Source organism: Xylophilus sp. ASV27, assembly GCF_016428875.1.
Classification (GTDB): Bacteria; Pseudomonadota; Gammaproteobacteria; order Burkholderiales; family Burkholderiaceae_C; genus Xylophilus.
In genome coordinates, this window is record NZ_JAELTO010000023.1 from 1 (window position 1) to 46,616 (window position 46,616).

The 46,616-nt window shown below is 67.7% G+C and carries 41 protein-coding genes, 1 tRNA gene and 2 pseudogenes; 13 read left to right on the forward strand and 31 right to left on the reverse strand.

The window, feature by feature from the left end:
- Positions 1–108 precede the first annotated feature (108 nt).
- The 3 genes and pseudogenes from JHD63_RS07110 to guaB all read right to left on the reverse strand — a co-directional run.
- Positions 109–781 (reverse strand): annotated as a pseudogene (locus tag JHD63_RS07110) (tyrosine-type recombinase/integrase); the annotation flags it as partial.
- Between the two features lie 301 nt (positions 782–1,082).
- On the reverse strand, positions 1,083–2,705 hold the full coding sequence (guaA, locus tag JHD63_RS07115; protein WP_198970053.1) for a glutamine-hydrolyzing GMP synthase: 1,623 nt from the start codon (positions 2,703–2,705) through the stop codon (positions 1,083–1,085).
- A gap of 100 nt (positions 2,706–2,805) precedes the next feature.
- On the reverse strand, positions 2,806–4,275 hold the full coding sequence (gene guaB, locus JHD63_RS07120) for an IMP dehydrogenase (protein ID WP_198970054.1): 1,470 nt from the start codon (positions 4,273–4,275) through the stop codon (positions 2,806–2,808).
- A 101-nt stretch (positions 4,276–4,376) separates the two neighbouring features.
- On the opposite strand from guaB, the gene JHD63_RS07125 reads away from it, so the two are divergent.
- Positions 4,377–4,865 carry a DUF4124 domain-containing protein gene (locus JHD63_RS07125; protein ID WP_198970055.1) on the forward strand — a complete coding sequence of 163 codons (489 nt, stop codon included), beginning with the start codon at positions 4,377–4,379 and terminating at the stop codon, positions 4,863–4,865.
- Positions 4,866–4,893: 28 nt separating this feature from the next.
- Here the strand turns inward: JHD63_RS07125 and JHD63_RS07130 are convergent, their stop codons facing one another.
- Both JHD63_RS07130 and JHD63_RS07135 read right to left on the reverse strand, forming a co-directional pair.
- Positions 4,894–5,214 carry an RnfH family protein gene (locus tag JHD63_RS07130; RefSeq protein WP_198970056.1) on the reverse strand — a complete coding sequence of 107 codons (321 nt, stop codon included), beginning with the start codon at positions 5,212–5,214 and terminating at the stop codon, positions 4,894–4,896.
- Positions 5,207–5,653: a type II toxin-antitoxin system RatA family toxin gene (locus JHD63_RS07135; RefSeq protein ID WP_198970057.1), complete on the reverse strand. Its 447-nt coding sequence runs from the start codon at positions 5,651–5,653 to the stop codon at positions 5,207–5,209. The genes JHD63_RS07130 and JHD63_RS07135 overlap by 8 nt, the downstream gene beginning before the upstream one ends.
- Before the next feature lie 94 nt (positions 5,654–5,747).
- Here JHD63_RS07135 and smpB point away from each other — a divergent pair, with 94 nt between their 5' ends.
- A complete protein-coding gene (gene smpB, locus JHD63_RS07140) occupies positions 5,748–6,224 on the forward strand; it encodes an SsrA-binding protein SmpB (RefSeq protein ID WP_198970058.1) in 477 nt (158 codons plus the stop codon).
- A gap of 27 nt (positions 6,225–6,251) precedes the next feature.
- Here smpB and JHD63_RS07145 read toward each other — a convergent pair whose 3' ends face one another.
- A complete protein-coding gene (locus JHD63_RS07145) occupies positions 6,252–7,328 on the reverse strand; it encodes an enoyl-CoA hydratase/isomerase family protein (RefSeq protein WP_198970059.1) in 1,077 nt (358 codons plus the stop codon).
- A gap of 71 nt (positions 7,329–7,399) precedes the next feature.
- Positions 7,400–8,239, reverse strand: a complete 840-nt coding sequence (locus JHD63_RS07150; RefSeq protein ID WP_198970092.1) for a DMT family transporter — start codon at positions 8,237–8,239, stop codon at positions 7,400–7,402.
- A 250-nt stretch (positions 8,240–8,489) separates the two neighbouring features.
- On the opposite strand from JHD63_RS07150, the gene JHD63_RS07155 reads away from it, so the two are divergent.
- Positions 8,490–10,055 (forward strand): TerC family protein, encoded by a 1,566-nt coding sequence (locus tag JHD63_RS07155; RefSeq protein ID WP_198970060.1) that lies wholly within the window; start codon positions 8,490–8,492, stop codon positions 10,053–10,055.
- A 66-nt stretch (positions 10,056–10,121) separates the two neighbouring features.
- A complete protein-coding gene (locus JHD63_RS07160; protein ID WP_198970093.1) occupies positions 10,122–11,852 on the forward strand; it encodes an ABC transporter ATP-binding protein/permease in 1,731 nt (576 codons plus the stop codon).
- A 50-nt stretch (positions 11,853–11,902) separates the two neighbouring features.
- Here JHD63_RS07160 and typA read toward each other — a convergent pair whose 3' ends face one another.
- The 13 genes from typA to JHD63_RS07225 all read right to left on the reverse strand — a co-directional run bounded on the left by typA (position 11,903) and on the right by JHD63_RS07225 (position 28,442).
- Entirely contained in the window at positions 11,903–13,732 is a 1,830-nt protein-coding gene (gene typA / locus JHD63_RS07165) for a translational GTPase TypA (protein ID WP_198970061.1), read from the reverse strand.
- A complete protein-coding gene (truB, locus tag JHD63_RS07170) occupies positions 13,729–14,727 on the reverse strand; it encodes a tRNA pseudouridine(55) synthase TruB (RefSeq protein WP_198970062.1) in 999 nt (332 codons plus the stop codon). The genes typA and truB overlap by 4 nt, the downstream gene beginning before the upstream one ends.
- Before the next feature lie 2 nt (positions 14,728–14,729).
- Positions 14,730–15,101 carry a 30S ribosome-binding factor RbfA gene (gene rbfA, locus JHD63_RS07175; RefSeq protein ID WP_198970063.1) on the reverse strand — a complete coding sequence of 124 codons (372 nt, stop codon included), beginning with the start codon at positions 15,099–15,101 and terminating at the stop codon, positions 14,730–14,732.
- A 21-nt stretch (positions 15,102–15,122) separates the two neighbouring features.
- A complete protein-coding gene (gene infB / locus JHD63_RS07180) occupies positions 15,123–18,008 on the reverse strand; it encodes a translation initiation factor IF-2 (RefSeq protein ID WP_198970064.1) in 2,886 nt (961 codons plus the stop codon).
- 24 nt (positions 18,009–18,032) lie between these two features.
- Positions 18,033–19,517, reverse strand: a complete 1,485-nt coding sequence (gene nusA / locus JHD63_RS07185) for a transcription termination factor NusA (RefSeq protein WP_198970065.1) — start codon at positions 19,515–19,517, stop codon at positions 18,033–18,035.
- Between the two features lie 104 nt (positions 19,518–19,621).
- Positions 19,622–20,203: a ribosome maturation factor RimP gene (gene rimP / locus JHD63_RS07190; RefSeq protein WP_198970066.1), complete on the reverse strand. Its 582-nt coding sequence runs from the start codon at positions 20,201–20,203 to the stop codon at positions 19,622–19,624.
- A gap of 143 nt (positions 20,204–20,346) precedes the next feature.
- The gene (locus JHD63_RS07195; RefSeq protein ID WP_198970067.1) at positions 20,347–20,724 is read right to left on the reverse strand and encodes a thioredoxin family protein; all 378 of its coding nucleotides are present in this window, start codon (positions 20,722–20,724) and stop codon (positions 20,347–20,349) included.
- Positions 20,725–20,750: 26 nt separating this feature from the next.
- Positions 20,751–22,040 carry a c-type cytochrome gene (locus JHD63_RS07200; RefSeq protein WP_198970068.1) on the reverse strand — a complete coding sequence of 430 codons (1,290 nt, stop codon included), beginning with the start codon at positions 22,038–22,040 and terminating at the stop codon, positions 20,751–20,753.
- A gap of 10 nt (positions 22,041–22,050) precedes the next feature.
- Positions 22,051–22,773, reverse strand: a complete 723-nt coding sequence (locus JHD63_RS07205; protein WP_198970069.1) for a c-type cytochrome — start codon at positions 22,771–22,773, stop codon at positions 22,051–22,053.
- An 88-nt stretch (positions 22,774–22,861) separates the two neighbouring features.
- Positions 22,862–24,493, reverse strand: a complete 1,632-nt coding sequence (locus JHD63_RS07210) for an ABC transporter ATP-binding protein (RefSeq protein WP_198970070.1) — start codon at positions 24,491–24,493, stop codon at positions 22,862–22,864.
- Complete coding sequence (locus JHD63_RS07215; protein WP_198970071.1) at positions 24,490–25,608, reverse strand: ABC transporter permease; 1,119 nt, start codon at positions 25,606–25,608, stop codon at positions 24,490–24,492. Before JHD63_RS07215 ends, JHD63_RS07210 begins: the two co-directional genes overlap by 4 nt.
- Positions 25,574–26,608 (reverse strand): microcin C ABC transporter permease YejB, encoded by a 1,035-nt coding sequence (locus JHD63_RS07220; protein ID WP_198970072.1) that lies wholly within the window; start codon positions 26,606–26,608, stop codon positions 25,574–25,576. Before JHD63_RS07220 ends, JHD63_RS07215 begins: the two co-directional genes overlap by 35 nt.
- Before the next feature lie 10 nt (positions 26,609–26,618).
- Complete coding sequence (locus JHD63_RS07225) at positions 26,619–28,442, reverse strand: extracellular solute-binding protein (protein ID WP_198970073.1); 1,824 nt, start codon at positions 28,440–28,442, stop codon at positions 26,619–26,621.
- A gap of 47 nt (positions 28,443–28,489) precedes the next feature.
- Between JHD63_RS07225 and fabI the strand changes: the two genes are divergently transcribed.
- Together fabI and JHD63_RS07235 are read left to right on the forward strand one after the other, a co-directional pair.
- On the forward strand, positions 28,490–29,284 hold the full coding sequence (gene fabI, locus JHD63_RS07230) for an enoyl-ACP reductase FabI (RefSeq protein WP_198970074.1): 795 nt from the start codon (positions 28,490–28,492) through the stop codon (positions 29,282–29,284).
- 69 nt (positions 29,285–29,353) lie between these two features.
- A complete protein-coding gene (locus JHD63_RS07235; protein WP_198970075.1) occupies positions 29,354–30,196 on the forward strand; it encodes a DNA ligase in 843 nt (280 codons plus the stop codon).
- A 21-nt stretch (positions 30,197–30,217) separates the two neighbouring features.
- On the opposite strand, the gene JHD63_RS07240 is transcribed toward JHD63_RS07235, so the two are convergent.
- Together JHD63_RS07240 and JHD63_RS07245 are read right to left on the reverse strand one after the other, a co-directional pair.
- On the reverse strand, positions 30,218–32,035 hold the full coding sequence (locus tag JHD63_RS07240; RefSeq protein WP_198970076.1) for an LTA synthase family protein: 1,818 nt from the start codon (positions 32,033–32,035) through the stop codon (positions 30,218–30,220).
- Between the two features lie 217 nt (positions 32,036–32,252).
- Entirely contained in the window at positions 32,253–34,607 is a 2,355-nt protein-coding gene (locus JHD63_RS07245; protein WP_198970077.1) for an arginine/lysine/ornithine decarboxylase, read from the reverse strand.
- A 167-nt stretch (positions 34,608–34,774) separates the two neighbouring features.
- On the opposite strand from JHD63_RS07245, the gene JHD63_RS07250 reads away from it, so the two are divergent.
- The 3 genes from JHD63_RS07250 to JHD63_RS07260 all read left to right on the forward strand — a co-directional run bounded on the left by JHD63_RS07250 (position 34,775) and on the right by JHD63_RS07260 (position 36,315).
- On the forward strand, positions 34,775–35,203 hold the full coding sequence (locus JHD63_RS07250; RefSeq protein WP_198970078.1) for an NfeD family protein: 429 nt from the start codon (positions 34,775–34,777) through the stop codon (positions 35,201–35,203).
- 44 nt (positions 35,204–35,247) lie between these two features.
- Entirely contained in the window at positions 35,248–36,168 is a 921-nt protein-coding gene (locus tag JHD63_RS07255; RefSeq protein WP_198970079.1) for an SPFH domain-containing protein, read from the forward strand.
- Between the two features lie 56 nt (positions 36,169–36,224).
- Positions 36,225–36,315 (forward strand) — tRNA-Ser (locus tag JHD63_RS07260).
- A gap of 14 nt (positions 36,316–36,329) precedes the next feature.
- On the opposite strand, the gene JHD63_RS07265 is transcribed toward JHD63_RS07260, so the two are convergent.
- Entirely contained in the window at positions 36,330–36,470 is a 141-nt protein-coding gene (locus JHD63_RS07265) for a hypothetical protein (protein ID WP_198970080.1), read from the reverse strand.
- Positions 36,471–36,532: 62 nt separating this feature from the next.
- On the opposite strand from JHD63_RS07265, the gene JHD63_RS07270 reads away from it, so the two are divergent.
- Positions 36,533–37,840 carry an MFS transporter gene (locus JHD63_RS07270; protein WP_233167748.1) on the forward strand — a complete coding sequence of 436 codons (1,308 nt, stop codon included), beginning with the start codon at positions 36,533–36,535 and terminating at the stop codon, positions 37,838–37,840.
- Positions 37,841–38,066: 226 nt separating this feature from the next.
- On the opposite strand, the gene JHD63_RS07275 is transcribed toward JHD63_RS07270, so the two are convergent.
- From JHD63_RS07275 to JHD63_RS07290, 4 genes are all read right to left on the reverse strand, one after another.
- The gene (locus JHD63_RS07275; protein ID WP_198970082.1) at positions 38,067–39,197 is read right to left on the reverse strand and encodes a branched-chain amino acid ABC transporter substrate-binding protein; all 1,131 of its coding nucleotides are present in this window, start codon (positions 39,195–39,197) and stop codon (positions 38,067–38,069) included.
- A gap of 97 nt (positions 39,198–39,294) precedes the next feature.
- Positions 39,295–39,663 (reverse strand): hypothetical protein, encoded by a 369-nt coding sequence (locus tag JHD63_RS07280; RefSeq protein ID WP_198970083.1) that lies wholly within the window; start codon positions 39,661–39,663, stop codon positions 39,295–39,297.
- Positions 39,663–40,094, reverse strand: a complete 432-nt coding sequence (locus JHD63_RS07285; RefSeq protein ID WP_198970084.1) for a DNA polymerase III subunit chi — start codon at positions 40,092–40,094, stop codon at positions 39,663–39,665. Before JHD63_RS07285 ends, JHD63_RS07280 begins: the two co-directional genes overlap by 1 nt.
- Before the next feature lie 29 nt (positions 40,095–40,123).
- Complete coding sequence (locus JHD63_RS07290; protein ID WP_198970085.1) at positions 40,124–41,635, reverse strand: leucyl aminopeptidase; 1,512 nt, start codon at positions 41,633–41,635, stop codon at positions 40,124–40,126.
- Positions 41,636–41,658: 23 nt separating this feature from the next.
- Between JHD63_RS07290 and lptF the strand changes: the two genes are divergently transcribed.
- Genes lptF through JHD63_RS07305 form a run of 3 tightly spaced genes read left to right on the forward strand, consistent with a single transcriptional unit; the run spans position 41,659 to position 44,206 of the window.
- On the forward strand, positions 41,659–42,759 hold the full coding sequence (lptF, locus tag JHD63_RS07295; protein ID WP_198970086.1) for an LPS export ABC transporter permease LptF: 1,101 nt from the start codon (positions 41,659–41,661) through the stop codon (positions 42,757–42,759).
- Positions 42,756–43,856, forward strand: a complete 1,101-nt coding sequence (gene lptG / locus JHD63_RS07300) for an LPS export ABC transporter permease LptG (RefSeq protein ID WP_198970087.1) — start codon at positions 42,756–42,758, stop codon at positions 43,854–43,856. Before lptF ends, lptG begins: the two co-directional genes overlap by 4 nt.
- Positions 43,853–44,206 carry a sirohydrochlorin chelatase gene (locus tag JHD63_RS07305; RefSeq protein WP_198970088.1) on the forward strand — a complete coding sequence of 118 codons (354 nt, stop codon included), beginning with the start codon at positions 43,853–43,855 and terminating at the stop codon, positions 44,204–44,206. The genes lptG and JHD63_RS07305 overlap by 4 nt, the downstream gene beginning before the upstream one ends.
- A 75-nt stretch (positions 44,207–44,281) precedes the next feature.
- Here the strand turns inward: JHD63_RS07305 and JHD63_RS07310 are convergent, their stop codons facing one another.
- The 4 genes and pseudogenes from JHD63_RS07310 to JHD63_RS23920 all read right to left on the reverse strand — a co-directional run.
- Positions 44,282–44,980, reverse strand: a complete 699-nt coding sequence (locus JHD63_RS07310) for an ankyrin repeat domain-containing protein (protein WP_198970089.1) — start codon at positions 44,978–44,980, stop codon at positions 44,282–44,284.
- On the reverse strand, positions 44,977–45,813 hold the full coding sequence (locus tag JHD63_RS07315) for a TatD family hydrolase (RefSeq protein WP_198970090.1): 837 nt from the start codon (positions 45,811–45,813) through the stop codon (positions 44,977–44,979). Before JHD63_RS07315 ends, JHD63_RS07310 begins: the two co-directional genes overlap by 4 nt.
- 102 nt (positions 45,814–45,915) lie before the next feature.
- Positions 45,916–46,275 (reverse strand): PilZ domain-containing protein, encoded by a 360-nt coding sequence (locus JHD63_RS07320; protein ID WP_198970091.1) that lies wholly within the window; start codon positions 46,273–46,275, stop codon positions 45,916–45,918.
- Positions 46,272–46,601, reverse strand: a pseudogene (locus JHD63_RS23920) (DNA polymerase III subunit delta'); the annotation flags it as partial. The pseudogene JHD63_RS23920 and the gene JHD63_RS07320, both read right to left, overlap by 4 nt.
- Positions 46,602–46,616: the final 15 nt, after the last annotated feature.

Sequence of the window (46,616 nt, forward strand, 5' to 3'; positions counted from 1 at the left end):
CCACCACAGACCACCAAGAAGGAGAAGGCGACCAAGAACTTATCCACAACGTGAGCGTGAAGTTCACGAACCAGGGTGGGTCAGATCGAGATGGAAATGGTGGGTTGCGGTTGCATGGAAATCAACAGACTCCATCTGCCGCGACATCAGACGGATCTCCAACGGCGACAAGGCTCGGTCCTTGGGTACGAAGGTCGCAATCGAGGCCGCGCCCACGTCGGCCGCCGGGTTGTCCACCTTCTCCCCATGCAGGATGGCGAAGGCATAGACCTGCTTCACGATGTCGCGGACATGCACCGCGGTGGCCGGGGCGCCCCTCCCCTTCACCTTGCCGCACAAGGCGCGCAAGTCATCGGCGGTGATTTCGTTGAGCAAGGCGGTTCTGGAACGCTGGCAGGATGTCCCGATCGACGATGCTCTTGCGCATCGCTCGCGTGCTGTCGGCCATCCGGGCGCCGGCCAGCCATTGGGCTGTCATGTCGCCAAAGTTCTTGGCGGCGGTCAGGCGGCGCTTCTCGCGCTGTTTCTCGTACGCCGGAGACTTGCCCTGGGCGACGGCCTTCTTGGCGTCCAGCAGCTTTTCGCGAGCCATCCCCAGCGAAATGCCCGCCGGCCCGTAGCGGCCAATGGTCAGGGTCTCGCGGCGGCCGTTGAGACGGTAATCAAAGCGGAAGGTGACGGTACCGGTGGGCGATACCGTCACGTACATTCCATCCCGGTCAGATGCCTTATAAGTCAAGGACTTAGGCTTCAAATTGCGCAGTGCGGTGTCGGTAAGCATCGAGGTTTTTCCTCCTGTTCATGACGGCTTTTACCGTCAGGGGTCAGGAGACCTGCTGATGCCTGGAAAGCCGCATAAAACAAGCTTTTCAGAGGAGTGATTTACCGTCAAAGACCGATTTGGTCTCGATAGTCAACAAGGAGGTCTTAATCCGGCCTCCGGTTTCTACCGTCACCTATACCGTCAATCCTTTTCGCTGCCCGGCGATAGTCACCGATAGCTTTCGTGACGTATTTTCTTTAAAATCAATACGTTACGTCGGATTTTCGATAGATGGCGATAGTCCCCGAAGGACCTGATTTCACTCCCACTCAATCGTCGCAGGCGGCTTGCTGCTCACGTCGTAGGTCACCCGGTTGATGCCGCGCACTTCATTGATGATGCGCCCCGACACCTTCTTCAGCAGCGCATAGGGCAGTTCGGCCCAATCCGCGGTCATGAAGTCGCTGGTCTGTACCGCGCGCAGGGCCACTACATAGTCGTAGGTGCGGCCGTCGCCCATCACGCCCACACTCTTGACGGGCAGGAATACGGTGAAGGCCTGGCTCGTCAGGTCGTACCAGCTCTTGCCGGTGGCTTCATCGCGGAAGTTGCGCAACTCCTCGATGAAGATGGCGTCGGCGGCGCGCAGCAGGTCGGCGTATTCCTTTTTCACTTCGCCAAGGATGCGCACGCCCAGGCCGGGGCCGGGGAATGGGTGGCGGTACACCATCTCGGGCGGCAGGCCGAGGGCGACCCCGAGTTCGCGCACTTCGTCCTTGAAAAGGTCGCGCAGCGGCTCCAGCAGCTTCAGGCCCAGTTGCTCAGGCAGGCCGCCGACGTTGTGGTGGCTCTTGATGGTGACGGCCTTCTTGCTCTTGGCGCCGCCGGACTCGATCACGTCGGGGTAGATGGTGCCCTGGGCCAGCCATGCGGCACCTTTCAGGGCGCCGTCGGCACCGGCCTTCAGGCGCTCGGCTTCCGCCTTGAACACATCGACAAAACCCTTGCCGATGATCTTGCGCTTGGCTTCCGGATCGGTCACGCCGGCGAGTTGGCGCATGAACATCTCGCTGGCATTCACGCGCACCACTTTGGCATGCAGTTTGCCTTCGAACATGTCCATCACCATGTCGCCTTCGTTCAGGCGCAGCAGGCCGTGGTCGACGAACACGCAGATCAACTGGTCGCCGATGGCACGGTGGATCAGCGCCGCGGCAACCGATGAGTCGACGCCGCCGGACAGGCCCAGGATCACCTCCTCGTCGCCCACCTGCGCGCGGATCTTTTCGACCGCTTCTGCGATGTAGTCCCCCATGATCCAGTCCGCCCCGGCGGCGCAGATGTCCAGCACGAAGCGCTGCAGCAGTGCCGCGCCTTGCCGGGTGTGGGTGACCTCGGGATGGAACTGCACGCCGTAGAACCCGCGTGCCTCGTCGGCCATGCCGGCGATCGGGCAGCTTGGCGTGCTGGCCATGAGCTTGAATCCTGGGGGCAGTTCGGTGACCTTGTCGCCATGGCTCATCCAGACGTCGAGCATGCCGTGCCCTTCGGCCGTAGCGAAGTCCTGGATGTCCCGCAGCAGTCGGGTTTGGCCGTGTGCGCGGACCTCGGCAAAGCCGAACTCGCGCTTGTGGCCGCCCTCGACCTTGCCGCCCAACTGGTGCGCCATGGTCTGCATGCCGTAGCAGATGCCCAGCACCGGCACGCCCAGTTCGAACACCGCCTGCGGTGCCTTGTCGGTGCTGTCCTCGTAGACGCTGGCATGGCTGCCCGAGAGGATCACGCCCTTGAGCTGACCGTCGGCCGCGTAGTCGCGCACCCATGCGTCGGTGACGTCGCACGGGTGGACTTCGCAGAACACGTGCGCCTCGCGCACACGGCGGGCGATGAGCTGTGTCACCTGCGAGCCGAAGTCGAGGATGAGGATTTTCTGGTGTTGCATGGCGGGCCTGGGCGATACGGTAGGTAAGAGGCTGGGCTGGAAAGCAGCGGGGCCGGCACACCCTGTGATGTGTCGGCCCTGCGCGACGCCAACTTGCGGGCTATTCCGCGCGGTAGTTCGGCGCTTCCTTGGTGATCTGCACGTCGTGCACGTGGCTTTCGCGGATGCCGGCGGCGGTGATCTCGACGAACTCCGCCTTGTCGTTCATGTCCTGGATGGTGGCGCAGCCGCAGTAGCCCATGGCCGCACGCACGCCGCCGGCCATCTGGAACACGATGGACACCATCGAGCCCTTGTACGGCACCCGGCCCTCGATGCCTTCGGGCACCAGCTTGTCGGCGTTGGGGTTGCCGGTGCTGGACTCCTGAAAGTAGCGGTCGGCGCTGCCCTGCTGCATGGCGCCGATGCTGCCCATGCCGCGGTAGCTCTTGTAGCTGCGGCCCTGGAACAGCACGATCTCGCCCGGCGCCTCTTCGGTGCCGGCGAACACGCCGCCCATCATCACGGTGCTGGCACCCGCGGCCAGCGCCTTGGCGATGTCGCCGGAATAGCGGATGCCGCCGTCGGCGATCAGCGGTACGCCCGAGCCTTTGAGGGCGGTGGCGACGTTGTCGATGGCCATGATCTGCGGCACGCCCACGCCCGCGACGATGCGGGTGGTGCAGATGGAGCCGGGGCCGATGCCGACCTTGACCGCATCGGCGCCGGCCTCGGCCAGTGCCAGCGCCGCCGCGCCGGTGGCGATGTTGCCGCCGATCACGTCGATCTGCGGGTAGTTCTGCTTGACCCAGCGCACGCGCTCGATAACGCCCTTGCTGTGGCCGTGGGCGGTATCGACGACGATCGCGTCCACGCCGGCCTTGACCAGGGCCTCGACCCGTTCCTCGGTGCCCTCGCCCACGCCGACGGCCGCGCCCACGCGCAGGCGGCCCTGCGCATCGCGCGCGGCGTTGGGGAAGCTGGTCTGCTTGGTGATGTCCTTGACCGTGATCAGACCGCGCAGATGGTCCTTGTCGTCCACGATCAGCAGGCGCTCGAGCTTGTGCTTGTTGAGCAGCGCCTTGGCCTCGGCCGCCGTCGCGCCCTCGCGCACCGTGACCAGCCTGTCGCGCGGGGTCATGATCTCGCTCACCGGCACGTCGTAGCGCGTCTCGAAGCGCAGGTCGCGCCCGGTGACGATGCCCACCACCCGGCCGCCATCGATCACGGGGAAGCCCGAGATGCCCAATTGCTCCTGCATCTGCAGCACCTGGTACACGCTGTGTCCCGGCGTGATCACCACCGGGTCGCGCAGCACGCCGGATTCATAGCGCTTGACCTTGGCCACCTGGGCCGCCTGCTCCTGCGCGCTGAGGTTCTTGTGGACGATGCCGATGCCTCCTTCCTGGGCAATGGCGATGGCCAGGCGCGCCTCCGTCACGGTGTCCATGGCGGCGGACACGAGCGGCAGATTCAGGGTGATGTTGCGGGAGAGGCGGGTTGCGAGGGACGTGTCCTTGGGCAGGACCTGGGAGAACGCTGGCACCAACAACACATCGTCGAAGGTGAGCGCTTTTCCAAGAAGGCGCATGTGAAAGCTCCAAAAAAAGGATTGTACCCGCGCCCTCCGGGCGCTTTGGCCGCGGCGGCCTGGCTGGAACCGTGCCCGGCGCGCCGCTACACTGGCCTGCCATGAAAGCCGCTCGCCTCTCAGCCCTTGCCGCGATCGTGCTCGTCGCGCTGCCCCTGACCGCCTTTGCCCAATGGCAGTGGCTGGACAAGGATGGCCGCAAGGTGTTCAGCGACCGCCCTCCCCCCACGGACGTGCCGGACCAGCGCATCCTCAGGCGCCCCGGGGCCGCGCCTGCCGCCGAGGCCACGCCCGCTTCCGCACCCGTGGGCGCGGCGCCGGCCAGGCCGGCTGGACAGGACCGTGAACTGCAAGCCCGCAGGCAGCAGGCCGAAGCCGCCGAAGCGGCCAAGCGCAAGGCCGAGGAGGATCGCATCGCGCAGACGCGCGCCGACAACTGCCTGCGCGCGCGCCAGTCGCAGAACACCATGAGCGCCGGCCTGGGGATGGTGCGCATGGACGCGCAGGGCCAGCCGGTACTGCTGGATGAGAGCGCCCGCGCGGCGGAGCAGCAGCGCATCGAGTCGGTGATCGCCAGCGACTGCCGCTGAGTTTCCCAATAGCCTGACGAGTTTCCTGTTACCCTGATTTCGCGCCCGCGCGCTGGCGCGCAAACAGGCCGGTGGTGCGGGCGCCCTGCTGGCGGAAGCGCTCGCGCCGGGCCACCTTCGGGTCCACGCGCAGCGGCCGGTACAGTTCCACCCGGTCGCCATCGCGCAGCGCGGTATCGAGCGGGCACGCGCGGCCCCAGATACCGGCATCGACCTCGTCCCCGCTATGCTGCCCCGCCGCCCGCAGGGCCTGGCGCAGCGTGCTGCCGGCCGGCAATTGCAACGCAAGCTCCCGCACCGTGGCCTTGGCCAGCGCGATGGCCACGGTGACCTGCAATGGCTCAGCCATCGCCATAGACCTTCTCGGCGCGCGCCACGAACGCATCGACCATGCTGCCGGCAATGCGGTCGAACACCGGGCCGACGAGCGCCGACAGCGCCGCGTTGGAGAAGCCATAGCGCAGGTCGAACTCGATGCGGCAGGCGCGCTGCGCGCCCTCGCCCACCGGCACGAAGCGCCAGAGCCCCTCTAGTTGCGAGAACGGGCCGTCGACCAGTTGCATGCGCACCTCGCGCCCCGGCACATGGGTGTTGCGGGTGGTGAAGCTCTGGCGCAGGCCGCTGAAGGCGATGCCGACCTGCGCGGTCATGCCTTCGGCATCTTCGGACAGCACGGCGGCGCGATCGCACCACGGCAGGAACTGCGGGTACTGCGTGACATTGGTCACGAGCCGGAACATTTCCTCGGCGCTGTACCAGATCAGGACGGACTTGTGGACGGTTTTCATAGAATCGAGAGCTTTCGGCGCCCTATCGCACGCCTTCTGCGGACCATTGTAGGGAGAGCTTCCATCCCGCCGCCGCGGCTCCATCCAAGAACCCATGTCCAAGAAAACCACAGAACCCTCCACCCGCATCGCCGACAACAAGAAGGCGGCGTTCAACTACTTCTTCGAGGAGCGCTACGAGGCGGGCATGGTGCTGCAGGGCTGGGAGGTGAAGGCGCTGCGCGAAGGCAAGGTGCAGTTGACCGACGGCTATGTGGTGATCCGCGACGGCGAGCTGTTCGTGATCGGCTGCCAGATCAACCCGCTCAAATCCGCGTCGACCCACGTCAACCCCGACTCGGTGCGGACCAAGAAGCTGCTGCTGCACAAGGAGCAGATCAAGCGCCTGATCGGCAAGATCGAGCAGAAGGGCTACACCCTGGTGCCGCTCAACCTGCACTGGAAGGCCGGCAAGGTGAAGTGCGAGATCGCCCTGGCCAAGGGCAAGGCCGAGCACGACAAGCGCGACACCATCAAGGACCGCGAAGGCAAGCGCGAGGTCGAGCGCGCCATGAAGAGCCGCCACCGCTGAGAGGGCGCGGCGGCGGCCGCACCGCCTTCAAAGCCCGCGCAGCGGATGCTCCTGCGGCGTCCACGGGCTGACGAAGAACGGCGCCACCATCTCCGGCGTGACGTCCTCGATGCGCGGCGGGTCCCAGCGCGGCGCATGGTCCTTGTCCACCGCCAGGGCGCGTATGCCTTCCAGCGTCTCGCTGCGGCCGGGGCGCAGGTGGAAGCAGTGGTGCACCAGGTCGCGCTCCATGCGCAGGTCGTCCGCAAGGTCCATGGCACGGGCGCGGCGCACCTGCTCCAGCACCACGTGCAGCATCAGCGGCGAGCGCTTGCGCAGCGTGGCGGCCGTGGCGCGGGCGTCGTCGCTGCCGTCAGCTTCCAGCGCTGCCAGGATGGCGGGCACGCTGGATCTGGAAAAATATTGGTCAAAATGGCTTCTAGCCCAGGTAATACCTGAGCTTCTAGCTATGATTTTTGAAGCAAGCCACTCTTCTACCGCTTGCGCCGACGCCAACGGCGTTTCGCCCAGCGACTCCCACAGCGCCGGCTGCGCGTCGGACGGCAGCCGGGCGTCGGCCAGCCCCAGCGCAATGGCCTCGTCCGCGCCGATGGTCTCGCCGGTCAACGCCAGCCATTCGCCGGCATGGCCCGGGCAGCGGCTCAGGAAGTAGCCGCCGCCCACGTCCGGGAACAGGCCGATGGCGGTCTCGGGCATGGCCATCCTGGTGCGCTCGGTCACCAGGCGCAGGCTGGCGCCCTGGCTGATGCCCATGCCGCCGCCCATGACGATGCCGTCCATGAAGGCGATGTAGGGCTTGGGATAGGTGTGGATCAGGTGGTTGAGCCGGTACTCCTCGGTGAAGAAGGCGTCGAGATCCGCATCGCCCTGGCTGCCGGCGCGGTGCAGGAAGCGGATGTCGCCGCCCGCGCAGAAGGCTCCGAACGGGCCTTCCTTGCCCATGCCGCGCACGGCCACGAGCTGGATGGCCGGGTCGTCGCGCCAGGCCAGCAGCGCCTGCGTCAGCTCGCGCACCATGCCCAGGGACAGGGCGTTCAGGGCCTTGGGCCGGTTCAGCGTGAGGAGGCCGGCGTGGCCGCGGGTTTCGAGAATGATGTCGCTCATGGGTACGGGGGTCCTTGGTCTTCGTCTCTTTGGGTTGGTTGGGGGGCCAAGCGATGGCCGCGCCCCGGGGGTCAGCCGGGCCGGCGCAGCCTGGGCAGTTCGTTGGCCAGCAGCGCGGCGATCACCAGCGCGCCGCCGGCCAGCACGGTGCCGCCGGGGGCCTCGCCAACGATCAGCCAGGCCAGCGCGATGCCGAAGATCACCTCCAGCAAGGCCAGCAGCGCCACCTCCGGCGCCTGCAGGGCGCGCGCGCAGTGCATGGCCAGCACGCAGGGCACGGCCAGTTGCACCAGGCCGAGCAGCGCCAGCCAGCCGATGTCGCGCGGCGTGGCGCTGAACGGCAGCGCCAGCGGCAGGGTGGCCACGGCGGAGAGCACGGCGCCCACCAGCACGGCCGGGATCAGGTCCACCTCCTGGCCGCGGCCCTGGCCGTGATGGAGCACGGTCCAGTTCACGCCGGCGGCCAGGGGCACGCACAGGGCCACGAGCGAGCCGGTCCAGTCGCCGGCGGCCAGTTGCGGGCCGTACATCCAGGCAATGCCAACGCCGGCGACCGCAATCGCCCACCAGGTGCGGCGGGCCAGCCGCTGGCCGACGGCGACGCGCGCGACCAGGGCGGTCACCAGCGGCCCGGCCGCCATGACCACCAGCACGTTGGCCACGCTGGTCAGCGTCAGCGCCACCATGAAGGCGGTGAACATCACGCTCCAGCACAGCCCTGAAACCCACAGCAGCGCGCCCCCTGCCCTGATGCGCGCGGCCACGCCGGCGCCGCGCCCGGGCAGCAGCAGGGCCAGCATCGCCAGCGCGGTGAACAGGCTGCGCCAGAACGTGACCTCGAAGCTGCGGGCACTCTCCAACTGGCGCGTGACCACGCCGGCGATCGACCACATCGCGGTCACGCCGACCATCGCCACGACGGCCTGGCCGTGCGAGAGCGGTCGTAAAGACAAGAGAGGGCCTGGCACGCGCGACATGGAGAGGGAGGAGTCCTGAAGTTGCGATGGGCATTGTGCATGAGCCGCGCACTGTAGACCTCCGCTTACGAGGCGGGCCGCATTCCTTCAGTAATATCGCGACCACTATGCAACCTCCCCCTGCGCCCCATCCCCGTATTCCGGCGTGCGACCTGCACCCGTCTCATACCCAGGAGGGCCGGCCATGGAATGGCTGAGCGACCCGACCATCTGGATCGGCCTGGCCACGCTGGTGGTGCTGGAGATCGTGCTGGGCATCGACAACCTGGTGTTCATCGCCATCCTGGCCGACAAGCTGCCGCCGCACCAGCGGGACAAGGCCCGCGTCATCGGCTTGTCGCTGGCGCTGATCATGCGGCTGGCGCTGCTGTCGGTGATCTCCTGGCTGGTGACGCTGACAGAGCCGCTGTTCTCGGTCTGGCGCCTGAGCTTTTCCGGGCGCGACCTGATCCTGCTGGCCGGGGGCCTGTTCCTGCTGTTCAAGGCCACCACCGAACTGCACGAGCGCCTCGAAGGCGTGGAACACAGTGCCGGCACCCGCCGCGGCTACGCGACCTTCGGCGTGGTGGTGACCCAGATCGTGCTGCTGGACGCCGTGTTCTCGCTCGACTCGGTGATCACGGCCGTCGGCATGGTCGACCACCTGGGCGTGATGATGGCCGCGGTGATCATCGCCATGGCGGTGATGCTGTTCGCCTCAAAGCCGCTCACGCGCTTCGTGAATGCGCACCCGACCGTGGTCGTGCTCTGCCTGAGCTTCCTGCTGATGATCGGCCTGAGCCTGGTGGCCGAGGGCCTGGGCTTCCATCTGCCCAAGGGCTACCTGTACGCGGCCATCGGCTTCTCGATCATGATCGAGTTCTTCAACCAGTGGGCGCGCCGCAACCTGGTGCGGCAGCAGTCGCGCATTCCGCTGCGCGAGCGCACGGCCGACTCGATCTTCCGCATGCTCGGCGGCCGGCGCGGCCCGGTGGAGGATCATCCGGAGCAGGCGACTGCGCCGGCACCGGCGCCGGCCTTCGGCGCCGAGGAACGCAACATGGTCAGCAGCGTGCTGTCGCTGGCCGAGCGCAGCATCCACTCGATCATGACGCCGCGCGCCGACATCCAGTGGGTCGACCTGGACGACAGCCCCGAGGCGCTGCGCGCGCAACTGGTGAACGCCGGGCACGGCATGCTGCCGGTCGGACGCGGCGACCTGGACCACCTGCTGGGCGTGGCGCGCGCCCGCGACCTGCTGGCCGACCTGCTCACGCTCGGCCACATCGACCAGGCGCGCAGCGTGCGCCAGCCGCTGATCGTGCCGGCCTCCGTCGGCGTGATCCGGCTCATGGAGATGCTGCGCCAGTCGCGCGGGCAGATCGCGCTGGCCAGCGACGAGTACGGCACCATCCTGGGCCTGGTCACGCCGATCGACGTGCTGGAGGCGATCGCCGGCGAATTCCCGGACGAGGGCGAGCGCCCCGAGATCGAGCCGCAGGGGCCCGGCCACTGGATCGTCGACGGCCTGGCCGGCCTGCATACGCTGGAGCAGGCGACCGACGTCCACACGCTGGTCGGCGAGGCCGATGACTACAACACCCTGGCCGGCTTCCTGCTGGCGCGCCTGGGGCAGTTGCCCACCGTGGGCCAGGTGGTGGAGGACTGCGGGCTGCGCTTCGAGGTGCTGGAGATGGACGGCAGGCGCATCGCCCGGATCGACGTGCGGCGGCTGCCCGATGGCGACGGGCACACGCTAAGCCCGGCCTAAGTTTCCGGGCCCGGTGGCGGGCACACTTCCAGGCAAGGCAGCGCGCAGGCGCAGGCCTCATGCCTTCTGGAGTGCCCCGTGACCCCCGCCAAGAAAAACACCGCCTGGTCGCTGATCCGCCTGTTCTGGGTCTCGCAGGAGCGCTGGCCGGCGCGCGGCCTGCTGGCGCTGATCGTGGCCATGAACCTGGCCATCGTGTACATCAACGTGCGCCTCAACAGTTGGAGCGCGCAGTTCTACAACGCGCTGGAGAGCAAGGACACGGCGCATTTCCGCCCCCTGCTGCTGAGCTTCACCACGCTGGCGCTCGGCTACATCGTGCTGGCGGTGTACGCGCTGTACTTCAAGCAGATGCTCGGCTTTCGCTGGCGCCGCTGGCTCACCGCCGACTACCTGCACCGCTGGCTCGGCGAGCACGCCTTCTACCGCATCGAGCGCGACCGCCTGGCCGACAACCCCGACCAGCGCATCGCCGACGACCTGCAGTCCCTGGCCACCACCACGCTGGCGCTGTCGCTGGACCTGCTCTCCACGGTGGTGACGCTGGTGTCCTTCGTCGTCATCCTCTGGTCGCTGGCCGGGCCGCTGCTGGCCCACGTCGCCGGGCACGCCGTCAGCATTCCGGGCTACATGGTCTGGGCCGCCGCCGCCTATGCGCTGCTGGGCTCCTTTGCCATGCACAGGTTCGGCCGGCCGCTGGTCGGCGTCAACTACCAGCAGCAGCGGGTGGAAGCCAACTTCCGCTTCGGCCTGGTGCGCCTGCGCGAAAACGCCGAATCCATCGCGCTCTACGACGGGGCGCGGGCCGAGGCCGCCCATGCCGCAACGCTGTTCGAGCGCATCCGCGACAACTGGCGATTGGTGATGCGCTACACCAAGCGGCTGACGCTGGTGAGTTCGCTCTACGGGCAGATCGCCGTGGTGCTGCCCCTGGCGCTGGCGGCACCGCGCTACTTCGCCGGCGCCTTCAGCTTCGGCGTGCTGATACAGATCGGCCGGGCCTTCGACACGGTGAGCGACTCCCTGTCCTGGTTCATCAACAGCTATGCCACGCTGGCCGAATGGCGCGCCACGGTCAACCGGCTGTGCGAGTTCCGCGACCTGCTGGAGGCTCCGCCGCCCGAGGCCGGCGGCATCGAACTGCGCATGGCCGAAGGCGCCGCCGTGCGAACCCATGGCCTGCAGATCGCGCTGCCGAACGGGCAGCCCCTGCTGCGGGTGCCGGACCTGCGCATTGCGCGCGGCGGGCGCTGGCTGGTGCGCGGCCCTTCCGGCGCGGGCAAGAGTACGCTGCTGCGCGCCCTGTGCGGCTTGTGGCACTTTGGCAGCGGCAGCATCGTGCGGCCGGCAGCCCACGTGTTGTTCGTGCCGCAGCGCAGCTACCTGCCCCTGGGCAGCCTGCGCGACGTGCTGGCCTACCCCGACGCGGCGAGCGCGCACGACGACGCCGCCTACCAGGAGGTGCTTGGCGCCGTCGGCCTGGCGCCTCTGGCCGCATCGCTGGACGAGCAGACGTCCTGGAGCAGCCGGCTCTCGCCCGGCGAGCAGCAGCGCCTGGCCTTTGCCCGCGTGCTGCTGCAGCGGCCCGAACTGCTGGTGCTGGACGAAGCCACCAGCGCCCTCGACCCGGCGGCCGAGCACGCGCTCTATGCCCTGCTGCTGCAGCGCCTGCCCGAGGTCACGCTGATCAGCGTCGCCCACCGGGAAGCGCTGCAGGCCTTCCACCCGCACACCGTGGACCTGGCGCCGGGCGCCGCCGGGAAAGGCGGCGCCCCCATGCAATACGCCCCGGCGTAAACGCAGGGGCGTAGCGGGAGAGGCACACCCGTGGGGGCGTCTGCCGGGGTTCAGGCCTCGCGGCTGGCGCGCTTGCGCTCGTGTTCCTTCAGGTAGCGCTTGCGCAGGCGCACGCTCTTGGGCGTGATCTCGACCAGTTCGTCGTCCTCGATGAATTCCACGCCATATTCCAGCGTGAGTTCGATCGGCGGCGTGATCTTGATCGCGTCTTCCTTGCCCGACACACGGAAGTTGGTCAACTGCTTGGTCCGCGTGGCGTTGACCACCAGGTCGTTGTCGCGGCTGTGGATGCCGACGATCATGCCTTCGTACACCGGGTCGTTCGCCTTGACGAACATGCGGCCGCGGTCGTCCAGCTTGCCCAGGGCGTAGGTGAAGATCTCACCGTCGTCCATGGAGATCAGCACGCCGTTCTTGCGCCCGCCGATGTCGCCCTTGTGCGGCTCGTAGCTGTCGAAGATGTTGCTGATCAGGCCCGAGCCGCGCGTCAGGTTCAGGAACTCGTTGGTGAAGCCGATCAGGCCGCGCGCAGGAATGCGGTACTCCAGGCGCACCCGGCCCCGGCCGTCCGGCTCCATGTTGACCAGTTCGCCCTTGCGCTCGCCCAGCGCCTGCATCACCCCGCCCTGGTGGGCTTCCTCGATGTCGGCGGTGACCAGCTCGATCGGCTCGTGGCGCACCCCGTCCACGTCCTTGAACACCACGCGCGGCTTGGACACGGCCAACTCGTAGCCCTCGCGGCGCATGTTCTCCAGCAGGATGGTCAGGTGCAGTTCACCACGGCCCATCACCTCGAACACGCCCTCCTCGTCGGTTTCCTTGACGCGCAGGGCGACGTTGGATTGCAGCTCCTTCTGCAGGCGGTCCCAGATCTGGCGGCTGGTGACGAACTTGCCTTCGCGCCCGGCCAGCGGGCTGGTGTTGACGCAGAAGTTCATGGTCAGGGTCGGCTCATCGACCTTGAGCATGGGCAGCGGCGCCGGGTTGGCCGGGTCGGTCAGGGTGACGCCGATGCCGATGTCGGCAATGCCGTTGATCAGCACGATGTCGCCCGGGCCGGCCTCGGTCACCTGCACGCGGTCCAGGCCCTGGAAGGTCAGCACCTGGTTGACGCGGCCCTTGAAGGACTTGCCGTCCGGGCCTTCCATCACCAGCACGTCCATCATCGGCTTGAGGGTGCCGGCGTTGACGCGGCCCACGCCGATGCGGCCCACGAAGGTCGAGAAATCGAGCGCCGAGATCTGCAGCTGCAGCGGCGCCGCCGGGTCGCCTTGGTGCGCCGGCACGTGCTTCAGGATGGTGTTGAACAGCGCCGACATGTCCGGGCCCCACTGCTCGCCGGGCGCGCCCTCTTCCAGCGAAGACCAGCCGTTGATGCCCGAGGCATAGACCACGGGGAAGTCGAGCTGCTCGTCGGTTGCACCGAGCTTGTCGAACAGGTCGAACGCGGCGTTGACCACCTTGTCGGGGTTGGCACCGGGCTTGTCGACCTTGTTCACCACCAGGATCGGGCGCAGGCCCAGAGCCAGCGCCTTCTTGGTGACGAAGCGCGTCTGCGGCATCGGGCCTTCCTGGGCGTCGATCAGCAACACCACGCCGTCCACCATGGAAAGCGCCCGCTCCACCTCGCCGCCGAAGTCCGCGTGGCCCGGGGTGTCGACGATGTTGATGTGCGTGCCTTCCCAGCTCACGGCGCAGTTCTTGGCCAGGATGGTGATGCCGCGCTCACGCTCGATGGCGTTGTTGTCCATCACCGTGTCGACCACCTTCTCGTGCTCGGCGAAGGTGCCGGACTGGCGCAGCAGTTGGTCGACCATGGTGGTCTTGCCATGGTCGACGTGGGCGATGATCGCGATGTTGCGGATTTGCTTGTTGCTCATACGGTTGCTTTCTCGATGCCTGGGGCCGCGTTCGCGGCGGGTGGCGTGCTTTCCAGAATCTGTTGAATTTCGATGGGGCTCAACAGCCGCCCCGGTATCAGTTCGCCGGACTTGATGTGGGCCGTGCCCAACAGCGCCGGCGGCTGGGCGCCGAATACCGCCACCTGCGGTGCATCGGCCCAATGGCCGCGCCGGCGCACGCCGGACAGGAAACGTCCTGCATCCTCGCCCACGAGCGTGACGCGCGCGTGATCGGGCAGCAGCGCCTCCACCGGCAGCAGGCAGGCCAGCCGCCGGGCTTCGTCCATGGCCTCCAGGTCGGCCAGCGTCACCGCCTGGTCCAGCCCGAAGTGGCCGGTGGCGATGCGCCGCAGCATGCTCAGGTGCCCGCCGCAGCCCAGCGCCTCGCCCATGTCTTCACCGAGCGTGCGGATATAGGTGCCTTTGCTGCATTTTACTATTATTTTTATAGCTAGAAGCCCAGGTTTTTCCTGGGCTAGAGCCGCTTTTAGCTCATAAATCTCGACGGCGCGCGGCGCGCGCTCGATTTCGATGCCCTCGCGGGCGTATTCGTACAGGGCGCGGCCGTCCTTCTTGAGCGCGCTGTGCATCGGCGGGATCTGCTCGATCGGGCCGGTGAAGCGCCGCACCACCTCGGCCAGCCGCGCCTGCACCGCATCGGCGTCGACCGGGCGCTCGTCCAGCAGATCGCCCTCGGCGTCGCCCGTGCTGGTGCGCGCCCCGAGCCGCAGCGTGGCGGCATAGGTCTTGACGGCGTCGAGCTGCAACTGGCTGAACTTGGTCGCCGCGCCGAAGCACAGCGGCAGCACGCCGCTGGCCAACGGATCGAGCGTGCCGGTATGGCCGGCCTTCTCCGCCCGCAGCAGCCACTTGGCCTTCTGCAGCGCATCGTTGCTGGACAGGCCCAGCGGTTTGTCGAGCAGCAACACCCCATGCACGGGGCGCCGCTGCACCCTCGTGCGTGGCGCGTGCATGCTCAGTCGTCTTTCGCGCGGGAGGCGACCGCCTGGGCGATGAGCGCGTTCATGTCGGCCGCACGCTCGGGGGTGCGGTCGAACTGGAAATGCAGCGTGGGCACGGTGTGGATGTGCAGTCGCTTGAACAGGCCGTTGCGCAGGAAGCCCGCGGCCTGGTTCAGCGCGACTTCGCACTCCGCCGGATCGCCCACCAGCACGCTGAAGAAGACCTTGGCGTGCGCGTAGTCGGGCGTGACCTCGACCGCCTGGATCGTGACCATGCCCACGCGCGGGTCCTTCAACTCGCGCGCGATCAGCTCCGTCAGGTCGCGCTGGATCTGGTCGGCCACCTTGAACGCGCGGTTGGGGGCTGCGGCTTTTCTTTTAGGCATGGGCTCTCCCGCGTCGAACGCCTACAGCGTGCGCGCGATCTCCTTGACCTCGAAGACTTCGAGCTGATCGCCTTCCTTGATGTCGTTGTAGTTCTTGAGCTTGATACCGCACTCGAAGCCTTCCTTGACTTCGCGCACGTCGTCCTTCAGGCGCTTGATCGACTCGATCTCGCCGGTGTAGATCACCACGTTGTCGCGCAGCAGGCGGAAGCGCGCGCTGCGGGTGACATGGCCCGAGGTGATGTACGAACCCGCCACCGTGCCGATCTTGGAGGCCACGAACACGGTGCGGATCTCGGCCGTGCCGATGACTTCCTCGCGCTGCTCGGGGGCCAGCATGCCGGACATCGCCGCCTTCAACTCATCCACGGCGTCGTAGATGATGTTGTAGTAGTGGATGTCCACGCCGCTGCTCTCGGCCGCCTTGCGGGCGCCGGCGTCGGCGCGCACGTTGAAGCCGATCACGATGGCCTTGGAGGCAATCGCCAGGTTGATGTCCGACTCGCTGATGCCGCCCACGCCCGCATACACCAGTTGCACGCGCACTTCGTCGGTGGAGAGCTTGAGCAGCGACTGCCCCAGCGCCTCCTGCGAACCCTGCACGTCGGCCTTGATGATGATCGGCAGCGTCTTGACCTCGCCCGCGCCGATGTCGGAGAACATGTTCTCCAGCTTGGCCGCCTGCTGCTTGGCCAGCTTGGTGTTGCGGAACTTGCCGGCGCGGTAGGTCGCGATCTCGCGCGCCCGGCGCTCGTCGGGCAGCACCATGAATTCGTCGCCGGCCTGCGGCACCTCGGTCAGGCCCTGGATTTCCACCGGGATCGACGGGCCGGCGGACTTGGTCGTCTTGCCGTCCTCGTCCAGCATGGCGCGCACGCGGCCATAGGTGGAGCCCGCCAGCACGATGTCGCCGGTCTTGAGCGTGCCGGACTGCACCAGCACGGTGGCCACCGGGCCGCGGCCCTTGTCCAGCTGCGCTTCGATCACCAGGCCCTTGGCGGCGGCGTCCACCGGCGCCTTGAGCTCCAGCACTTCGGCCTGCAGCAGCACCTGCTCGAGCAGCTCGTCGATGCCCTGGCCGGTCTTGGCCGAGACGTTGACGAAGGGCGACTCGCCGCCGTATTCCTCGGGCACGACCTGTTCGGTCACCAGTTCCTGCTTGACGCGCTCGGGGTTGGCATCGGGCTTGTCGATCTTGTTGACCGCAACCACGATCGGCACGCCGGCCGCCTTCGCATGCTTGATGGCTTCCCGGGTCTGGGGCATGACGCCGTCGTCCGCCGCCACCACCAGGATGACGATGTCGGTGGCCTGCGCTCCGCGGGCACGCATGGCCGTGAAGGCCTCGTGGCCCGGGGTGTCCAGGAAGGACACCATGCCGCGCTCGGTTTCGACGTGGTAGGCGCCGATGTGCTGCGTGATGCCGCCGGCCTCGCCCGAGGCCACCTTGGCGCGGCGGATGTAGTCCAGCAGCGAGGTCTTGCCATGGTCGACGTGGCCCATGACGGTGACCACCGGCGCGCGCGGCAGGCTTTCGGCGTCCTGCATCGACACTTCTTCGTCGGTGAACGCTTCCGGATCGTCCAGGGCGGCGACGATCGCCTTGTGGCCGAGTTCCTCCACCACGATCATCGCGGTGTCCTGGTCCAGCGGCTGGTTGATGGTGACCATCTGGCCCATCTTCATCAGCGCCTTGATGACCTCGGACGCCTTGATCGCCATCTTGTGGGCCAGTTCGGCCACGGTGATGGTCTCCGGCACGTGCACCTCGATGACACGCTGCTCGGTCTGCGCCTGCTGGCCGTAGTCGTCGCGGTCGCCGCCACGCTCATTGCCGCGACGGCCGCGCGGACCGCCGCGCCAGTTGTTGCGCCCGACGCCGCCGGAGCTGTCGCCGCGGGTCTTGATTTCCTTCTTCTTGGCAGGATCGCCGGCCCAGCTGGACGACAGCTTGGCGGACTTGACCTCCTTGCCGGCGCCCGGCGCGGCGGGCGCACCCGGGCGCGTGCCGGTGCCGGTGGCGGGCTTGTGCAGCGTGCCCTTGACGCCAGACTTGGCGTCGCCCGGCTTGGCGGCCACGGCCGCCGGCTTGGGCTCCTCCGGCTTCTTGGCGACCAGCACCTTCTTGGGCGTGGCCATCATGGAGCGGATGGCGGCGGCTTCGGCCTCGGCCTTGCGGCGGCGCGCTTCCAGGTCGGAGGCGCGCGCGGCTTCCTCGGCGGCGCGGGCGCGCGACTCGGCCTCGGCCTTCTCACGCGCTTCGGCCTGGGCCTGCAGGCGGGCAGCGGCCAGCTCGGCCTGCTCCTTGGTCGCCTCGGCCTTCACGGCGGAGGCCTGGGCCTTCTTCGCCTCTTCCTGGGCGGCGTAGGCCGCGGCACGCTCCTCGGCCTCGCGTTCGCGGCGCTCGCGCGCTTCCCGCTCGCGGCGCTTCTCGGCGAGTTCGGTTTCTTCGCTGCGGATCTGCTCGGCCTGGCGGCGGGCTTCCTCCTCGCGGCGGTGCAGCTCGGCATCCGAGGCCTGCGGCGCGGCCTGCGGCGGGGAATGCAACGGCACGTCTTCCAGCACGGCGGTCTCGGACTCACCGTGGCCCGAGGAATCGCCGGCTTCGTCGCGCTTGATGAAGGTACGCTTCTTGCGCACCTCCACCTGGATGGTGCGCGCCTTGCCGCTGGCGTCGGCCTGCTTGATCTCGCTGGTGGACTTCTTGGTCAGCGTGATCTTGCGGCGATCGGCGGCGACGGTGCCATGGCTGGCCTGCAGGTACCCCAGAAGCTTCTGCTTGTCCCCGTCGGTGAGCACGTCCGACGATGCGGACTTGTGCACGCCGGCGGACTTCAACTGGTCGAGCAGGGTTTCAGTGGACTTCTTGAGCTCGGATGCGAACTCGGCTACGGTGGTGCTGGACATATTCTGTACGGGCCTCCATGATCTTTACTCTTGACCAGCGAACCAGTGTTCGCGGGCCTTCAAGATCAGTTCTTTGGCTTCATCGGCAGACTGGCCGGTGATATCAGTGAGTTCGTCGATCGCCAGGTCGGCCAGATCGTCGCGGGAATGGATGTCCGCGGCCGCCAGCTTGGCAATCAGCTCGGGCGTGAGTCCGTCCATGTCGCGCAGATCCTGCGACACACCGTCCACGCTTTCCTCGCGGGCAATTTCCATGGTCAGCAGCGCATCCTTGGCGCGCGAACGCAGTTCGTTGACCGTGTCTTCGTCGAAGCTCTCGATCTCGAGCATTTCCTGCAGCGGCACGTAGGCCACCTCCTCCAGGCTGTTGAAGCCTTCGGCGATCAGGATGTCGGCGATCTCCTCGTCGACGTCGAGCTTTTCCATGAAGAGCCTGCGGCTGGCGTCGGCCTCGCTGGCCTGCTTCTGGGCCGACTCGGCGGCGTCCATGATGTTGATCTTCCAGCCGGTGAGGTCGGACGCCAGGCGCACGTTCTGGCCGCCGCGGCCGATGGCGATGGCGAGGTTCTCCTCGTCCACCACCACGTCCATGGCGTGCTTCTCCTCGTCCACGACGATGGAGGAGACATTGGCCGGGGCCAGCGCGCCGATGACGAACTGCGCCGGGTCCTCGCTCCACAGAACGATGTCCACGCGCTCGCCGGCCAGCTCATTGGTCACGGCGTTGACGCGGGTGCCGCGCACGCCGACGCAGGTGCCGATCGGATCGACACGCTTGTCATGGCTGAGCACGGCGATCTTGGCGCGGCTGCCCGGGTCGCGGGCACAGGACTTGATCTCCAGCAGCCCCTGCTCGATCTCGGGCACTTCCTGGCGGAACAGCTCGATCATGAACTCGGGCGCCGAGCGCGACAGGATGATGGGCGCGCCGCGCAGCGTCAGGTCCACCTCCATGATCATGGCCCGCACGCGGTCGCCGTTGCGCAGGTTCTCCTTGGCGATCATCTCGCTGCGGCGCAGGCGGCCCTCGACGCGGCCGGCCTCGACGATGATGTCGCCCTTGTCCATGCGCTTGACGGTGCCGGTGAAGATCTTGTCGCCGCGCGACATGAAGTCGTTGAGCAGCATCTCGCGCTCGGCGTCGCGGATCTTCTGCAGGATCACCTGCTTGGCCGCCATGGCGCCGATGCGGCCGATCGGCACCGAGTCCACCGGCTCCTCGATGTACTCGTCCACCTCGATGTCGGGCATCTCTTCCCTGGCTTCGAACAGCAGGATTTCCTGGTCCGGCAACTGCAGGCCGGCCTCGTCCGGGACGACGTGCCAGCGGCGGAAGGTCTCGTAGACACCGCTGTCCCGGTCGATGGCGACACGGATGTCCACATCACCGGGGTAGAGCTTCTTGGTCGCCTGCGCCAGCGCAGATTCGACGGCGCCGAAGACGACGTCCCGCTCCACGTTCTTCTCGCGCGAGATGGCTTCCACCAGCATCAGCAATTCGCGATTCATGCCACAACACTCCTATCCTGAACAGTCGCCGGCAGCGAGTCCCGTGGACTCCGGCCTGCCGCATTTAATGCAAGTAAAGCTAAAAACAAGCGACGGTGCGCCATTTACGCCGGCACACCGCCGCGCGGCTTGCGCCCCTTGAAATCGATGACAGGGGCCAGCCGCGCCTCCCGCAGCTCATCCAACGTGAACCCCAGCACCTGCACAGGCGCGGGCACCTTCTTGCGGCTGACCCGCTGGCCGGGCTTGGGCTCGGGCGCATCGCTCCAGACGATCTGCCAGCCCGCGCCGTCGGCGCGCTCGAGCCGGCCGCGAAACTTCTTGCGGTTGGCGCTGACCTGCCCCGCTGCCGCGGCGCCCATGGGAGCCTTCAACGTGATGTCGATCAATTCGCCTGCGAAACGTTCGAAATCCTGGGCATGCCGCAAGGGACGGTCGATGCCGGGCGAGGATACTTCCAGCCGCTTGTACTCGGCGCCGTCCACCTCCAGCGCGAACTGGAGCTGGCGCGTGACCTTCTCGCAGTCTTCCACCGTGACGAACTGCTCGGTGCCGCTGCCTTCGGCCGGCGCCGCCCAGGGCAGATCGATGGTGACGCGCAGCAAGCCGCCGGCGGAGCGCTCGATCTCCACCAGGTCATAACCCAAGCCGCTCACGGTCTGCTCGACTATCTGCTGCAATGCCACGTTGATTCTGTGCTGCCCAAAAGCAAAATCCGGCTGGCCTGCCGCTGCATGCACCGCGCGGCAAAGCGTGTCCGGATCGAAAAACGATCGACCAAAAAAAACGGGCGGTGAGTACCCGCCCGTTTGGTCGTGAAGGACGTATTCTACTCCGCGATGCGCCCGTCTGGCAAGGCCGAGGCAGGAAACGACGCTTGTATGCGCATCCATAGCGCGGCCTGGGCGGCGTCGGCTGCCATCGGGGCGCCGGCCTGGCCCAGAAGATTCTCCAGCATGCGCTCCAGCACTCCCGCCTGCGGCAGCAGCGGCCCGAGAAAACGTACCGCGGAGCCGTGGGCCACCAGCAAGGTCGGGAAGGTCTCGGCGTCGAAGTCGCCGAGCAGATCGGCCTCGTCCTCCACGTCCAGCCACTCGAAGCGCACGCCGGGGTGTCGCGCGGCAAGCGCCTCGAACACCGGCCGGTATTCCCGGCAGACGCCGCACCAGTCGGCACACAGGCACACCACCCACCACTGCGACGGCATCGGCTCTCCCGGACAAAGCGCCAATGCTAGCGCAGCCGGCGCACCGCGAATGCGTCCACCGGCTCGGCCCGGTTGCCCCAGGCGTTGCGCACGAAGGTGCTCACCGCCGCGACCTCTTCATCGTCGAGCACATGGAGGAAGGGCGGCATTCCGAGCGGCCGCGGATTGCCGGCCGTCTGCGCCTGGAAGCCGCCGTTGAGCACCATCTGCACCACGTTGGCGGGAGGCGACAGCAACACCGCCCGATTGCCGGCCAGCGGCGGGAACAGACCCGCCTTGCCCTCCCCCTGGTCGCCATGGCATTGGGCGCACTGCCTGCTGTAGATGCGGCTTCCGCGCTCCATCGCCTGCGCGTCGGCGGCCCGCGGTGCGGGCCGGGGGCTGCCGTCCTGCGGCAGCGCGCGCAGGTAGACCGCCATCGCGCGCAGGTCCGCCGCGCTCAGGTACTGGGTGCTGTTGTTGACCACTTCGCCCATCGGGCCCATGGCCGAGCCACGCGGCGCCACGCCGGTCTGCAGCAGTTGCACCACCTCCTCCAGCGGCCAGTCGGCCAGCCCCGCCTCATGCGGCAAGTGCAACGAGGGCGCATACCAGTTCTGCCCCGGCATCAGGCCGCCGCCCAATGCCTGCGCAGCCGAACTGGCCCCCAGCGCATTGCGCGGGCTGTGGCAGGCGCTGCAGTGCGCGAGCCCCTGGACCAGATAGGCGCCGCGGTTCCATTCGGCGGACTGCGCGGGCTCCGGCGTGAAGCTGCCGGGGGTGAAGAACAGCGCCCGCCAGACCGCCATGGCCAGCGCGGTGTTGTAGGGAAAGCCGACCTCGTGCGGGCGGTTGCGCTGGCCCGAGGGCGGCACCGACAGCAGATAGGCATAGATGGCGTCCGAGTCCTCGCGCGTGACCTGCGTGTAGTTGGGGTACGGGAAGGCCGGATACAGCATGCGGCCGTCGCGCGAGCGGCCGTGGTGCATGGCGCGCCAGAACTCGGCCGCCGACCAGCGGCCGATGCCGGCCTCGGCGTCCGAGGTGATGTTGGGCGTGTAGACGGTTCCGAACGGCGTCGCCAGCGCCAGCCCGCCGGCAAACGGCTGGCTGCCCTGCGGCGTATGGCAGGCGATGCAGTCGCCGGCGCGCGCCAGGTACTCGCCGCGCTGGATCTGCTGGGCGCTGGGCGCAAAGGGCTGTGCCGGCTGGGCCATGGGCTCCTCGCCGCGCCGGGCCAGCGCAAAAACCGTCGCCACGGCCGCGCCGATCAGCGCCGCGAGCACCAGCACGACAAGCAGCGCGCGGCGGTAGGGGGTGGAGTGCAGGAGCGTCATGTGCGCGCTCCTAGCCGCCCAGGCCGCCGCAAGGCGTGGGCAAAGGTCCGGGCAGCGCGGACGCCGGCGTGGTGTCGGCCGGCAGCGCCTGGGACGACAGCCAGGTGGATACCGCGCTCACGTCCGCGGGCGTCAGGCGCGCGGAGGTGCGGGCCATGCAGTCGGGCGCATGCGCCTTGCGCAGCCCGTTCTTGAAGGCGCCGAGCTGCGCATTGAGGTAGTCGCGCGGCAGGCCCAGCAGCCCCGGGATGAAGGGCGCGACGCCGGTCATGCGCTCGCCGTGGCACTGCACGCAGGCGGGAATGCCCAGCGCCGCGTCGCCAGCGTGCACCAGTTGGCGGCCGCGCTCCAGCACCTCGGCCGGAGCGCCGGCGGTCTGCGGCGGCGGGTACGGCAGGTGCTGGCGCGCGAAATAGGCGGCCATCTCGCGCAGGTAGCCGTCGTCCAGGTTGCGCAGAAGGTGCGCCATGGGCGCGTAGTGCCGGCGCCCGTCGCGAAAGTTGACCAACTGGTTGAACAGATAGCCCTCGGGCTTGCCGGCGATGCGCGGAAAGTAGCCATGGTTGGTGGCGCGCCCCTCGGCGCCGTGGCAGGCGGTGCAGGCGGCCACGCGCGGCGCCATCGAGGCATCGGCCACCGCTGGCGCGGGCGGGGTTCGGTCTTGCGGCTGCGCCAGGGCGGGAATCGCCGCCAGGGCGCATGCCGCGAAAACGGCGGATGGCAGGAGGGTCATGGGTTGTCTTCTATGTGGTTATCGCGCGACTTTAGCCCCGCCTCGGTGCAAAACGCCCTGGACATATTGCCCCAGTCTGGTGCGCAGGCTAGGCCGCGGCCGCCACCAGTTGCCGCGTGTAAGGATGCCGGGGCGCGTCCAGCACCTGCGCCACCGGCCCGGCCTCGACGATCTCGCCGTGGCGCATGGCGATCACGTCATGCGCCATGGCGCGCACCACGTCCACGTCGTGGGTGATCAGCAGGTAGGCCAGGCCGTGCTGCTTCTGCAGGCGCTGCAGCAGGCCCAGCACCTGCTTCTGGATGGTCACGTCGAGCGCGCTGGTCGGCTCGTCCAGCACCAGCAGTTCGGGCTCGACGATCAGCGCGCGCGCCACCGCGATGCGCTGGCGCTGGCCGCCGGAGAACGCGTGCGGGTAGCGCTCGAGCAGGCCCGGGAACTGCGCTTCGGTCAGGCCCACCTCGGCCAGGATGGCCCTTGCGCGGGCTTCACGCGCGGCGGCGCCCAGGCCCGGCTGGTGCACGCGCAGGCCCTCGCCCACGATCTCGCCAACGGTCATGCGCGGCGACAGCGAGGAGAACGGGTCCTGGAACACCACCTGCACGCGCCGGCGCAGCTCGCGGTCCTGCGCCCGGCCCTGGCCCCAGCGGCCGCCCGCCACCTCCAGCAGGCCGCTGCTGGGCAGCAGGCCCAGGGCGGCCAGCGCCAGGGTCGACTTGCCCGAGCCGGACTCGCCCACCACGCCCAGGGTCCGCCCGGGCTGCAGGCGCAGGTCGGCGCCACGCACGGCGATGAACCGGTCGCGCCCGAACCAGCCGCGCAGGCCGGGGCGCGGCACGGGGTAGCTCACCTGCAGGCCGCGCGCCTCCAGCAGCGCCGGCGCGCCGGGCGGCGCGGGGGTGTCGATCACGTCGCGCGTGGGCACGCTGTCGAGCAGGCGGCGGGTGTAGGGGTGCTGCGGCGCGGCGAAGACGTCCGCCACCGGGCCGTGCTCGACGATGTGCCCGTTTTCCATCACCGCGACCCGGTCGGCGAAGCGCCGCACCAGATGCAGGTCATGGGTGATCAGCAGCACCGCCATGCCGTTGTCGCGCTGCAGTTGCGACAGCAGGTCGAGGATCTGCCCGCGCAGCGTGACGTCCAGCGCCGTGGTCGGCTCGTCGGCCAGCAGCAGGCGCGGCCGGCAGGCCAGCGCCATGGCGATCATGGCGCGCTGGCGCTGGCCGCCAGAGAGCTGGTGCGGATAGCTGCGGGCCCGCCGCTCGGGCTCGGGAATGCCGGTCTTTGCTATTAATTCAATAGCTAGAAGCCTGGATTCTTCCTGGGCCAGACCCTTTTTCAGCTGCAAAACCTCGGCAATCTGCTCGCCGACGGTGAGCAGCGGGTTCAGCGCCGTCATCGGCTCCTGGAAGATCATGGCGATCTCGCGCCCGCGCACGCCGCGCAACTGGCGCTCGGGCAGGGCCAGCAGATCGCGCGGCGTCTTGTCGGCCACCTCTTCGAGGCCGGCGAACCGGGCCGATCCGCCGTACTGCGCCTCTGGCACCAGGCGCAGCAGGCTCAGCGCCGACACGGTCTTGCCCGAGCCGGATTCGCCCACCAGCGCCAGCTTTTCACCGGCCTGCAAATGGAAGTCGATGCCGTGCACCACCTCCTTGCCGCCAAAGGACACGCGCAGCTGGCGCACGTCCAGCAGAGGCGAACCGGGCGCCGCGCTCATGTGTGGGCCTTTCGGGGATCGAGTGCATCGCGCAGGGCGTCGCCCATGAAGGTCAGCAGCAGCAGCGTGACCACCAGCACCGCGAAGGTGGACAGCGAAATCCACCAGGCGTCGATACTGCCCTTGCCCTGGCTGAGCAGTTCCCCGAGCGAGGGCGTGCCCGGCGGCACGCCCAGGCCCAGGAAGTCGAGGGAGGTCAGCGCCAGGATCGCGGCGCTCATGCGGAACGGCAGGAAGGTCACCACCGGCGTCATGCTGTTGGGCAGGATGTGGCGGCGGATGATGTCCAGATGGCCCACGCCGAGCGCACGCGCGGCCTTGACGTAGTCGAGCTGCCGGTTGCGCAGGAATTCGGCCCGCACGTAGTCCGACAGGCCCATCCAGCCGAACAGGCTCAGCAGCACCAGCAGCAGCGCGACGCTGGGCGCGAAGATGGCGCTGAAGATGATCAGCAGGTACAGCTCGGGCATCGAACTCCAGATCTCGATGAAGCGCTGGAACGCCAGATCGGTCCTGCCGCCGAAGTAGCCCTGCACGGCGCCGGTGACCACGCCCAGCACCACGCCGACGGCGGTGAGCGCCAGCGCGAACAGCACGCTCACGCGAAAGCCGTAGATCAGCTGCGCCAGCAGGTCGCGCCCGCGGTCGTCCGTGCCCAGCCAGTTGTCGCGCGTCGGCGCCGCCGGGTTGGGCGACTTGGCGAAGTAGTTGATCGTCCTGGCGCCGTAGGGGTTGGGCGGGTACAGCGCCCAGTTGCCCGGCTGTGCCAGGCGCTCGCGGATGAAGGGGTCGAGGTAGTCGGTCGGCGTCTGGAAGTCGCCGCCGAACACCGTCTCGGGGTAGTCGCGCACGATCGGGAAATAGGTCTTGCCCTCGTAGCGCACGAGCAGCGGCCGGTCGTTGGACAGCAGCTCGGCGCCCAGGCTCAGCACCACCAGCACGCAGAACACGAGCAGGCTCCAGTAGCCCAGCCGGTTGCGGCGAAAGCGCTGCCAGGCACGCCGGCCCGGCGAGACCGACACGGCGGCGTCCGTCGGCAGGCCGCTGCGCTGCGGGCCGGGCCCCGAGGCGCCGGGAACGTCAGTCGAACTTGACACGCGGGTCCACCCAGACATAGGAGAGATCGGAAATCAGCTTGGTCACCAGGCCGATCAGCGTGAACAGGTAGAGCGTGCCCAGCACCACGGGATAGTCGCGCCGGATCACGCTGTCATAGCTCAGCAGGCCCAGGCCGTCGAGCGAGAACAGGGTCTCGATCAGCAGCGAGCCGGTGAAGAAGGCGCCGATGAAGGCGGCCGGAAAGCCGGTGATGATCGGGATCAGCGCATTGCGCAACACGTGCTTCCAGAGCACCTGGCGCTCGGACAGGCCCTTGGCGCGGGCGGTCAGCACGTACTGCTTGCGGATCTCTTCCAGGAAGGCGTTCTTGGTGAGCATGGCCGTCACGGCAAAGCTGCCGGCGACCATGGCCGTGACCGGCAGCGCGATGTGCCAGAGGTAGTCGGTGATCTTCGCGCCCAGGCTCAGTTCGTCCCAGTTGGCCGAGGTCAGGCCGCGCAGCGGGAACCACTGCAGCTGGCCGCCAAAGATCACCAGCAGCGCCACGCCGAGCACGAAACCCGGAATGGCATAGCCCACCAGCACGATCAGGGTGGTGATGAAGTCGAAGCGCGAGCCGGCCCGCACCGCCTTGGCCACGCCCAGCGGCACCGCCACCAGGTAGCTGATGAAGAAGGTCCACAGGCCCAGGCTGATGGAGACCGGCAGCTTCTCGCGGATCAGTTGCCACACATCCTTGTTCTGGAAGAAGCTGCGGCCCAGGTCGAAGCGCGCGAACTGGCCCAGCATCTGGATGAAGCGCTCGTGCGCGGGCTTGTCGAAGCCGTACAGCGCCTTGATCTGCTCGATGCGCTTGGGGTCCACGCCCTGGGCGCCGCGGTAGCCGAGGCCGCCGCCCTCGGCCCCGCTGCCGCCGCGCACACCGGCCTTGGCCTCGGCCAGGTACTGCTCCACCGGCCCGCCCGGCACGAACTGGATCACGCAGAAGGTGATCAGGATCACGCCGAACAGCGTGGGCACCATGAGCAGCAGGCGTTTGAGGATGTAGGCCAGCATGGAATGTGTCCTAGGGCTTGGCGGGAGGCTTGGCGGCCCACCAGGTTTCGATCACCCACAGCTCGGGCGTGCTGGTGTAGGGCGGCATGCCGGCGGCGGGCATGGCCAGCCGCCAGGCGTTGTAGACCATGCGATGGGTCGGGGCCGACCATTGCGGGATCAGGTAGTGGCCGTGGGCGATCACGCGCTCCAGCGCACGGCAGGCGGGCAGCAGCTCGGCCTTGGTCCGGGCCCCGACCATGCGGGTGATCAGCGCGTCCACCGCCGGGCTGGAGACTCCCATGTAGTTGCCCGAATCCTCCGTCCTGGCCGCTTTGCTGCCGAAGATGTCCGCGTATTCCTGGCCCGGACTGTGGGTGCCGGGGAAGTTGATGGTGGTGATGTCGAAGTCGAACTTCTGCAGCCGCTGCTGGTAGAGCGCGAAGTCCACGCCGCGGTAGTTGAGCGTGATGCCCAGCTTCTCCAGGTTGCGCGCCCAGGCCGACTCGGTGCGCCCGCCGCCCTCGCCGGCGCCCAGGTATTCGAGCACCATGGGCTGGCCCTTGGCATTGCGCAACTGCCCGCCCTGCACCGTCCAGCCTGCCTGCTGGAGCAGCGCCTGGGCCTGGCGCAGGTTGCCGCGCAGGGAGCTGTCGCCATCGGTGCGCGGCGGCTGGGCCATCGGGCCGAAGGTCGCGGCCGGCAACTGGGCCTTCCAGGGTTCGAGCAGCGCCAGTTCCTCCGGCGCGGGCAGGCCCTTGGCGGCGCACTCGGTGTTGCCGAACAGCCCGTTCACGCGCTGGTAGGCGCCGTAGAACATCTGCCGGTTCATCCACTCGTAGTCGAACGCCAGGCCCAGCGCCTGCCGCACGCGCGGGTCGGCCAGCAGGGGGCGCCGCGTGTTGAGCACATAGCTCTGGAAGCCGGTCGGCAGCAGGTGGCGGAATTCACCCTTGACCAGTTCGCCCGAATCGAACTTGCGGCCGGTCAGCCGGCGCGCCCAGTCGCCGGCCGAGTAGAAACGCATGATGTCGAACTCGCCGGCCTTCAGCGCCTCCAGCCGCGCGGTGTTGTCGGCGTAGATCTTGATCGTGATGCGGTCGAAGTTGTCGGCGCCGCGCTTGACGTTGAGGTCGCGCGCCCAGTAGTCCTTGTCGCGCACATAGGTGATGTCCTTGCCGAAGCGCACCGGGCCGATGCGGTAGGGACCGCTGCCGATGGGCGTGTCCGTCACCACCTGGTCGAAGGGCTTGGCCTTGCCGTTTTCCACGCCCCATTGCCGGCTGAAGACCGGCAGCCCGCCGACGGTCAGGGGCAGCTCACGGTTGGGCTTGCGGAAACGGAAGCGCACCGTGCGCGCATCCAGCACATCGCAGCCCGCCACGTCCTCCAGCAGGGTCTTGTAGCCCGGCGAGGTGAAGGGCCCGATCAGGGTCTCGAAGCTGTGCCGGACGTCGGCCGCGAGCACCGGGTCGCCGTTGTGGAAGCGCGCCTGCGGCCGGATGCGGAAGGTGGCCGAGAGACCGTCGGGCGCCACCTCCACGTCCTCGGCCAGCAGGCCATAGCCCGAGCCGGTCTCGTCCAGCGAACCGGTGAGCAGCGAGTCGAACATCAGCTCCGCCAGATAGGCCGGCGCGCTGCCCTTGATGGTGAACGGGTTGTACTTGTCGAAGATGGAGACGCGCAGATTGCTCACCAGCCGCAACTCGCCGCCCTTGGGGGCGTCGACGTTCACATAGTCGAAATGGGCGAAGCCCGGCGGGTACTTCAGGTCGCCCCAGGGCGCATAGCCATGGGCGGCCCACGACGGCAGTGACGCGCTCCACAGGAGCAGGGACATTAGCAAAACCCGCATGCGACAATTCTGCTGGATTTTTCAAGCGTTATTTCGGAGTTAGACATATGGGTTTTCTTGCCGGCAAGAAGCTGCTGATCACGGGTGTGCTGTCCAACCGTTCGATTGCCTACGGCATCGCCAGGGCCTGCCATGCGCAGGGTGCCGAGCTGGCCTTCAGCTATGTCGGCGAACGCTTCAAGGACCGCATCACCGAGTTCGCGGCCGAATTCGACTCCAAGCTGGTGTTCGACTGCGACGTCGGCGATGACGCCCAGATCGACAAGCTGTTCGCCGACCTGGCGCAGAGCTGGCCCCGGTTCGACGGCTTCGTGCACAGCATCGGCTATGCGCCGCGCGAGGCGATCGGCGGCGACTTCCTCGACGGCCTGTCGCGCGAGGGCTTCAGGATCGCGCACGACATCAGCGCCTACAGCTTTCCGGCCATGGCCAAGGCCGCCCTGCCCTACCTCAACGACAAGTCGGCGCTGCTGACCCTGACCTACCTCGGCGCCATGCGCGCGCTGCCCAACTACAACACCATGGGCCTGGCCAAGGCCTCGCTCGAAGCCTCGGTGCGCTACCTGGCCGAGTCGCTCGGCCCCAGGGGCATGCGCGTCAACGGCATCAGCGCCGGCCCGATCAAGACCCTGGCGGCCAGCGGCATCAAGGACTTCGGCAAGCTGCTGTCGGCCGTGACCCGGGTGGCGCCGATCCGCCGCAACGTGACCATCGAAGACGTGGGCAACGTCGCCGCCTTCCTGCTGTCGGACATGGCCGGCGGCGTCAGCGCCGAGATCGTCTACGTCGATGGCGGCTTCAGCCACGTGGCCGGCGGTGTCGCAGACCCCTCCGCCGACTGATTTTCAAGAGAAAAGTGGCTGTAGCCTAGGTGATACCTGGGCTTCTAGCTATATTTTAAATAGCAAACCTTGGACCGAAGAAGTCTGCTGGCCGCACTGCTGGCCAGCGCCGCCACCCCGCTGCTGGCCGGCGTGCCGCCCGCGCTGATGCTGGCCAACGTGTACCGCCCCGGCCTGCCGCTGGCCGACTACTGGGTCAGCGAGAAGATGGATGGCGTGCGCGGCTACTGGGATGGCCGCGCGCTCTGGACGCGCGGCGGCGAGAAAGTGCATGCGCCAGCCTGGTTCACCAAGGACTGGCCGGCAGTGCCGCTGGACGGCGAACTCTGGGCCGGCCGCGGCCAGTTCGCAAAGGCCGCATCGACCGTGCGCCAGCAGGTGCCCAACGAGCAGGCCTGGCGCGGCTTGCGCTTCATGGTGTTCGACCTGCCCGGCCACGGCGGCCCGTTCAACGAACGCCTGGCGGTGCTCAACGGCCTGCTCTCCAAGCTCGATTCGCCCTACGCCCGGCCCGTGGCGCAGAGCCGCGTGGCCAGCCACGAAGCGCTGATGAAGCTGTTGCAGAGCACCGTGCACGCCGGCGGCGAGGGTCTGATGCTGCACCGTGGCGGTTCGCTCTACAAGGCCGAGCGCAACGACGACCTGCTCAAGCTCAAGCTCCATGAAGACGCCGATGCGCGCGTGGTGGGCCACCTGCCCGGCCAGGGCAAGTACGCCGGCATGCTGGGCGCGCTGCTGGTGGAGACGCCGGACGGCCGGCGCTTTCGGATCGGTTCGGGCCTGAGCGACGCCCAGCGGCGCCATCCGCCCGCCGTCGGCACCTGGATCAGCTACCGCCTGCGCGGCACGCACGACAGCGGGCTGCCGCGCTTTGCCACCTTTCTGCGGGAACGGCCTGATCTGGGCCCTTGACGGGGCCCTTGAGCGCCGCCTTCAATTGAGGGCGCGGTGGGTCAGGCCGTGCATGCGCAGCAGCGTCAAGGTCAGGTCGGCCTGGGCTCTCGGGCGGAACGCACGCTCGCGGTTGACTTCGTCAAGCACGATCTGCCCGGCCGGGCCCCTGGGCGCGTTGACCCAGGCGGTCTTGTCGCCGTCGAGTTGCACCTCGTATGTGCGCGGGTCGTCCTTCACGCGCACCAGCACGTGGTCGCGCTCCACGCCCTCGGCGTGCATCACGTACTGGGCCGGCACCTGGTGGCCCAGGAAGCGGCCCTCGAAGGCCGTGGTGCAGGATGGCAAGCCGGCGGCTTCGAGCAGCGAGGGCAGGAAGTCGGTCTGCTGCCAACGCCCCGGCACCTTGCCCGGCGCCAGACGGGCATTGCCGATCACCAGGGCCGGGACGCGCGCGATCGCATCCTTGCCGAGCTTCTCCCACTCGCCCGGGCGGCGCACGGTCATGCTGCGATGGTCTCCGGTGATGAACAGAATGCCGTGCTTGAAGAAGCCGCGCTGCTCCAGCCCGGCCACGAACTCGCCGATGGCGTGGTCGGCATAGCGCACGGACTGTTCCTCGTCCCGCACGCCGCTCTCGGGTATCACGAAGGGCGGATGCATGGTGGTGGTCTGCACCACCGAGAAGAAGGGATGCGGATGCTGCTCGGTGTCATACCAGTGCAGAAAGCGCTGGTACAGCGCGTGATCGCCCGGGTCGTTGAAAGAGCCCCGGCGCATGCCCTGGTAGAAAGCGTTCTCGGGCCCCTCGACGTGGGAAAAGCCCAAGTGCCTGAGCCAGTCGCCAGTGCCGATGAAGCCAAGGTCGGCCGAGCGGAAATAGAAGGTATCGAAGCCGTGCTGCTGCAGCTGTTGCAAGGCATTCTGCTGGGGATGATCGAAGCCGATGTAGGCCTGCATGCTCTTGTAGCGATCCAGGTTTGGCAGCGGAACATGCCCGGTCAGCAGGGACACCAGGCCGCCATCCGTGGTGAAGCCGTTGGCGTAGAACTGGTCCAGGTAGCTGTACCGGGTGGCGAGCCTGTCGATCTCGGGCGTCCAATCCTTGATGCCCGACAGGTATCTGCTCTGGAACAGGGACAGGGATTCCACCACCAGCAGGATGACCGACGAGGGCGCCGCCGCGCCGGGCTCGCACTGCTGGGCCAGTTCGGGGAGTTGGGCCAGCCTTTTCTCGAAGGCAGGCGTGTAGGGCGCGTCCTCGCCGTCCGGCAGGTTGTGGCTGATGATGTCGTCGAAGCTGGTCTTGGACACGTGGCCGATGTCCCTCGGGACGAACTTTGCGCCGTACATGCCGGCCGACAACACCGCCAGCACCAGGGCGGCCGCGATACGCCGCCGCTCCTGGGTTGCGAGCACGACGAAACCCACGGCACAGCCCAGCCCCGCGAGCACCGAAGAAATGCCCAGCCCCGAATCAAGCACCGGCAGCACCAGATGGCTGTCCAGCGAGACGTCTCCTGCGTACTTGAAGACGTCGCCGATATCGAGCCGGTGGTTCAGCAGCATGAAAACGAACAGGTCCAGCACGTAGGCCAGCAGCAGCACAAGGCCCGCGCCCACCAGCAGTGGACGGGTGTACCGCAGCCGGAGACAGCAGGCCGCCAGCAGCAGCACCAAGCAGCCCAGCACCGTGGCGTCGTTGGAAAAAATGACCGGCGCAAAGCAGCGCCGGTCGCACCCCGTGTGCAGGCCCGTCTGCGAAGTCACCAGCTGCAGCCGGATCGTGACGAGCGCCGCAAAGCACGCCAGAAACAGCACGGCCGCCCAGGCCGAACCGAGCTTGCGTCTTTCGATCATTGCAATTTCCCTCCCGTCTTCTGCATCCACGATGCACATCGCGCATGCGCCGCCGCTGCACATTCCCTACGCCGGGACATGGCGCCGGCGCTGCGCGGCGACTACCTTAACGGCGCAAAGGGCGTTGCGCCACATCGCAGCCCCAGCCAGGACAGAGAGTTACACCGGGCAAAGCGTGCTTTACCCGGCATGCACAATCAGAAAAACTGGCTCTGAATCAGATGGTGCGCGCAAAGGGGCCGTCGGAGCCGACCTGCACCAGGTTGTCTTCCGTGGCCAGCGGCAGCGAGGCGCCGGGCGAGCTGACGTGGGCCACGCAGTCGGCGTAGTAGCGCACCTTGCCGTCTTCGCCCTCGATCTCGACCAGGCCGTGGATGTCGGTCTCGAAGCCCGGGCATTTGGCGTTGAACTCGCGCGAGAACTTCAGGTAGTCGACGATCTTGCGGTTGAAGACTTCGCCCGGGATCAGCAGCGGAATGCCCGGCGGATAGGGCGTGACCAGGCTGGTGGTGATGCGCCCTTCCAGTTCGTCGATCTCCACCCGCTCGGTCTTGCGGTGGGCGATGTGGGCGTAGGCGTCGCTCGGCTTCATGGCCGGGGTCAGGTCGCTCAGGTACATCTCGGTGGTCAGGCGGGCGATGTCGTACTCGGCGTACATCTGATGCACGTGCTGGCACAGGTCGCGCAGGCCCATGCGCTCGTAGCGCTTGTGCTGCTGGCAGAACTCCGGAAGGATGCGCCACATGGGCTGGTTCTTCTCGTAGTCGTCCTTGAACTGCTGCAGCGCGGTCAGCAGCGTGTTCCAGCGGCCCTTGGTGATGCCGATGGTGAACATGATGAAGAAGCTGTACAGGCCGGTCTTCTCGACGATCACGCCGTGCTCGGCCAGGAACTTGGTGACGATGCTGGCCGGAATGCCGCTGCCGGCGAACTTGCCGTCCATGTCCAGGCCCGGCGTGACGATGGTCGCCTTGATCGGGTCGAGCATGTTGAAGCCGTCGGCCAGCGTGCCGAAGCCGTGCCACTTGGCGTCGCGCTCCTCGCCCTTGATGATCCAGTCGTCGGCGCGGCCGATGCCTTCGTCCGCGAGCTTCTCGGGGCCCCAGACCTTGAACCACCAGTCGTTCTCGCCGAACTCGGCCTCGACCTGGCGCATGGCGCGGCGGAAGTCCAACGCCTCCAGGATGCTCTCCTCCACCAGCGCGGTGCCGCCCGGCGGCTCCATCATGGCGGCGGCCACGTCGCAGCTGGCGATGATCGCGTACTGCGGGCTGGTGCTGGTGTGCATCAGGTAGGCCTCGTTGAACAGGTGGCGGTCGAGCTTGCGGTTGACCGAATCCTGCACCAGCACGTGGCTGGCCTGGCTGATGCCGGCCAGCAGCTTGTGCGTCGACTGGGTCGAGAACACCAGCGACTCCTGGGGCCGCGCGCGCTTCTTGCCCATGGCATGGTAGGGCCCGTAGAACGGGTGGAAGGCCGCGTGCGGCAGCCAGGCCTCGTCGAAATGCAGGGTGTCGACATAGCCGTCCAGCGCGTTCTTGATGGTCTCTGTGTTGTAGACCACGCCGTCGTAGGTGGACTGGGTCAGCGTGAGGATGCGTGGCTTGACCTTGTCGGCATCCACGCCCTGCAGCAGCGGGTTGGCGCGGATCTTGGCCTTGATCGCGTCCACGTCGAACTCCGAGCGCGGGATCGGGCCGATGATGCCGAAATGGTTGCGCGTGGGCTTCAGAAACACCGGGATGGCCCCGGTCATGATGATCGCGTGCAGGTTGGACTTGTGGCAGTTGCGGTCCACCACCACCACGTCGCCGGGCGCCACCGTGTGGTGCCACACCATCTTGTTGGAGGTGCTGGTGCCGTTGGTCACGAAGAAGCAGTGGTCGGCGTTGAAGATGCGCGCGGCATTGCGCTCGCTCTCGGCCACCGGGCCGGTGTGGTCGAGCAACTGGCCGAGTTCCTCGACCGCATTGCAGACGTCGGCACGCAGCATGTTCTCCCCGAAGAACTGGTGGAACATCTGCCCCACCGGGCTCTTGAGGAAGGCCACGCCGCCCGAGTGTCCGGGGCAGTGCCAGGAGTAGGAGCCGTCTTCCGCATAGTCGAGCAGCGCCTTGAAGAACGGCGGCTGCACGCCTTCGAGATAGCTCTTGGCCTCGCGGATGATGTGGCGCGCCACGAACTCCGGCGTGTCCTCGAACATGTGGATGAAGCCGTGCAGTTCGCGCAGGATGTCGTTGGGAATATGGCGCGAGGTCTTGGTCTCGCCATAGATGTAGATCGGCACGTCGAGGTTCTTGCGGCGCACCTCCTCGATGAAGGTGCGCAGGTTCAGCACCGCCGGATCGAGGTCGGGGCCGGCGGTGAATTCCTCGTCGTCGATCGACAGGATGAAGGCGCTGGCGCGGCTCTGCTGCTGGGCGAACTGCGACAGGTCGCCATAGCTGGTGGCGCCGAGCACTTCAAAGCCTTCGGTCTCGATGGCCTGGGCCAGGGCGCGAATGCCCAGGCCAGACGTATTTTCCGATCGGAAATCCTCGTCGATGATCACGATGGGAAAACGGAATTTCATGCAGGGCTCCGATCAGGAAAAGGGCAGCGGGTAAAAAGAGGCTAATGTCGAAAACGCCGCGAAGTGTAAGGAATTGGCGAGGCCCCTCCCGCCTTTGCGCCGAGAATGCGCAGTGAACCCGAAGGGCATCCGCTCATTCATACGACAGACACAGAGGAGGACTCGGCGTGGCACTCTCGACCTACTGGTGGCTCATGGCCGGCGCGGCCGTCATCGCGGAACTGCTCACCGGCACCGTCTACCTGCTGCTGATCGGGCTGGGCTTCTGCTTTGCGGCCCTGGCGGCCCATCTGGGCCTGAGCCTGCCGCTGCAGATGGTGGTCGCGGCCGTGGTGGGCGCGGGCGCGGTGCTCATCTGGCGCGCCATCAAGCGCCGCCAGCCGACCGGCCCCAGGCCCGGCGCCAACCCCAACGTCAACCTGGACGTGGGCGAAACGGTGCAGATCGCCCAATGGGAGCCCGACGGCACCGCCTTCGTCCACTACCGCGGCGCACGCTGGACGGCCATGCCCCGGCCCGGCAGCGCGCCCGGGGGCACCGGCGCGCACCGCATCGTCGAGGTGGTCGGCAACCGCCTGGTGATCGAGAAGATCTGAAGTTCCGGGCTCCGCCGGAGCCCTGCAAAAGAGAGGAATCATCCATGGAAGTCACCATCGTCCTGCTGGTCATCGCCATCATCTTCGTGAGCCAGTCGGTCAAGTTCGTGCCGCAGCAGAACGCCTGGGTGCGCGAGCGCCTGGGCAAGTACCACAGCACCATGACGCCTGGAGCCAACTTCCTGGTCCCCTTCATCGACAAGGTGGCCTACAAGCACAGCCTGAAAGAGATCCCGCTCGACGTGCCCAGCCAGGTCTGCATCACGCGGGACAACACGCAACTGCAGGTCGACGGCATCCTGTACTTCCAGGTCACCGACCCGATGCGCGCCAGCTACGGCTCGTCGAACTACATCATGGCGGTCACCCAACTGGCGCAGACCTCGCTGCGCAGCGTGATCGGCAAGCTCGAACTGGACAAGACCTTCGAGGAGCGCGACGTCATCAACGCCCAGGTGGTGGCGGCCATCGACGAGGCCGCGCTGAACTGGGGCGTGAAGGTGCTGCGCTACGAAATCAAGGACCTGACCCCGCCGAAGGAAATCCTGCTCGCCATGCAGGCGCAGATCACCGCCGAGCGCGGCAAGCGCGCGCTGATCGCGGCCTCCGAAGGCCGCCGCCAGGAGCAGATCAACATAGCCACCGGCGAGCGCGAAGCCTTCATCGCCCGCTCCGAGGGCGAGAAGCAGGCCGCCATCAACAAGGCGCAGGGTGAGGCCGCAGCGCTCATCACGGTGGCAGACGCCACCGCCGCCGCCATCGAGCGCGTGGCCGCGGCCATCCGCCAGCCCGGCGGCGAGCAGGCGGTGCAGCTCAAGGTGGCCGAGCGCGCGGTCGAGGCCTACGGCAAGGTCGCGGCCGACGCCACCACCACGCTGATCGTGCCCAGCAACATGACCGAGGTCTCGGCGCTCATCGCCTCGGCCATGAAGATGGTCAGCACCGGCGCGGCGCGCACATCCTGATCATGGGAGTCTGCTGCCCGAAAGCCCGGAATCCGAATGCTATAATCGTGGGCTTCGGAGCGGTGGATGAGTGGTTTAAGTCGCACGCCTGGAAAGCGTGTGTGGGTTAATAGCCCACCGCGGGTTCGAATCCCGCCTGCTCCGCCAGATATTGAACAAAGTCAGTGGGTTGCGGTATTCCAAGAACCATCTGCCCACAAACTGCCCACATACGGCGGCAGGTTCAGCAAGCAATGAAGCCCGCGAAAGCGGGCTTTTTTGTTTTGCGGTCCTAACGGCTCCGGATCGGTGATGGCGGACATGGCGTTGGAGCAGGAACTCTCGCTGCATGCGGCCGCACGCAAGATGGCCGACGACTTCGCCAATGCCGGGCCCGCAGGACTCCAACAAGGAAAATATGGACCCGCGCGCTGCGCAAGCGGACGACCTCGGCGACACCCCGGGGGCGGACTGGAAACTGCGCTTCTGGTGCGTCTTCGGAGGTCAGGTTTCCTCGCTCGTCGGATCGGCGCTGACCCAGTTCGTGCTGCTCTGGTGGATCACCGATACGGTCGGCAGCGTCTCGGCGCTGGCGACGGCTGGCATGGCCGCTCTTCTCCCGCAGGCTCTTGTCGGCCCGCTTGGCGGCGTCCTGGCCGACCGCTACAGTCGACGCGCGCTGATGATCGCGGCCGACGCGACCAGCGCAGTGTGCATGCTGGTTCTGATGGGGCTGTTCTTGAGCGACGGCATTCAGCTTTGGCACGCCTACGTCATGATGGCGATCCGCAGCGCGATGCAGGGCTTCCAGCAGCCGGCGGCCGCCGCCAGCACGGCCATGCTCGTGCCCAAGCACTTCCTGCCGCGCGCCGCCGGCCTGGACCGGACGTTCGCGAGCCTGACGATCGTGGGGGCGGCCCCGCTCGGCGCTCTCGCGATCGGCTTTCTTCCGATCGGTCTGGCCCTGAGCATCGATGTGGTGACGGCCGTGCTCGGCATCATCCCGCTCCTGATCTTCCGCATTCCCCAGCCCCGCGTCCCCGAGGGCGAGCGAAGCAGTTTTCGATTGGAGTTCCGCGATGGGCTGAGACTGGTCTGGGGGCACCACGGCCTGCGCCATCTCTACATCCTGCTGGGCATGCTGACCTTGGTCATGATGCCGTGCGCAACCCTCATCCTGTTGCTGGTGAAGGAGCAATTCCTCGGCGGCCCCGCCAAGGTGGCGACGATGGAAGCGGCCGCAGGCGTCGCGATTGTTGCAAGTGGCCTGATCGTGACCATGATCGCGCCGAGGCGCCAGATCCTTTGGGTGCTCTGGGCCTCCGTCGTTTCTTCGTTCGCCCTGGCGCTCACCGCGCTGATGCCGGCCGGCTTCTTCTGGGCGGCGGTCATCTGGTGGGCGATCGGCAACGGCGTCTACGTGATCGGGGACGCGGCCCGTTTGGCGCTGCTCCAATCGACCATTCCGCTGCACCAGCAGGGCCGCGCCCTCTCGCTGCTCACGAGCGTCATGGCGTTTGCCGGCCCCGTCGGGATCGTGCTGACCATCCCGATTGGCGAATGGATCGGCGTTCGCTGGCTGTTCGTGCTTGTCGGTGTGGCAGCGGGTTGTGTCAGCCTGCTGGCATTTCGGTCCAGCGCCCTGATGCAATTGGGTCGATCAGAGTCAGGCCCTCCATCGCGCGATTCCTGAGATGCCCCACAGCTCGGCCGCCTCTGGAGAATCAGGGGTTTTCGTGTCGCGCGTCTTTGTCGCGAGCGAGGAAGAGAAGAACGGCTTGCGGCTCAAGGCTCGGAATCCGGAGCAGGGATTGCCGGTCCGGCGGGTTGCTGGTTCGCATGGGAAATCGCAAACCCCAGCGCTGCGTGGATAAAGAAAGGCCGCCTCGCGGCGGCCTGGGGCAAAGTACGGATCCGTTCTACAGCGGAACCCGCTTGCCGTCCTTGTAGGTGTAGAGCGTGATGGCCGGGTTCTTCATGTCGCCATTGGGTTGGAAGGCGATGTTGGCCGTCACGCCCTTGTAGTCGGAATTGAGCAGCGCCGGGAGGTAGACCTTCGGGTCCCAGGAATTGGCGCGCTTCATCGCGTCGGCGAAGAGCATGGTCGCGTCATAGGTGTAGGGGCTGTATATCTGGAACTGGCCCGGGTACTTGGCGTCGTAGCGCGCCTTCCAGGCCACGCCGCCCGGCATCTTCGCCAGCGAGGACCCGCCTTCGGCACAGACCACGTTACTCAGAATCTTGGCTCCGCCGGCAAGGCGGGCGAGTTCCGACGTGCAGATGCCGTCGCCGCCGAAGTACCGCACGTTGCCCATGCCCAACTGCTCCATCTGGCGCAGCATCGGGCCGCCCTGCGGGTCCATGCCGCCGAAGAAGATGCCGTCCGGCGCCTTGGCCTTGATGGCGGTCAGGATGGCCATGAAGTCGGTGGCCTTGTCGGTGGTGAACTGTTCGGAGACGATGGTCGCGCCCTCGGCCGCAGCGGACTTCTTGAACACGTCGGCCACGCCCTGGCCGTAGGCGGTGCGGTCGTCGATGACGGCGATCTTCTTGAGCTTGAGCGTGTCCACCGCGTAGAGCGCCAGGCCCGCGCCCAGCGCGTTGTCATTGGCGATGATGCGGAAGGTGGTCTTGTAGCCCGGCTTCATGAGCTGCGGGTTGGTGGCCGAGCCGGTGATGTGGGGAATGCCGCAGTCGTTGTAGACCTTGGCCGCGGGAATGGTGGTGCCCGAGTTGAGGTGGCCGACCACCCCTGCCACCTTGGCGTCGCACAGCTTCTGCGCGGCGGCCGTGCCCTGCTTGGGGTCGGCGGCGTCGTCCTCGGCCTGCAGTTCCCACTTGATCTTCTTGCCGTTGATGACGATGTTCTGGGTGTTGAGATCTTCGATCGCCATGCGGGCGCCGTTCTCGTTGTCCTTGCCATAGTGGGCCTGCGGGCCCGACACCGGGCCGACGTGGCCCAGCCGGATCACCTGTACGTCTTGGGCGGATGCGGCGGCGGCCGAGGCGGCCACTGCGGCGAGCACGGTCAACTTCAACTTCAGGTACATAAGAATCTCCGGTTGAAAATATCGATCCCGAGGACAGACCGAACCCGGAAGGTATCGCAATTTCCGCGCCTGAACCAGAGAATTGTCGCGGGGTGCTTCAGCCGGCGCTGGAGGAAGGGCCAGAGCCCAGTTCCTCGCGCAGGGCGTCGGCCACGCTGTGGCGCACGGCCTCGGCGATTTCCTCGCGCAGGCGCGGGAGCATGAAGCGCGTCTGCTCCATCACCACCTGCGCAATCGCCTCCGACAGCCGCCCCGGCAGGCTGTGCTCCACCCGGCCGAGCACGCTGGAGACGATGTGCTCCTGCAGCGCCAGGACCGCCGCGGCGTCGGCCGCGGAAGCCCCACTGCCGGGCGCGCCAGGTGCGGCGGGCTGCTGCGGTGCCGGGGCGGCGGCTTCTTCAGGCTGCCACTCGACCACTTCGGTCAGGGTGGGAACGAAACGGGGGGCCACGGGCGGTGTGCTCATCAGGACTTCAGCGCCAAGTCGTGCCGCGTGATGGCGTAGGCGCGCTCGGCATAGTGCTTCCAGCGCCGCCGGGCGCGCTGCCGATCGTCTTCGTCGTCGCGGCCCACCACCTCGATCAGCCGCTCGAAGCGGCCGAACTCGGGCGGCACCTCTTCGCCCAGGTTCAGCAGCACCTGGTGGTGCGGCACCGGCTGGCCGCCTTCGGCCAGGACGATGGGCGAGGCGGCCAGCAGGGGCGCCGCGTCGGCCGCGCGGCAATGGGGCAGGAAGTCGACCGGGGAGAAGGTCCAGAGCGCCCGGTCCAGGGCATCGAGCGTCCCTGCGGCCGCCGTCACCACCACCTTGGCGTCGCCCGCAAGCGCCTTGCGCAGCAGGCGGCAGGCATAGGCCAGTTTGTCCGGCGCATTGAAATGGAAGGCGACCTCGGTCAACGCGGGGCTCCCTCGGCGCGGCCCCGCACTCAGGCCCCGCGCGGCTTCTTCGCCGGACTTTTTGCTATATTTTTTATAGCCACAGACCCAGGCACAGCCTGGGCTGCAAGGTAATTCAGCAATAAACCGACCGGCCGTCCGGTGGATCCCTTGGCGGCGCCGCTTTTCCAGGCGCTGCCGGCGATGTCCAGGTGCGCCCAGGGGAATCTGGCCGTGAAACGCTGCAGGAACTTGGCCGCGGTCACTGCGCCGCCGGCCCGGCCGGCGACGTTGGCCACGTCGGCGAAATGGGTCTTCAGGCCTTCGGCGTACTCGTCGTCCAGCGGCATGCGCCAGCACGGGTCCTGCGCCGCCCGGCCTGCGGCGAGCAGCGCCTCGGCCAGGGCGTCGTCGCTGGAGAAAAGGCCGCTGTGCACATGGCCCAGGGCGATCACGCAGGCGCCGGTGAGCGTGGCGATGTCCACCACCGCGCGCGGCTTGAAGCGTTCGGCATAAGTCAGGGCGTCGCACAGCACCAAGCGCCCTTCGGCGTCGGTGTTGAGCACCTCGATGGTCTGCCCGCTCATGCTGGTGACCACGTCGCCGGGCTTGAGTGCGCGGCCGTCGGGCATGTTCTCGCAGGCCGGGATCAGGCCGACGACGTTGACCGCGGGCTGCAGTTCGGCCAGGGCGCGGAAGGTGCCCAGCACGCTGGCGGCGCCGCACATGTCGAACTTCATCTCGTCCATCTCGGCGGCCGGCTTGATCGAGATGCCGCCGGTGTCGAAGGTGATGCCCTTGCCCACCAGCACCACCGGCGCCTCGGAGCGGGCCGCGCCGCTGTACTGCAGCACGATGAAGCGCAGCTCCTGCTCCGACCCCTGGGCTACCGCCATGAAGGAGCCCATGCCGAGCTTGGCGACCTCGCGCGGCCCGAGCACCTGGCACTGGATGCGCGAGGCCTTGGACGATGCGAGCGACCTGGCGGCCTGCGCCAGCAAGGCCGGCGTGGCGTGGTTGGCCGGCCGGTTGCCCCATTCCTTGGCGAATTCGACGCCTGCGACCGTGGCCGTGGCGCAGGCGAAATCCGCGCGCGCCGCCGCGGCCGACGCCGCATCGGGCACGCCCAGCGTCACGCGTTCGAGCCTGCGCGGCTCGGGCTTGGACTTGGTGGTGGTGTAGACGTAGCTGGCCTCGGCCGCCGCCAGTACCGCGGCCTGCACGCCGGGCCCGTCGGCGGTGGGCAGCAGCAGGCAGAGGCGGCGCACCGGGGCCGACCTGAGCGCGCCCACGGCCGCGGCCACGGCCTGGCGCACGGCACGCGCGCTGCCGTCGCCGATGCCGGCCAGCAGCACGCGCGGCGCGGCCACGTCCGCCGGCCGGTAGAGCGCCAGCAGCTTGCCAGCCTTGCCGTCGAAGTCGCCGGACTTGCGCGCCTGCGCGATGCAGCGGCCGAGCGCGTCCGCGCCGGGCCGGGCCGCTTCCGCCGTCAGCACGACGAGCGCATCGGTCTTTTCGGTGCAGGCGCCCGCAGCGTCCAGGGTCTTGAGTTGGAAGTCCATAATTCGCGTTTTCCTTCGAACCGATGTTATTCCATTCCTCCATCCGCAAGGAGCTGGGCCGCAGCTTCGGCGCCACCCTGGTGGTGCTGGCGACCGTGGTGATGACGATCATGCTGATCCGCGTGCTCGGCCAGGCCGCGCGCGGCAGCGTCAACCCGTCCGAGGTGCTGCTGGTCATGGGCTATACCGTGCTCAGCCAGCTCTCCACCATCCTCGCGCTCAGCCTGTTCGTCTCGATCGTCGGCACGCTCTCGCGCATGTACCGCGACAGCGAGATGGTCATCTGGCTGTCGGCCGGACGCGGGCTGGCCAGCCTGCTGCGGCCGCTGCTGCGCTTCTCGTGGCCGGTGCTGGCGCTGATCGCGGTGCTGGCGCTGGGCGTCTGGCCCTGGGCCAACACCCAGATCCAGGACATGAAGGACCGCTACGAGCAGCGCGGCGACATCGACCGGGTGGCGCCCGGCCAGTTCCAGGAATCGGCCGGCGGCAACCGCGTGTTCTTCATCGACAAGGCCTCGCCCGACAGCCAGACCGCGAGCAACGTCTTCATCACCTCCAGCGAACATGGCCAGGACATGGTCACTTCCGCGCGCAGCGGCCGGCTGGAGACCATCAAGGGCCAGCGCTTCGTGGTGCTCACCGATGGGCAGCGCATGGAAAGCAGGCCGGACGATCCGGGCCTGAAGATCAGCGAGTTCCGAGAGTACGGCAACCTGATCGGCGGTGCGGCGGCGAGTGTCCAGGATGAGGTGCCCGCCAAGCTGCGTTCCACCCTCGAACTGCTGCGCTCGCCCACGCGGGAGTACCAGGCCGAGCTGGCCTGGCGCCTGGGAATGGTCTTTGCCGGCATCAACTTCGTCGTGCTGGCGCTGGCGATCTCCAGCGTCAATCCGCGCGCGGGCCGCAGCGGCAACCTGGTGTTCGCGCTGTTCGCCTTCGTGCTGTACTACAACCTTCTCAACCTGGGCCAGAGCTGGATGCTGGGCGGGCGCGTGGCGTTCGCCGAGCTGCTCGTGTTCCTGCACGGCGGCGTGATGGCCGGCAGCCTGCTGCTGCTGGCCAAGCGCCACATGCAGTGGTCCTGGCGCAGCCTGCTGCGCCCCCGCGCACGGACATCCGCGTGAAGACCATCCGCCGCTTTCTCTATGCCGAGGTGCTCAAGGCCGTGGCCTTTGTCACGCTGGGCTTCCTGGCGCTGTTCTTCTTCTTCGACTTCGTCGACGAACTGCGCTACATCGGCCGCGCCAACAGCGAATACCAGTTGCCGCAGGCGCTGGCCTTCGTCGCGCTGTCCATGCCCGGCCACCTGTACGAACTGCTGCCGATCACGGTGCTGATCGGCACCATCTTCGTCATGGCGCGGCTGGCGCAGAGCTCCGAATTCACCATCCTGCGCACCAGCGGGCTCGGCCCCTGGCGCGCGCTCGGCACCCTGCTGTCGCTGGGGCTGGTGTTCGTGCTGCTGACCTTCGCGGCGGGCGACTATGCGGCACCCGCCGCGGATCGCGCGGCGCAGTTGATCAAGGCGCGCTACAAGGGCCAGATCACCGTGGGGCAGACCGGCGCCTGGCTGCGCGAGCGGCAGGACGACATCGCCTATGCCGCCAACGTGCGCGCCCTGCGGCCGGACGGCACCTTGCAGGGCATCCGCATCTTCGAATTCGATCGCCGCGGCTTCCTGTCGGCCCATACCGAGGCCAGGAGCGCGCAGTTCGGCCCCGACGCCGCCTGGACCCTGCAGGACGTGCAGCGCAGCGAGTTCCACACCCAGGACGGCCAGCCGCGCATCGAGCGCAGCAGCGAGGCCACCCGCATCTGGCCGACCCAGATCACGGCAGAGATGGTCGCGGCCGCGCTGCTCAAGCCCGACAGCATGAGCACGCTGGACCTGTTCGAATACATCCGCCACCTGGACGCCAACGGCCAGGCGGCGCAGCGCTACGAGATCCAGTTCTGGCGCAAGGTGTTCTACCCCATCTCCTGCCTGGTGATGGTGGTGCTGGCCCTGCCGTTCGCCTACCTGCATTTCCGCTCGGGCGGCATCGCCACCTATGTGTTCGGCGGCGTGATGGCCGGTGTGAGCTTCTTCCTGCTGAACAACGTGTTCGGCTACATCGGCAACCTGCAGAACTGGCTGCCCTGGCTCACGGCCGCGGCGCCGGGCATGATCTACAGCGTGCTGTCGCTGGCGGCCTTCAGCTGGCTGGTGCTGCGCCGATGAAGCGGGGCATCGTCCTGTTCGCCCACGGCTCGCGCGACCCGCTGTGGCGCGCGCCGGTGGAGGCCGTGCGCGAGCGCATCGAAGCCATGGGGCTGCCAGCGCGCTGCGCCTATCTGGAGCTGTGCGCGCCCGACCTGCCGGAGGCGGTGGCCGGCCTTGCGGCGCTGGGCTTGGGCCAGGTCACCGTCGTGCCCATGTTCCTGGGCACCGGCCGCCACGCGCGCGAAGACCTGCCGCTGCTGGTGCAGGATCTGCGCGCACGCCATCCGAACCTCACCATCACGGTGCAGCCCGCCATTGGCGAAGACCCGCGCATGGCGGCGCTGATGGCGCAGATTGCGATCGAATAGACCGCTTGCGGCGGATCACCGCCGAGTCGAAGCCCGGACAGGGCATGCGCAAGGCATTGCCCATGCCGCCGTTTTCTACCAACTGCCGCGCGATTTGCGCGAACGGGCCGCGGCCTCGATCTGGGCGGCCAGTTGCGAGCGCTGCGCCTTGCGCGCGAAGTCGGCCGCGGTCATGCCCTGCTGGTTGCGCATGGCGGTATCGGCGCCTTCGTCCAGCAGCAGCCTGGCCGCCTCCTCGCTGCCGTAGCCCGCGGCCATCATGAGCGGGGTGGTGCCGTTGGGCGACTGCGCGTCGATGAAGGCGTAGTTCTCCAGCAGCAGCTTGACGATCTCGATCTGGTGCGGCTGCGCGGCGCTGACGGCGTAGTGCAGCGGCGCCCAGCCCGGTTTGTTGACGTCTGCGTCGCGCGCGATCAGTGCCTTGACGGTTTCGAGGTCGCCCTTGATGGCGGCGATCATCAGCGGGCTTTCATCCGCGCGGTTGCGCAGCTCGACGTTGGTCTTGCGCGACTGCAGCAGCACGGCCAGCGCCTTGGGCGAGGGTTCGCGCAGGGCGATGATCAGGCCGCCGTCGCCCCTGGCATCGACCGCGTTCGGATCGAACCCCCGGTTGATCAGGCTGGCGATGGCCGACGGGTCGTCGCGCTTCAGGGCGGTGAAGAAATCGTCATAGGCCCCCGCGTGGGCACAGCCCGACAAGGTGGCGGTGACGGCAGCGGCCAGCGCGAGCGACAGCAGGCCGTGGCGGGAGATGCGGGGGTTGGGGAATTTCATGATGGAAGATGGAACGACGCCGCGGCGGAAGGTTCCGCGCGCAGGAACAGGCGGTCGAAGTTGGCGCTGGTGGCCCGCGCGACCTCTTCCAGCGCCAGGCCTCGCAGCTCCGCGATCTGCCGCGCGACGAAGGGCACGTAGGACGGGTTGTTCTGCTTGCCGCGGTAGGGCACGGGCGCGAGGTAGGGGCTGTCGGTCTCGATCAGCATGCTCTCCAGCGGCACGAAGGCCGCAACGTCGCGCAGGTGCTGGGCATTCTTGAAGGTGACGATGCCCGAGAAGGAGATGTAGAAGCCCAGCTCCAGCGCCGAGCGCGCCACCTCCGCGGTCTCGGTGAAGCAGTGGAACACTCCGCCTGCGGCCCCGGCCCCGCCGTCCTCCCCCTCCTCCCGCAGGATGGCCAGCGTGTCGGCCGAGGCGCTGCGCGTGTGGATGACCAGCGGCCGGGCGCTCTGCCGCGCCGCGCGGATGTGGGTGCGGAAGCGCTCGCGCTGCCATTCCAGGTCGGCGATGCTGCGGCCGCCCTTGCGCTCCTCCATGCCGTAGTAGTCGAGCCCTGTCTCGCCGATGGCGATCACGCGCGGCAGCGCGGCGCGGCGCACCAGGTCGTCGACGCTGGGCTCCTGCACGCCTTCGTTGTCCGGGTGCACGCCGACGGTGGCCCAGAAGTTGTCATAGGCCGTGGCCAGGGCATGGACCTGCCCGAACTCCTCCAGCGTGGTGCAGATGCACAGCGCGCGGTCGACCTGCGCTGCCGCCATGGCCTGCCGGATGCCAGGCAACTGGTCCAGGAACTCCGGCATGGCGAGGTGGCAGTGCGAATCGGTGAACATCAGGAATTCGGAAGAAAAACGGCTTAAGCCCAGGTAAAATCTAGGCTTTTAGCTATTAAAAATATAGCAAATACCGCCGCCGGCCGGGGACGCTGGCGCGGCTCAGATGGTCTGCGTCGAACGGTCCGATTGGAGATGGCTGCCCAGGATCTCTTCGATCTTGCGCTTGAGCGCACGGGAATTCTCGTCCGCGGGGAACTGGATGCCCACGCCCTGGGTGCGGTTGCCCGAAGCGCGCGCCGGCGTGACCCAGGCCACGCGGCCGGCCACGGGATAGCGCGTGGGGCTGTCGGGCAGGGTCAGCAACACGTACACATCCTCGCCCAGCCGGTAGTCCCGCGTGGTCGGGATGAATATGCCGCCCTCGGTGAAGATCGGGATGTAGGCCGCATACAGCGCCGACTTCTCCTTGATGGCGAGCTGTACGACGCTGGGCCGGGGGGTGACGGGGCTGCTGCTCATGGTGCGTGGCGCGAGTGTAGGACGTTTTGCGCGCCGCTCACCAGCGCTTCCTGCATGAGCCCGGGGTTGAACGGGTGCTCGGCCGTGCGCGCGGCCTGCATCAGCGCCTTGGACCAGCGCGCCAGCGCGCGCAGCGGCGGTGGCCTGGGCAGGTCCTGCGGCGCGAAATAGCGCGGCTGCGCCCCCGCCTGCAGCGCCAGCAGGTCATGGCAGAGCTTTTGCAGCGCCGCGATGGCCTCGGCCGCGGGCCAGTCGGCAAAGACGCTGGCGTCGCCACGCGCCAGCGCCTTGGGCAGCAGCGCCCAGGCGCGCGGGTCGCGGCCTGTCTCTTATACACATCT

Bases quoted from the DNA above. Each gene is read 5' to 3' on its own strand.
- JHD63_RS07220 (WP_198970072.1), bottom strand. From the start codon at position 26,608: ATGCTGGCCTACATCCTCAAACGCCTGCTGCTCATGGTGCCCACGCTG.
- JHD63_RS07135 (WP_198970057.1), bottom strand. From the start codon at position 5,653: ATGAAAACCGTCCACAAGTCCGTCCTGATCTGGTACAGCGCCGAGGAA.
- JHD63_RS07210 (WP_198970070.1), bottom strand. From the start codon at position 24,493: ATGAGCGCGGCGCCCGGTTCGCCTCTGCTGGACGTGCGCCAGCTGCGC.
- JHD63_RS07270 (WP_233167748.1), top strand. From the start codon at position 36,533: ATGCCGGGCCCGCAGGACTCCAACAAGGAAAATATGGACCCGCGCGCT.
- JHD63_RS07200 (WP_198970068.1), bottom strand. From the start codon at position 22,040: ATGACGCTCCTGCACTCCACCCCCTACCGCCGCGCGCTGCTTGTCGTG.
- guaA (WP_198970053.1), bottom strand. From the start codon at position 2,705: ATGCAACACCAGAAAATCCTCATCCTCGACTTCGGCTCGCAGGTGACA.
- guaB (WP_198970054.1), bottom strand. From the start codon at position 4,275: ATGCGCCTTCTTGGAAAAGCGCTCACCTTCGACGATGTGTTGTTGGTG.
- typA (WP_198970061.1), bottom strand. From the start codon at position 13,732: ATGAGCAACAAGCAAATCCGCAACATCGCGATCATCGCCCACGTCGAC.
- nusA (WP_198970065.1), bottom strand. From the start codon at position 19,517: ATGAATCGCGAATTGCTGATGCTGGTGGAAGCCATCTCGCGCGAGAAG.
- fabI (WP_198970074.1), top strand. From the start codon at position 28,490: ATGGGTTTTCTTGCCGGCAAGAAGCTGCTGATCACGGGTGTGCTGTCC.
- JHD63_RS07310 (WP_198970089.1), bottom strand. From the start codon at position 44,980: ATGAAATTCCCCAACCCCCGCATCTCCCGCCACGGCCTGCTGTCGCTC.
- rbfA (WP_198970063.1), bottom strand. From the start codon at position 15,101: ATGCCTAAAAGAAAAGCCGCAGCCCCCAACCGCGCGTTCAAGGTGGCC.
- lptF (WP_198970086.1), top strand. From the start codon at position 41,659: ATGTTATTCCATTCCTCCATCCGCAAGGAGCTGGGCCGCAGCTTCGGC.
- JHD63_RS07240 (WP_198970076.1), bottom strand. From the start codon at position 32,035: ATGATCGAAAGACGCAAGCTCGGTTCGGCCTGGGCGGCCGTGCTGTTT.
- JHD63_RS07305 (WP_198970088.1), top strand. From the start codon at position 43,853: ATGAAGCGGGGCATCGTCCTGTTCGCCCACGGCTCGCGCGACCCGCTG.
- JHD63_RS07215 (WP_198970071.1), bottom strand. From the start codon at position 25,608: ATGTCTGGGTGGACCCGCGTGTCAAGTTCGACTGACGTTCCCGGCGCC.
- JHD63_RS07315 (WP_198970090.1), bottom strand. From the start codon at position 45,813: ATGTTCACCGATTCGCACTGCCACCTCGCCATGCCGGAGTTCCTGGAC.
- JHD63_RS07320 (WP_198970091.1), bottom strand. From the start codon at position 46,275: ATGAGCAGCAGCCCCGTCACCCCCCGGCCCAGCGTCGTACAGCTCGCC.
- JHD63_RS07225 (WP_198970073.1), bottom strand. From the start codon at position 28,442: ATGCGGGTTTTGCTAATGTCCCTGCTCCTGTGGAGCGCGTCACTGCCG.
- JHD63_RS07255 (WP_198970079.1), top strand. From the start codon at position 35,248: ATGGAAGTCACCATCGTCCTGCTGGTCATCGCCATCATCTTCGTGAGC.
- JHD63_RS07130 (WP_198970056.1), bottom strand. From the start codon at position 5,214: ATGGCTGAGCCATTGCAGGTCACCGTGGCCATCGCGCTGGCCAAGGCC.
- JHD63_RS07145 (WP_198970059.1), bottom strand. From the start codon at position 7,328: ATGAGCGACATCATTCTCGAAACCCGCGGCCACGCCGGCCTCCTCACG.
- JHD63_RS07265 (WP_198970080.1), bottom strand. From the start codon at position 36,470: ATGTCCGCCATCACCGATCCGGAGCCGTTAGGACCGCAAAACAAAAAA.
- JHD63_RS07125 (WP_198970055.1), top strand. From the start codon at position 4,377: ATGAAAGCCGCTCGCCTCTCAGCCCTTGCCGCGATCGTGCTCGTCGCG.
- JHD63_RS07205 (WP_198970069.1), bottom strand. From the start codon at position 22,773: ATGACCCTCCTGCCATCCGCCGTTTTCGCGGCATGCGCCCTGGCGGCG.
- JHD63_RS07275 (WP_198970082.1), bottom strand. From the start codon at position 39,197: ATGTACCTGAAGTTGAAGTTGACCGTGCTCGCCGCAGTGGCCGCCTCG.
- JHD63_RS07155 (WP_198970060.1), top strand. From the start codon at position 8,490: ATGGAATGGCTGAGCGACCCGACCATCTGGATCGGCCTGGCCACGCTG.
- infB (WP_198970064.1), bottom strand. From the start codon at position 18,008: ATGTCCAGCACCACCGTAGCCGAGTTCGCATCCGAGCTCAAGAAGTCC.
- JHD63_RS07195 (WP_198970067.1), bottom strand. From the start codon at position 20,724: ATGCCGTCGCAGTGGTGGGTGGTGTGCCTGTGTGCCGACTGGTGCGGC.
- JHD63_RS07150 (WP_198970092.1), bottom strand. From the start codon at position 8,239: ATGGTCGGCGTGACCGCGATGTGGTCGATCGCCGGCGTGGTCACGCGC.
- smpB (WP_198970058.1), top strand. From the start codon at position 5,748: ATGTCCAAGAAAACCACAGAACCCTCCACCCGCATCGCCGACAACAAG.
- truB (WP_198970062.1), bottom strand. From the start codon at position 14,727: ATGCACGCGCCACGCACGAGGGTGCAGCGGCGCCCCGTGCATGGGGTG.
- JHD63_RS07290 (WP_198970085.1), bottom strand. From the start codon at position 41,635: ATGGACTTCCAACTCAAGACCCTGGACGCTGCGGGCGCCTGCACCGAA.
- JHD63_RS07280 (WP_198970083.1), bottom strand. From the start codon at position 39,663: ATGAGCACACCGCCCGTGGCCCCCCGTTTCGTTCCCACCCTGACCGAA.
- JHD63_RS07245 (WP_198970077.1), bottom strand. From the start codon at position 34,607: ATGAAATTCCGTTTTCCCATCGTGATCATCGACGAGGATTTCCGATCG.